The sequence below is a fragment of the Aquitalea sp. USM4 genome, assembly GCF_004328945.1.
Lineage (GTDB): Bacteria > Pseudomonadota > Gammaproteobacteria > Burkholderiales > Chromobacteriaceae > Aquitalea > Aquitalea pelogenes.
Map to the genome: position 1 here is coordinate 1,378,454 of NZ_CP029539.1, position 57,442 is coordinate 1,435,895.

The following is a 57,442-nucleotide window of genomic DNA, read 5'->3' on the forward strand; positions in this document are numbered from 1 at the left end:
AGCTTTTCTGCCTGGCCATCCTTCAGCAAGCCAAAGGTGGCACAGGTCTCCAGCCCCAGCGACTTCACTTCGCTGACCATGCGCAGGGTCTGTTCCAGATCGGCATCCTTCGGGCCACGCCAGGCGGCACCCATGCAGAAGCGACCGGCACCATTGGCCTTGGCGGTACGCGCAGCCTCAATCACCTCGTCCACCGTCATCATCGGCTGGTTTTCCACCGGCGTATCGTGATGTACCGATTGCGGGCAATAGCCGCAATCCTCCGGACAGCCGCCGGTCTTGATGGAAATCAGCGTCGACAGCTGCACCTTGGTCGGGTCAAAAAACTGGCGATGAATCTCCGCCGCACGGAAAACCAGCTCCATGAAGGGCAGCGCCAGCAGTGCTTCGATTTCTGCCACCGACCAGACATTGCTTTCTGGATGTGGTGTTGCCGGACGGGAAAACTGAATGGTTTGCGTGGTCATGATGCGCTTTCATTGCAACAAAAATGCCAATTGTATTTATTGCCAAATTACAACTGAACAAATGGATAATTTAAGAAAAAAACGGCATGGCTGAGAGTGTCTGGCCGCAGTCTTGCAGAGGGCTTCCCATGCTGTCAAATATCAAAAGAAAATTTATTGACAATTGCTCAATATTTAATCAGCACTGTCTGTTGTGTAATCGTCGAAACTGCCCGGACGGGCTGTGTAACGGCTGCAAAGCCAGCTTGCCGGCCCTGCCATCCATGCACTGCCCCATTTGCGCAGAACCAGCATTGACGGGGGATATTTGCGGCTTTTGCCTGCGACGGCCACCGGCATTCGACGCCATACACACTCCATACCTGTTTGGCTACCCCCTGAATGCAATTATTTATGCAGTGAAGTATGGAAAACGGCTGGAAATGACCGGTGCACTGGCCGCGCTGATGGCCGAATTTGCCCGTAAACAGGCTGTTTCAAGCGACCTGGTCATTCCCGTTCCCTTGTCAAAAGAACGACTTGCAGAGCGCGGCTTCAACCAGAGCATTCCACTAGCCCAGGCAATCGCTGCTACAATGCAAAGCCGTTTTTCCACCACACTGTGTTGGCGAAAACGCAACACTGTGCCGCAAGCCTCTCTTGGCCGTGCCGAAAGAAGCCGAAATGTCCGTCATGCATTTGGCGTAAAACAACGCATTGACGGGCTTTCCGTCGCCATTGTCGACGATGTGGCCACTAGTGGAGCGACCCTGTCTGCCCTGGCTGAAATACTCAAAAAACAGGGGGCAAAACGGGTCGATGCGTGGGTGCTCTGCAGGGCATCTTTCCCAAAAACTTGACCAAGATTTTGATTCTTTGGAACAATCCAGCCAGCCAACGATGTTCACCGTTGTTCTTTTTCAGCCGGAAATCCCGCCCAATACGGGCAATGTGATTCGTTTATGTGCCAACACCGGCTGTGAACTGCATCTGGTCAAACCCATGGGTTTTCCCATGGAGGATGCCAAGTTGCGACGAGCGGGCCTCGACTACCACGAATACGCCCGTGTCGTTGTCCATGAAAACTGGGCTGCCTGCCAGCAGGCCCTGCAAGGACGGCGGATTTTCGCTGCAACAACCAAGGGCGCTACGCGCCACGACCAGATTTCTTTCCAACCTGGGGACGTTTTGCTGTTCGGTCCCGAATCCCGCGGCTTGCCGCCAGAAGTGCTGGAGGAATTTCCCTCCACACAGAGGATTCGTTTGCCCATGCGTCCCGAATCGAGAAGCCTGAACCTTTCCAACGCCGTTGCAATCACGGTGTTTGAAGCGTGGCGGCAGCTGGATTTCGCAGGAGGAAGCTGACAGTTCACAGGCCGGCCAACACTAACGGGCCAGCAAGAAATGTTGATGCCTGAAGTGAAACGGATGGCATGCCGGACCTGAGCCAGTCATGGCACAGGACACAGGCAGCCGTCCACTGTCGCGAAGGCAGGGGAGAACACCCGCAAGGGCAGTATCCGCCGACGTTTTTTGATGTGCCCAACAGCATAAGGGAGGTCTATGCAATCAGTACTCCGATGGCTGTGGCTTGTTTTTGTCAGTCTCGTACTTGTGGCTTGCTCCACCGTGAAGACGGCCAGCGCCACCAACCAGTCGGCAAAGCCGACCAATAAGCCCACCGTAGCCAACAACAAGGGCGGCGCCTATTTTCAGAAAGACGGCCCCGCCGACCATATTCCGGTCAACCTGAATCTGGTACCGGATGCAGTACCCCAGACGGAACCGCTGATCAAGTCAGCCAACCAGCCTTACACCGCGATGGGCATGAGCTTCCGTCCGGACACCAGTGAAAAACCGTTCAAGGCCACCGGCGTGGCCTCCTGGTACGGCAAGCAGTTTCAAGGCAGAAAAACCACCTCGGGTGAGCGCTACGACATGTTTGCCATGACTGCGGCGCACCCGACCCTGCCGATTCCCAGCTACGTGCGGGTAACCAATGCGGCCAACGGCAAGTCGGTGATTGTCCGCATCAATGATCGCGGCCCTTTCCACCGCAACCGTGCGATGGATCTGTCCTATGCGGCGGCCTACAAGCTGGGCTTCGTCAAGCAAGGCAGTGCCAAGGTCAGCATCGAGCGGGTATGGCCCGTAGCCGGTGGCGAAGCTGTGGCCAGCAATGGCCCGGATATCCGCAGCGAGGACAACCCGAAGTATTTGCAGCTCGGTTCTTTCAACAAGCTGGCCAATGCCGAAGCACTGTTGAAGAAAATGCTGGATGAAGTGGACGACCGTTACGACGGCAAGCTGGGCATCATCAACCAGCAGGGCAACTACAAGGTACGCCTTGGACCCTTCACTTCCGATGCGGCAGTACGCAGTGCTGCTGAAAGCCTGAAGGTGACCAATGTGGTGATGAACAACTGACAAGGCAAACCATCCGGATGCCATGGCAGTGGACACAAAAAAGCGAGAGCAAATGCTCTCGCTTTTTTCATGTCTGTTGCATCAGACGGCAGGCAATAAAAAACCCGGCGCACATTGCGCCGGGGTAAAGGCCTTAATTGTCAGCGTAAGGCTCCCGCTCAGGGAGGCAAGCGGGAGGTGCCGGAGCACCTGCACGGTTAGTAGCTCTCCCGCCGACAAAGTTCCGTCATTCGCTATCTGGCAGCGAATCCTGTTCTTTCAGTACAGCATCAAACCAGGCTTCCACCACTTCTTCCACCTGCTCCACGCCGGTTTTCTTCAGACTGGAAAACAACTGGATTGACACCGCGGGGTAATCTGCCAGCTCGCGCCTGACCATGGTCAAGGTCTTTTGCTGGTCGCTGCGCGATAATTTGTCGGATTTGGACAGCAGGATATGCACCGGACGGCCGGTATCGCGGAAGAAAGCCAGCATCTTGCGGTCCAGTTCCAGCAGCGGACGGCGCGAATCCATGATCAGGATCAGCCCGACCAGGCTATCACGGGTTTGCAGGTAACGGCCCAGCAGCTGTACCCAGTGGGCACGCACCGCCTCTGGCACTTCGGCATAACCGTAACCGGGCAAGTCCACCATGAAGCGTTCCTGGCCCAGGTCAAAGAAGTTGATATGCTGGGTACGGCCGGGTGTCTTGGAGACATACGCCAGCCGGGTCCGGTTGGCCAGCGTATTGATGGCGCTGGACTTGCCGGCATTGGACCGACCCACGAAGGCGACCTCGGCCCGGGTGGGCGGCAGGTCCTTCAAATGGTTGACGGTGGTATAAAAAGTGGCGCTTTTAAAAATCGACATAGTAGTAAGGTTGATTTCAGTTGGTATAGAATAACAGGTTTGAAATTGCCACTTTTACAGATATTTAAGAATTCCTCACAAGGAGCGATCATGAAACGGATGATGCTGTTGGCTGTAGCTGCGGCAACCCTGGCTGGAAGTGCATGGGCAGAAGGCATTGCCAAGGGAGACCCGGTAAAGGGCAAGCAGATCGTTGACACGGTATGTGCCGCCTGTCACGGTGCTGATGGCAACAGCGTAGCGTCGGCAAACCCGACCTTGGCCGGCCAGCATGAGGTGTATATCTACAACCAGCTGCAAGCCTTCAAGAAGGGTGAGCGCAAGAATCCGATCATGCTGGGCATGGCCTCTGCACTGTCCGATGCTGACATGCGCAATGTCGCTTCCTACTTCAGCCAGCAAAAGCCCAAGGCCCGTGAAGCGGCCAACAAGGAGCTGATGCCGCTGGGTGCCAAGATCTACCGCGTTGGCAACCCGACCAGCCACCTGCCGGCCTGTATGGCCTGCCACGGCCCGGCCGGCAAGGGTATCCCGGACCAGTTCCCGCGTGTTGGCAGCCAGCATGCTGCCTACGTAGCCAAGCAACTGGCTGACTTCAAGGCTGGCACCGATCGCAAGAACGTCACCATGACCGATGTTGCTTCCCGCATGACTGATGCCGAAATGAAGGCTGTGGCCGAATACATTTCGGGTCTGCGCTAATCGCAACTTTTGCGGATAGCCTTGTTCAAAAGGGAAGCCTTAACCGGCTTCCCTTTTTGTGTTCGGCACCAAGATGACAAAAAACTCCCGCCACACCGCTGTTTACAAGCTGTACGAACTGTTCAGTTCCATGCGCTTTGCCATTGGTCTGCTGACCATTCTGGCCATTGCCTCGATCATCGGTACCGTACTGAAGCAGAACGAGCCCTACCCCAACTATGCCTTTGAATTCGGCCAGTACTGGTTTGCCGTGTTCGAACAGCTGGGCCTGTACGATGTTTACCATTCCGGCTGGTTCCTGACCATCCTGGCCTTTCTGGTGCTGTCCACCACCTTGTGCATCGTGCGCAACGGCCCGGGCTTCATCAAGGACATGAAGGCCTATCGCGAGAAAGCCTCGGACAACTCACTGGCAGCCATGAAGCACAGTGTCGTGTTTGACGGCGCGGCAGCAGACCCGGACACCCTGCGTGCCTATCTGCGCGGCCAGGGCTGGCGCTGGCGTGAACACCAGCGTGCAGACGGCAGCCTGGTGCTGGCGGCCAAAAAAGGTGCAGCCAGCAAGCTGGGCTACTTTTTTGCCCATATTGCACTGGTCGTCATCTGCATTGGCGGGCTGATGGATGGCAACCTGCCGCTGAAACTGGCGGAAATGGTGGGCAGCGTGGTGCCGGAAACCCGTGATATTCCGCAAAGCCAGATTCCGCCCCAAAGCCGGCTGTCCACTTCCAACCTGTCCTTCCGCGGCAATGTCACTGTGGCAGAGGGCAAAAGCGCCGATGTGGTGTTCCTGAACTCCGGCAACGGCTATCTGGTGCAGGACCTGCCCTTTACCGTGACGCTGAAAAAGTTCTATGTCGATTACTACAGCAACGGCATGCCCAAGCTGTTTGCCAGCGACATTGCCGTCACCGACAAGGCCACCGGCAAGGTGACCGAAGCCCAGGTGAAGGTGAACCATCCGCTGATCGTGGATGGTGTGGCCATCTACCAGGCCAGCTTTGGCGACGGTGGCTCGCCGCTGACCTTCAAGGCATGGAATCTGGACCAGCCGCAAATGCAGCCGGTGGCCATCAATGGTGTGTCGATGGCCGCCCAGCCGCTGCGCGCCAATGGCAAGGATTACAACCTGGAGTTTGGCGATCTGCGCGTGTTCAACATCGAGAACATGGGCAACAAGAATGCCGATGCCAGTGGCAAGAGCCTGAGCGAGCGCATGCAGGATGCCCGCGAGGTAAAGCACGAGAAGCAACTGAAGAACATCGGCCCGTCCGTCACCTTCAAGCTGCGTGACAAACAGGGCCAGGCGATGGAATTCCATCATTACATGGCCCCCATCCAGCAAGATGGCGTCAGCTATCTGGTGGCCGGTGTGCGCAGCAAGGTGTCGGAACCCTTCCAGTACCTGCGCCTGCCGCTGGATGATCAACTGTCGCTGGACAGCTTCATGCGCCTGCGCACCGCCTTCATGAACCCGGCCCTGTACGACGAAATTGCCAAGCGCACCACGGCCAAGGCCATGCAGGGTTCGGCCATCAGCCCGGCCATGCAGCAACAGTTTGCCAATAGCGTGAAATGGATTCTCGGACGCTTTGCCCAGGGTGGTTTTGTGGCGCTGGAGCAGTTCCTGGACGAAAAAGTACCGCAGGACAAACGCCAGGCCGTGGCACAAACCTATGTGAAGATCCTGCAAGGCGCGGTGGTGGACGTGATGGATGTGGCCGATGCCAAGGCCGGCCTCAAGCCGGTGGCCATGGATGGCAAGCGCTACCGCTTCCTGCTGGACAGCCTGGTGGGCATCAGTGCGCTGCACGATTACAACGCCCCGGTGTTCCTGCAACTGCAAGGCTTTAACCAGGTTCAGGCCTCCGGCCTGCAACTGACCCGTTCGCCCGGCAAGAACCTGGTGTATCTTGGCTCGCTGATGCTGGTGATCGGCATCGTGCTGATGTTCTATATCCGGGAAATCCGGCTGTGGATCTGCTGCATGCCCGGCAGCGTGCGGCTGGCCATGAGCTCCAACCGTCACAACCGTGACCTGGATGCAGATTTCCGCCGTCATGGCGAAGCAATTCAACAGTTAGTACGAGGTAAGTGATGGAACTTGCACAATCCTTTGTCGCACAGCCGCTGTACAAGCGGCTGAAACTGGCTGACTGGCTGTATGCCGTGCTACTTGTGGTCGCCGCAGTGCAGGCCTGGCGTCTGTACAACCCCTATATGGATGGTTACGAGCAAGCCATTCTGGCGGGCTCGGCCGTCGGGCTGGTGGCACTGGGCTGGTTCTGGAAGTCATGGCGCTGGTTTTTCCCCTTGTCGGCCACGGTGGCGCTGCTGGGCATCAGCCTGTATCACGGTGAACTGGCACGCGGTCAGAGCGCGTTCTGGCTGAAATTCGTACTTTCCAGCCAGTCCGCCATCATGTGGATGTGCACCCTGTTCTTCCTGGCCACCCTGGTGTACTGGGCTGGCCTGCTCACCCGCTCGGCCATGCTGTCGCGCATGGGCAGCGGTCTGACCTGGGCTGCGGCCGTCATGGGTGCCGCCGGCCTGTTCGTGCGCTGGTACGAGAGCTACCTGATTGGCAGCGATGTCGGCCATATCCCGGTATCCAACCTGTACGAAGTCTTCATCCTGTTCACCCTGATCACCGCGCTGATGTACCTGTACTACGAAGCCCGCTTCGCCACCCGCCAGGCCGGTGCCTTCGTGTTGCTGGTGATCAGTGCCGCGGTCGGCTTCATCCTGTGGTACAGCTTCGACCGTCAGGCGCATGAAATCCAGCCGCTGATCCCGGCCTTGCAGTCGTGGTGGATGAAGATTCATGTTCCTGCAAACTTTGTCGGCTATGGTGCGTTTGCCATGTCGGCCATGCTGGGTGTGGCCGAGCTGCTGGTGCTCAAGGGCGTGCTGAAGGACCGGCTGCCCAGCGCGGAAGTGCTGGACGAAATGATGTACAAAGCCATTTCCATCGGTTTCCTGTTTTTCACCATCGCCACCATTCTGGGTGCCATGTGGGCGGCCGATGCCTGGGGTGGCTACTGGAGCTGGGACCCGAAGGAAACCTGGGCACTGATCGTGTGGCTGAACTACGCCGCCTGGCTGCATATCCGGCTGGTGAAGGGCTGGCGCGGCAAGCCGCTGGCCTGGTGGGCGGTGATCGGCCTCTTGGTCACCACCTTTGCCTTCCTCGGGGTGAACATGTATCTGACCGGCCTGCACTCTTACGGCGGCCTGTAACCCTCCTCCAGCCCCGGCCTGCAGCACTGCCGGGGCTTTGCTTTGCCTGCACCACGGACAAGAAGGCCGTGGTTTGTTATTGTGTTGACTGTTTCTTTTCAAGGACCCTGTTTTTACATCATGGATTTATCCTGGCTGTCTGACCCTTATGCCCTGCTCGGCCTCCTCACCCTGATCGTGCTGGAGGTGGTGCTCGGCGTCGACAACCTGATTTTCGTGGCCATCCTGGCCGAAAAGCTCCCACCCCATCAGCGCGACCGCGCCCGTGTGCTTGGCCTGTCACTGGCGCTGATCATGCGTCTGTTCATGCTGGCGGGCATCAGCTGGCTGGTAAAACTCACCGCTCCCCTGTTTTCCGTGCTGGGACAGAGCTTTTCCGGCCGCGACCTGATCATGCTGGGCGGCGGCCTGTTCCTGCTGTTCAAGGCCACCATGGAGCTGCACGAGCGGCTGGAAGGGGTGGAGCACAGTGAAGGCAATGGCCAGAAGGCCTATGCCGCCTTTGCCACCGTGGTGGTGCAGATTCTGGTGCTGGATGCCGTGTTCTCCATTGACTCGGTGGTCACCGCCATCGGTATGGCCGAGCACCTGAGCATCATGATGCTGGCCGTGGTGATTGCCATGAGCATGATGATCATGGCCAGCAAGCCGCTCACCCGCTTCGTCAACGCCCACCCCACCGTGGTGATGCTGTGTCTGGGCTTCTTGCTGATGATCGGCTTCAGCCTGATTGCCGACGGCTTCGGTTTCCATATTCCCAAGGGCTACCTGTACGCTGCCATCGGTTTCTCGGTACTGATCGAGGTGTTCAACCAGATTGCCAACGTCAACCGTCAGCGTTTTCTCAATAGCCGTAACAGTTTCCGCTCCCGTACCGCCGACACCGTACTGCGCCTGCTGGGCAATGCGCCGCTGCAACACGGCGGCCATCATGAGCAGGAACACGAGGAAGGCCCGCACGAGGACGCGGAAGAAGCCTTTGCCCACAACGAGCGGGCGATGATCCACAGTGTGCTGACCCTGGCCGAACGACCAATCCGGGTGATTGCCACCCCGCGTTCCGACATTCACCGTCTGGACATCAGCCAGGATGCCGAGCAGCAACGCAAGGTGCTGCGTGACAGCCCCTACTCCCGCCTGCTGGTGGTGGGTGCCGGGCGCATCGACGAGCCGCTGGGCATCGTGGCACGCAAGGACTTGCTGGCCCAGTTGCTGGACGGCCAGACACTGGACGTGATGGCCGCACTGCGCCAGCCGCTGGTATTGCCGGAAGGCATGACGGTACTGAAAGCGATGGAGGCCTTCCGTCAGCAAGCTGCCGACATGGCTTTTGTGGTAAACGAATTTGGCAGTCTGGAAGGCATCGTCACCCAGAAGGACCTGATGGAAGCCATTGCCGGGGACTTCCCGGAAGAACACGAACGCCATGAACAACCGGCGCTGGTACAGGGCGAAGATGGCAGTCTGGATGTGGAAGGCAGCACCGAACTGGTGACGCTGGAACAGTACATCGAGCTGGGCAACTACGAGGAAGAGGACTTCCACACCGTGGCCGGCCTGTTGATGCACCGGCTGGAGCGCATTCCGCGCCAGGGCGACAGCATTCGCGAAGCAGGCTGGGAAATCGTGGTGACCGAGCAAAAGGGCAACCGTACCGAGCGGGTGAGCATCCGTCCGCTGCCCAAGCTGGACGATGAGCAAGGCTGATACCACCAGCCTCTCCGGCCAGTGGCATCTGTATGTGCTGGAGTGCCGTGACGGCGCGCTGTACACCGGCATCAGCAATGACGTGGCGCGGCGCTATGCCGCGCATCTGGCCGGCAAAGGCGCGCGTTACACCCGGCTCAACCCGCCACAGCGCATTGCGCTGGTTTATCCCTTTGCCGACAAATCGCAGGCGCTGAAGGCCGAATACGCCTTCAAGCGCCTGTCAGCCGCCGCCAAGCGCCAGCTGGTGGCAAGCGGCGATCTGCGCGACTGGCTGGCGGCACGTACCGCCCCGCCAGAGCCTGCTCAGTAGACAAAGCGTTCGCGCAAATCTTCCAGGTTCAGCTCGCGCAGAATGGCTTCCTGCCGTTCACGCGCACTCTGCTTGCCCTTGCCGGTTTTCTTGGCAATGATCAGCTCGTTCTTCATCGAATGCTCCCAGCCCACCAGCTCGGTCACCGTCAGCTGGTAACCGCGGGCTTCCAGTTGCAGGCAACGCAGCACATTGGTCAGCTGGCTGCCGAACTCGCGGGTATGGATGGGATGACGCCACAGTTCGGATAGCGGCGTCTTGCCAAAGGTCTCGTTCTTCTTCTGACGCAGCACAGCGGCCACTTCGGCCTGGCAGCACGGCACCAGCACGATGTATTTGGCGTCCTTGGCCAGCGCAAAGCGGATGGCGTCGTCGGTGGCGGTGTTGCAGGCATGCAGCGCAGTGATGATGTCCACCTGGGCCGGCAACTGCTCGGAGGTGATGGACTGCTCCACCGTCAGGTTGAGAAAACCCATGCGGTCAAAGCCCAGCCGCGCGGCAAGCTCTTCCGAGCGGCTGACCAGCTCGGGACGGGTTTCGATGCCGAATACCCGGCCGGCCTCCTTGTCCTTGAGGAACAGGTCGTACAGGATGAAGCCCAGGTAGGACTTGCCCGCGCCGTGGTCGGCCAGGCTGACGTCCCCCTTGCTTTGCAGCACGTCCTGCATCAGGGGCTCGATGAACTGGTAGAGGTGATACACCTGCTTGAGCTTGCGGCGGGTGTCCTGGTTGATCTTGCCGTCGCGGGTAAGGATATGCAGTTCTTTGAGCAACTCCAGCGACTGCTGCGGTTTGATTTCGGGAATCAGGCTCATCATGGCCTCCGGTAAAGCGGGAATGGCGCGATTTTACCAGTTTCAGCCGCCCCGCCCCGACAAGCTTGGCCGCAGCGGCCTGCCATGCCACAATTTGCCATCCCAATTGCACCGAGCACCGCCATGTCCCTGCAGTATCACCTGATTCCGGTTACCCCCTTTGCCCAGAACTGCAGCGTGCTGTGGTGCGATGTCACCCGCGAAGCCGCCATCGTCGATGCTGGTGGCGATATCGACCGCATCCGCGCCTGGGTCGCGCAACAAGGACTCACCGTCACCAAGCTGCTGCTGACTCACGGCCATATCGACCACGCCGGCGGTGCCGGTGAACTGGCCGCCCAGCTGGGCGTGCAGATTGAAGGCCCGGAACAGAGCGAAAGCTTCTGGCTGGACCAGTTGCCCAATCAGGGCCGCATGTTCGGTTTTCCCTCCAGCCCGGCCCTCACCCCGGAACGCTGGCTGAAAGAGGGCGATACGGTCAGCATCGGCCAGGAAACGCTGCAGGTGATCCACTGCCCCGGCCACACGCCCGGCCATGTGGTGTTCTACAGCGCCGCCGCCGGTGTGCTGGTGGCCGGTGACGTGCTGTTCCAGGGCTCCATCGGCCGTACCGACTTCCCCATGGGTAATCACCAGCAGCTGATCGATGCCATCCAGCAAAAGCTGTTCCTGTTGCCGGACGATACCGTGGTGATTCCCGGCCACGGCCCGCTCACCACCATTGGCGATGAAAAGCGCCACAATCCCTTCGTGGCGGACGCCCGCTTCCGCTGATGTCGCCCGCCTTCGAACTGGCGGTGCTGGCGCTGGTGCGGCAGATACCGCCCGGCCGGGTCAGCAGCTACGGCGTGCTGGCGGCGGCGGCTGGCTTTCCACGCCACGCCCGTCATGTCGGCAAGCTGCTGGGCAGCCTGCCGGACGGCCACGGCCTGCCCTGGCACCGGGTGGTGAACAGTGCCGGCCGCCTGTCCCGCCCCGGCAGTGAGCAGGCCGACTGGCAGCGCGTGTTGCTGGAACAAGAGGGCGTCGAATTTTCTGCCAGCAGCAGCATCAGCCTGTTACGCTATGGCTGGCCGGATAGTGCCTACTTGCCAGCCAATGTCCGCTGATGACGACATTTGCTGCATATTGTCCAACAGCAATACAGCCCGTTTTCATAATGTTGCTGAAATGTTACGTCGCTTGAACTGAAACTTTTCAATGTAGAGACTTGTGCGCTACCCTGCGCGCCCCCGTATGGTCTGCCCTGCGGGTTTTACATAAAAAAAGTTCACTTAGGCGGAAAAAATGAAAGCTCGCAAACTGCTGCTGGCCCTGTCTCTGATCAGCGGCTCCACCCTGGCGCATGCCGACAACTGGTCCTTTGCCAATGTCAGTGCCAACTACCTCGACTGGTCTTCCCGTACCACCGAGCAAAGCGGCAAGAAAGACTTCGGCTACCTGGAAGCCGAAGGCGGCATGGGTGGCAACTGGGGTGATGTCTACGGCTTCTTCGACCTGGAAAACCCGGGCAAAAGCGACCACGGCACCAACGGTTATGACCGTCGCTACACCACCAAGGCCATTGGCCGCTTCAACCTGACCCAGGTCGGCAACGTACCGGTACAACTGTACGCACACGTTTACGACACCCGTGGCAACAACTTCTTCAGCCAGAACCGCGTACTGGGCCTGAGCACCGAACTGAAGTACGGCGACCTGACCATCAAGCCGTTCATTGGCGCGCACAACGAGCTGGACTCCTTCGGCATCGGTTCCGGTTACAACGGCTGGATGGCCGGCTATGTGCTGCTCTACCCGTTCAGCGCCTTTGGTCAGTCCTTCCTGGTGACCCAGTGGCATGAAACCGAATTCGCCCGCAAGCACGAATTCGTGGCCAACTACAAGCACAACACCGGCGAAAACGGTGCCATCGCCCTGTGGTGGAATGTGAACAAGCGCTTCACCACCGGCGTGCAATACCGCTATGCCGACCAGAAGCTGGGCTCGTCCGAGTACCAGAACGCGGTGATCTACAGCGCCAAGTACAATTTCTGATCTTCGCTGTCAGTCCCATGCAAAACGCCTCCATCCGGAGGCGTTTTTCTTTGAGGGTGGCCCTTGGCTCAGCCAGTGCGCTTACTTGCTCTTGTTGGCCTGACGGTACAGCTGGATCAGGCGGCGGGTGGAGCTGTCGTGCTCGGCCGTTTTCAGCTTGCCGGTGAGTTCGGCGTGGATGGTCTTGGCCAGTTGCTTGCCCAGTTCCACCCCCCACTGGTCGAAGCTATTGATGCCCCAGATCACGCCTTGCACAAAGATCTTGTGCTCGTACAGCGCAATCAGCGAACCCAGGTTGCGCGGGTCGAGGAAGCTCATCAGCAAGGTATTGGTGGGACGGTTGCCGGCAAACACCTTGTGCGGCACCAGTGCTTCCAGTGCATCGCCCTTCATGCCTTGCGCGGCCAGTTCTTCGCGTACTTCCTCGGCGGTCTTGCCGCGCATGAAGGCCTCGGCCTGGGCAAACACGTTGGCCAGCAGGATTTCATGGTGACCCGGCAGGCTGCCACGGCTTTCCAGCGAGGCAATCAGGTCGATCGGCGAAATATGCGTGCCCTGATGCAGGAGCTGGAAGAAGGCATGCTGGCCGTTGATGCCGGTTTCACCCCAGATGATGGGCGCGGTTTCAAAATTGACCGGGTTGCCATTGAGCTGGGTCTGCTTGCCGTTGGACTCCATGTCCAGCTGCTGGATGAAGGCAGGCAAGCGATGCAGGTACTGGTCGTACGGCGCAATCACATGGCTGCCGCCACCAAAGTAGTTGATGTACCAGATGCCTATCATGGCCAGCAGCACCGGCATGTTCTGCTCGAACGGTGCATTGCGGAAATGCTGGTCCATGATGTGCGCGCCGTTGAGCAGCTCGGTAAAGTTTTCCTCGCCCAGATACAGCATGATGGGCAGGCCGATGGCCGACCACAGGCTGTAGCGGCCACCCACCCAGTCCCAGAATTCGAACATGTTGGACGGGTCGATGCCGAAATCCGCCACGGCTTTCTGGTTGGTGGATACGGCGACAAAGTGCTTGGCCACCGCTTTTTCGTCCCGCGCACGCTGCAGGAACCAGTCACGCGCGGTCAGCGCATTGGTCAGGGTTTCCTGGGTGGTGAAGGTTTTGGATTCCACCACGAACAGGGTGGTTTCCGAATGCACCTTCTTCAGGGTTTCCTTCAGCTGGGCACCGTCCACATTGGAAACAAAGTGCATGTTCATGCGCGGGTGACCAAACGGACGCAGCGCACTGCACACCATCAGCGGGCCCAGGTCCGAGCCGCCAATGCCGATGTTGACGATGTCGGTGATGGGCTGGTTGGTATAACCCAGCCACTCGCCGGAGCGCACGGCGTGGGCAAACTTGCCCATGCGTTCCAGCACGGAGTTCACCTTGGGCATCACGTCTTCGCCATCAACGAAAATGGGCGAATTGGTGCGGTTGCGCAGGGCAACGTGCAGCACGGCGCGGTTTTCCGTGCTGTTGATCTTTTCACCCTTGAACATGGCCTTGATGCGTTCCGGCAGCCCGGCTTCGCGCGCCAGCTGCATCAGGCCCTTCAGGGTTTCGTCGGTGATGCGGTTCTTGGAGTAATCGAGGAACAGGCCCCCCACTTCCAGGCCATAACGTTCGGCCCGCTCCGGGTCGTTTTGGAACAGCTCGCGCATGTGCAGCTGCTTGGCATCGGCAAAGTGGTCCCACAGGGTTTGCCAGGCGGGAAGTTGGGTCAGTTCGCTCATGATGATTAATCCTCTTCTGTCCGTTCGGCCAGTCTCTTTGCTTTGAGACTGTGCTTGGTTTTTTCTAGTTGTCCGATCACGCCGGGGCCGCGGCGCAAGGCCACGCCCACGGCCAGCACGTCGATGAGCACCAGGTGGATGATGCGGGAAATCATCGGGCTGTAGGTTTCATTGTCTTCCTGGGTGTCCGCCATCAGGGCGATGGTGGCGGCACGTGCCAGGGGAGAACCACTGGCGGTGATGGCCACCACGGTGGCACCGGAAGCAGTGGCTTCTTCCACCGCATCCAGCAGCTCGCGCGAGCGGCCGGAGCTGGAAATGGCCACCAGCACGTCGTCCGGCCCCAGTACCGAGGCCGCCATCATCTGGATGTGGGTATCGGCATAGGCCACGGTGGAAATGCCGAAGCGGAAGAACTTGTGCTGGGCATCGGCGGCGGTGATGCCGGAGTTGCCCAGACCGTAGAACTCGACCCGCCGGGCGCGGGAAATGGCCTCGATGGCCGCTTCGATGGCCTGCGGGTTGACGTCGTTACGGCTTTTGAGCAGCGCGGTGACGGTGTTGTCGAACACCTTGGCCACGATTTCCGAGGTGGGGTCTTCCGGCCGGACGCTGGAATGCACATAAGGCACGCCGGTGACCAGGCTGCCGGCCAGTTTCAGCTTGAAATCGGGCAGGCCCGAGCAGCCCATGGAGCGGCAGAAGCGAATCACCGTGGGCTGGCTGACGCCGGCATTGCGGGCGATATCCGCCACTGCGGCCTGCATCATGGTGTAGGGCTGCTCCAGCACCAGTTCGGCCACCTTGCGTTCGGCCGAAGACAGGGCTTCTAGCTGAGACTTGATTCTTTCCAGCATGGGTCAGTGCTCCAGGTGCGCCGCCAGCGCTGCCGACGCGCCGATCAGCGCAGGGTAACGGCTGTTGATGACAAACACCGGAATTCCCGCCAGATAAGCGGAAAAACGGCCCTTGTCCTCGAAGCGTGGGCGGAATGGCGACGTTTTGAAGTAGTCGATCAAACGTGGAACGATACCACCGCCAAGGTATACCCCGCCACGGGCGCCGAGCGTCAGCGCCAGATTGGCCGCCGCCGTACCCAGCATGGCGCAGAAGGCATCCAGCGTTTCGCGGCAGCGCGGACAGTCGCCCGACAGGCCGCGGGCGGTAATGTCGGCAGCGGACAGGTCCTGCTCCGGTTCGCCAGCCAGTGCCGCCAGCGCATGGTAAATCAGCACCAGCCCCGGGCCGGACAGCAGGCGCTCGGCCGATACATGGCCATGGCGATCGCGCGCATAGCGCCAGATGGCAGCCTCGCGCTCGTCAAACGGGGCAAAGCTGACGTGGCCACCTTCACCGGCCAGCGGCATATAGCCGCCCGGTGCCGGAATCAGGGCCGACACGCCAAGACCGGTGCCAGGGCCAATCAGCGCCAGCGGGCTGCCAGCGACCGCTTCTCCGCCCCCCACCTGTACCAGTTCCTGACGTGGCAGGTGCGGCAGCGACAGCGCCAGCGCGGTGAAATCGTTGATGACGATCAGCGAGGTCAGACCCAGTGCCTGACGGGTGGCTTCAATGGAAAACGCCCAGTGGTGATTGGTCATCTGCACCCAGTCACCCGTCACCGGGTTGGCAATGCCGATGGCGGCATGGGCCACCGCACGGGTGCCCACCTCGCCCAGATAGCTGCGCATGGCCGCTTCCAGCGTGGGGTGGCTGGCACAGGGCAGCACCAGGATGTCTTCCAGCACGCCAGGCGCGGTTTCCAGGGCGAAACGGGCATTGGTGCCGCCGATATCGGCCAGCAGCCGCGGCCAGGTATTAGGCAGTCCAGTAGACATCGATGGGGCACTCCGTCTGCAACAGGAAATGGCTGATGGGCAGGCTGTCATTGATACCTTGCGCAGCCTGATCGAACACCTGGCGTTTGCCCGCTCCCTGAATGGACAGGATGAGGCTGTCGCAGGCGAGCAAAGCGGCCTTGCTCATGCTGAAGCGCAGGTGCGGCGCGGTAAGTGGCTGTACGGCAAGCAAGGGCAGGCTGCGGGCCATGTCCAGCCCGTCAGCGAGCGCGTCAGCACCCGGAAACAGCGAAGCGGTATGGCCGTCCTCACCCATGCCCAATACGGCGACAGTCGGTTGTTGGTAGGCGGCATTGGCGGCGGCCAGTTCGGCGACGTCATCACGGGCATCGCCCACCAGCGGCAGAAAACGGGCGGCAGCGGCGGCATCCTGTAACAGATGTTCGCGCACCAGCGCGGCATTGCTGTCCGGGTGATCCGGCGGGACGAAGCGTTCGTCCACCAGCGTGATCAGCACGCGCGACCAGTCCAGCGGCTGGCTGCGCAGCGCGTGAAAGAAGGGAACCGGCGATTTGCCACCGGAAACAGCCAGCACGGCGCGACCATCGCGCGCCAGAGCGGCCGACAAGCGTTGTGCCACGGTAGCGGCCAGGGCGGCGGCGCTGGCCGGTGCATCGGGAAATTCAAACCATTGCATGCATGTCATCCTCACCTTGCACCCGGCCCCTGATATCCATGACACCGGGTGATTGCCGCTCTTGCTGGCCGGCTTGTTATGAATTGTCCTGTCCGGGCAGGCCAGTGCGGCGGCCCGGACGGGTCAGGTCGGTCAGCTTTCTTCGTGCCAGCTGATGCCGTCGCGGCTGAGCAGGGCGCTGGAAGCCGCCGGGCCCCAGGTGCCTGCCGTGTATTGCTTGGGCGGGGTGTTGCTGCTGTTCTGCCAGCATTCCATGATGGGCATCACCCAGCGCCAGGCTTCCACCAGCTCGTCACGACGCATGAACAAGGCCAGCTTGCCGCGGATCACATCCAGCAACAGGCGTTCGTAGGCATCGGCACGACGCACCTTGAAGGCCTTGTAGAAGTCCAGGTCCAGGTAGGCCGGTTGCAGGCGCATGGTGTCGCCCGGTTCCTTGGCAAGGAAGTACAGGCGGATGCTTTCTTCCGGCTGCAACTGGATCACCAGGCGGTTGGCGGTGTGACTGCCGCTCAAGGGGCCGGAGAACAACTGGTGCGGCACGTCGCGGAAGTTGATGACGATTTCCGCCAGCCGCTCCTGCATGCGCTTGCCGGTACGCAGGAAGAAAGGCACACCGGCCCAGCGCCAGTTGTCGATTTCCGCCTTGAGGGCGACAAAGGTTTCGGTCTGGCTATCAGCCGGAATGCCTTGCTCTTGCAAGTAGCCCACCACCGGCTGACCGGCCACCGCACCGGCCTTGTACTGGCCACGCACGGTCTTGTTGGCCACATCCTGCTCGCTGAACGGGCGCAGTGCCTTCAGCACCTTGAGTTTTTCGTCCCGCACCGCGTCGGCTTCCATATTGGCCGGCGGCTCCATGGCGACGATACACAGTAATTGCAGCAGGTGGTTCTGCACCATGTCGCGCAACGCGCCGGTGCCATCGTAGAAGTCACCACGGGTGCCGACACCCAGGTCTTCGGAAATGGTGATCTGTACATCGTGAATCCACTCGCGACGCCACAGCGGCTCGAACAGCGCGTTGGCAAAGCGGATGGCCATCAGGTTCTGTACCGATTCCTTGCCCAGATAGTGGTCGATGCGGTACAGCTGGTCTTCCTTGAAGAAATGAGCCACCGCATCGTTGATTTCGTTGGAGGAATCCAGGTCGATACCCAGCGGCTTTTCCAGCACCACGCGCACATTGGGACGGTTGAGTCCCACGGCAGCCAGGTTTTCGCAAATGCCGGCAAACAGATTGGGCGCAGTGGCCAGATAACAGACCACCACCCGTTCCGGATGCTGGCCCACCGCTTCGGCCAGTGCCGGATAATGCGCAGCTTCACCGGCATCAACCTGCAGATAGTCGATACGAGCACGGAAGGATTCCCAGGCCGCCGCATCGAAGTGTTCCTTGATATGCTGGCGTGCATTCTTTTCCACCAGCGCCAGGTAGTCGTCGCGGCTCATCGCCTTGCGACCCAGCGCCAGCAAACGGCCTTGCTGGTTGAGCAGGCTGGCGGCATGGGCCTGATACAGCGACGGCAACAGCTTGCGCATTACCAGGTCGCCAGTACCACCGAACAGCACCATATCGAAGGCCGGGGTGGGCGTGCTACGGTTATCCATAGTGATCTTCCGTCTTGTGCATTTGCAATGTAGTTATATTACCACCCGATTTTGCCATGTCCATGTGTGTTGCCGGGATAATCCGCAGAAAGCAACACCTGTCCAATCGGGCATAAAACGACACAATCCTTTACTGGAGCGACTTTCGTGCTAATCACCCCCATTTTGCCACGGCAAGGCACTGGCTGAATTCTTGCAATTTAAGTGTAGTAAAACTACCATTTACCCACATTCATCACGGGAATCGCCATGGCCCTGCACCCGGTATTGCACGCCGTTACCCAGCGCATCATAGATCGCAGCCGCGAACGTCGCGCTGCCTATCTGGATCATCTTCAGGCCGCCGCCCAGCAGGGCAAGGTGGAACGCGCCCAGCTGTCCTGCACCAACCAGGCTCACGCCTTTGCGGCAATGCCGGACAATATCAAGATTCACCTGAAAGAGGCCCACCGCCCCAATCTGGCCATCGTGTCTGCCTATAACGACATGCTGTCCGCCCACCAGCCGCTGGAAGCCTACCCGGCCTGGATCAAGGAAGAAGCCTTGAAGGCCGGAGCCACCGCCCAGTTTGCCGGTGGCGTGCCTGCCATGTGCGACGGCGTGACCCAGGGTCAGCCGGGCATGGAGCTGTCCTTGTTCTCGCGTGACGTGATTGCCATGAGCACCGCGGTGGCCCTGTCACACCAGATGTTCGATGCCAGCCTGTATCTGGGCGTGTGCGACAAGATTGTTCCTGGCCTGATGATTGGCGCGCTGACCTTCGGCCATCTGCCGGCGGTGTTTGTTCCGGCCGGGCCGATGACCACCGGCATTGCCAACGACGACAAGGCGAAGGTGCGCCAGTTGTTCGCCGAAGGCAAGGTGGGAAGGGATCAGCTGCTGGAATCGGAGTGCCAGTCCTACCACGGCCCCGGTACCTGTACCTTCTATGGCACAGCCAACTCCAACCAGATGATGATGGAAATCATGGGCCTGCATCTGCCGGGCACCGCCTTCGTCAATCCGGGTACCCCGCTGCGCGAGGCACTGACCCGCGCCGCTGCCCGTCAGGCCGCCCACATTGCCGCCCAGGGTGAGAACTTCACCCCGGTTGGCCGCATGATTGATGAAAAATCCATCGTCAACGCCATTGTCGGCCTGCTGGCCACCGGCGGTTCCACCAACCACACCCTGCACCTGGTGGCCATTGCCCGCGCCGCCGGCATCGACATCAACTGGGACGATTTTGACGAACTGTCGGCCATCATCCCGCTGCTGACCCGCGTCTACCCCAATGGCAAGGCCGATGTGAACCACTTCCACGCCGCAGGCGGCATGGGCTTTGTCATCCGCGAGCTGCTGTCTGCCGGTCTGCTGCATGAAGATGTGGACACCATCGTCGGCCGTGGCCTGTCGGCTTATGCCAACGAACCATGGCTGGACAATGGCACGCTGAAATGGCGTCCGGCCCCGGCCGTGAGCGGCGACGACAGCGTGCTGCGTACCGTGGCCGACCCGTTCAGCGCCGATGGCGGCCTGCGCGTGGTGGCTGGCAACCTGGGCCGCGCCGTGATCAAGGTATCCGCCGTCAAGCCGGAACACCGCATCGTGGAAGCACCGGCCATCGTATTCAACGATCAGAACGACATGCTGGCTGCGTTCAAGCGCGGCGAGCTGGAACGCGACTTTGTCGCCGTCATCCGCTTCCAGGGCCCGCGCGCCAACGGCATGCCGGAACTGCACAAGCTGACCCCGGCGCTGTCCATCCTGCAAGAACGCGGCTTTGCCGTGGCACTGGTCACCGATGGCCGCATGTCCGGCGCGTCGGGCAAAGTACCCGCTGCCATCCATGTCTCGCCGGAAGCAGTCCTGGGCGGTAGTATCGGCAAGGTTCGCGATGGTGACATCGTGAAACTGGATGCCGTGGCCGGCACGCTGGAAGTGAAAGTACCGGCCGAAGAATGGGCTGCACGCGAACTGGCGCGTGCCGACCTTGCACACAATCAATTTGGCGTGGGACGTGAACTGTTCGCGGTATTCCGCGAATCCGCCGACGCCGCGGAAGCTGGTGCCATGAGCTTCCATCACCCGCTGTGGAGAAACTGATATGGACGCTTTGACCCTGTTGCGCCAGGGACCGGTAGTGCCGGTCATCGTGGTAAATGACGCCGCTGTAGCGGTAGACCTGGCGCGTGCGCTGGTAGATGGTGGCATCCGCGTGCTGGAAGTCACCCTGCGCACCAAGGCGGCCCTGGCTGCCATGCGCCGCATGCGCGACGAAGTACCCGGCGCCATCGTGGGTGCCGGTACGCTGCGCAACCGCGCCCAGCTGGAAGCTGCGCTGGACGCTGGCGCCCAGTTTGGCGTCAGCCCCGGCCTGACCCCGGAGCTGGCCTCTGCCGCACGCAATGCCAACCTCACCCTGCTGCCGGGCGTGGCCACCGCGTCCGAAGCCATGCGCGCGCAGGATGAGGGCTTTGACATCCTCAAGCTGTTCCCGGCCGAAGCCGTGGGTGGCATCAAGCTCTTGAAGTCGCTGGCGGGCCCGCTGCCGGACCTGCGTTTCTGCCCGACCGGCGGCATTGACCTGGCCAAGGCCAAGGACTATCTGGCGCTGCCAAACGTACTAGCCGTTGGTGGCAGCTGGCTGACCCCGGAAGACGCCATTGCCAACCGCGACTGGGCCCGCATCACCGAACTGGCCAAGCAGGCCAGCGCACTGGCGCAGTAAACCCGCCCCGTTACGTCAAAGCCCGCCATGTGCGGGCTTTTTGCTGCACCGCACACCGCGCGATGATGGCACAGCCCGGCTAATCTGCACTACCATCAAGCCTTCCTTTCCCGATGCTGCCGTCCCATGAAACTGTTTCTGGCCGAAGATGATGCCGTGCTGGCCGACGCCCTGCTCACCCGTCTGAGCCAGTTGGGTTTTGCCGTGAGTCATAGCGACAATGGGCTGACTGCCCAGCAGGTATTGCTGGCCGAGCACTTTGATGCGGTGATTCTGGATATCGGCCTGCCCGGTCAGGACGGTCTGAAGGTGCTGCGCAATGTACGGGTGCATCAACCGGCGCTGCCCATCCTGCTGCTTACCGCGCTGGACAGCATGGAAGACCGCGTGGCCGGGCTGGATGCCGGTGCGGATGACTATCTGGTCAAGCCGTTCGAATTCCCTGAGCTGGAAGCCCGCATCCGCGCCCTGCTGCGCCGGCAGCGCGCCATCGACCCGCAACGCGACGCGCTGCAACCGGAAGAACTGCACTTCGGCACCCTGCGGCTGGACCCCGGCGCCCAGCGCGCCTGGGCGGGCAGCCAGCCGCTGGAGCTGTCGGCGCGCGAGCTGGAACTGCTGTTCATCCTGATGAGCCAGGCGGAAAAAGTGCTGACCAAGGAGCAGATTTCTGCCGCCCTCACCGGTGCGGGGGAGGAAATCGGCAGCAATGCGGTGGAAGTGTATGTTCACCGCCTGCGCAAGAAGCTGGATGGCAGTGGCGTAGGTATCCGCGCTGTACGTGGCCTTGGCTATCTGCTGATGCAGGCTGCCGATGACTGAAACCGCCCGTCCGCGCCAGTTGTCACTGCGCCGCCAGCTGCTGATCTGGCTGCTGCTGCCGCAACTGGTGCTGTGGCTGGCGGCGGCCATGCTAGCGCATGCCATGGCGGTGCGCTACACCAATGAGGTCATCGACCAGACGCTGGCACAGACATCACGCGCGCTGGCGCGGCAGGTAAAGCCCTTCGGCAATGGTTTTTATGTCGACTTCCCCCGTGCCGCACGGGAAATCCTGGAAGAAGACCCCAGCGACCGGGTGTATTACATGGTCAGCTCGCCGCCTTCCGCCTTCCTGCTGGGCGAGCCCACCATGCCACCGCCACCGCATGAGCTGGTGGCCAAGGCGGGCAGCAGCTATTTCTACAACGCCAGCATGAAGGGCCAGGATGTGCGCGTGGCAGCCCTTTACCTGTTGGCAGGCACGCCGGAACAACCACAGCTGATGCTGGTGCAAGTGGCCAAAAGCCGCGCCCTGAGTGCCGAGCTCACCCGCAAGATCCTGCTGGACATGGGCCTGCCCCTGCTGGGGCTGATGCTGCTGACCAGTCTGTTGGTGTGGGCCGGCATCAGCCGTGGCCTGTCGCCACTGCGCCGCCTGCGCCGGGTGGTGGAAAACCGCTCGCCACGCGATATGGCCCCCATCGAAGTCAACAATGCGCCGGCCGAAGTCCGCACCCTGACCGCCGCCATCAACAGCCTGCTGGAAGAGGTCAACAAGCAGGTGGACCAGCAGCGGCGCTTCATTGGCGATGCCGCGCATCAATTACGCACGCCGCTGGCCGGGCTCAAGTCGCAAACCGAACTGGTAAAGGCCGAACTGCAAGGCCAGACACCGGACATACCGCGCGCCTGCCGCCAGCTGGAGCAAGTGGAAACCAGCGTGGCCCGCTCCATTCATCTGGTGAACCAGCTGCTGGCGCTGGCCCGTGCCGAACCGGAAACCGGCTTGCAGCGCAGTCTGCTGGACCTCAACCAGCTGACGCGCGAAGTCACCGCCGAGGCCGTGCCGCGTGCGCTGGCGCGCGGGCTGGACCTGGGCCTGGACAGCAGCGATGAAAAAATGCTGATGCAGGGCCATGCCGGCCTGCTGCGCGAACTGTTGGCCAACCTGCTGGACAATGCCATCCAGTACACCCCGCCGGGTGGTGAAATCACAGTGGAACTGCACCGCAAGGGGACGCAGCTGTGTCTGGCCGTGCGCGACAACGGCCCTGGCATAGCCGCAGCCGAACGCGAAAAGGTGTTCCAGCGCTTTTACCGGGTCAACAACAGCGTGGGAGGCAAGGGCTGCGGGTTGGGTCTGGCCATCGTGCAGGAGATTGCCCGCCGCCATCACACCCGGGTGGAACTGAGCGACAACCCGCCCCATGGCCTGTGTGCCAGTCTGTTTTTCAAGCAGGAAAACGAAGCTGAATAAACTGTCCAGTAGTGTAGTTGACACACTACAGCGCACCATTTTGCTGCATAGCAGCACCAGTTCAGTGCCTTGAAGTTATTGATTTCATTCCAATAGCATGTCGCACTGCATTGCCTCACCTGCATTTTCTTACAGCATTTCCACGCAATCCTTACACAAAACTTACAATCTGCCGCTATAGTTCTTGCACATCCCGCCCGTTGCCACAGGCAGCGACCAGCGGAATGGAACATAAAAAACCGAAATGCAACGCTACAAGACGGAGACAAGAGAATGAAACGCAAGCAACTGAGCGCCGCCCTGCTGGCTGCCACCCTGCTGCCGGCCAGCGTATTTGCCGGGGAAGTGGAAGTGCTGCACTGGTGGACTTCCGGTGGCGAGGCCAAATCCGTGGCCGAACTCAAGAAAATGATGACCGCCAAGGGCGATAACTGGAAAGACTTCGCAGTGGCCGGTGGTGGTGGCGACAATGCCATGACCGCACTGAAAACCCGCGTGGTATCCGGCAACCCGCCTACCGCCGCCCAGATCAAGGGCCCGGCCATCCAGGAATGGGGTGCCGAAGGCGTGCTGGCCAATATCGATGCCGTGGCCAAGGCCGAAGGCTGGGACAAGCAGCTGCCGCCGGTGGTCAGCCAGGTGATGAAATACAAGGGCCAGTACGTGGCCGCTCCGGTGAACGTGCACCGCGTGAACTGGCTGTGGGTAAACCCGGACGCCTTCAAGAAGGCCGGTGCCAAGGTGCCGACCACCTGGCCGGAATTCTTCGAAGCGGCTGACAAGCTGCAAAAAGCCGGCATCCAGCCGATTGCCCACGGTGGCCAGCCGTGGCAGGACGCCACCCTGTTTGAATCGGTGGCGCTGGGTGTAGGTGGCCCGGCCTACTACAAGAAGGCCTTCGTGCAGCTGGACCAGGCCACCCTGGCCGGCCCCACCACCCTGAAAGTGTTTGAAACCCTGCAAAAGGTGAAAACCTATATCGACAAGGGTGCCGCTGGCCGTGACTGGAACCTGGCTACTGCCATGGTGATCAACGGCAAGGCCGGCATGCAGTTCATGGGTGACTGGGCCAAGGGCGAATTCACCGCCGCCGGCAAGAAGCCGGGCAAGGACTTCCTGTGCGTAGCCGCACCGGGTACGTCTGGCAGCTTCACCTTCAACATCGACAGCCTGGCCATGTTCAAGCAGAAGGACCCGGCAGCGCAGAAGGCACAGGCTGATCTGGCCGAAACCGTGATGAGCAAGAACTTCCAGGAAGTGTTCAACCTGAACAAGGGCTCCATCCCGGCCCGCCTGGACACGCCGATGGACAAGTTTGACGACTGTGCCAAGAAGTCCAAGGCTGACCTGACCGCTGCCTCCAAGAGTGGCGGCCTGGTGCCCAGCTTTGCCCACAAGATGGCCATGCCGTCTGCCACCGAAGGCGCGATTGATGACGTGATTTCGCAGTTCATGAACTCCTCCATGAGCCCGAAAACCGCCACCGAGCGTCTGGCCAAGGCTGGCAAGGTGCATTAAGCAAGCAGCCATATTGCCCTGGGCCTGCGGTCCGGGCGCGCTATGCCGTAGACAGCTGCCGGCCATGCCGGCCCGGTAGCTGTCTGTCCCACACCGAAGCAAAACATGTACGCCGACTGCCCTTCCGCACCGTGACCACGGTCGGGACGCGGCCTGCTGCGCGCCTGCGCCAGCACGCCACGGCTGCATGCAAGGATTGATTCATGTCCTCATCCCAATCACAAGCCAGCCTGTCGGCGCTGGCAGACCGCTGGTTGCCCAAGCTGGTGCTGTCGCCCACCTTGCTGATCAGCCTGGTGTTCGTCTACGGCTTCATCGCCTGGACCGGCTGGCTGTCGCTGACCGAATCGCGACTGCTGCCACAAATGGACCTGGCCGGCCTGATCCAGTACCAGGCGCTGTTCGAGAATGACCGCTGGTGGACTGCAGTCGCCAATCTGGGCATTTTCGGCGGCCTGTTCATCGGCTGCACGCTGGCCGTCGGCCTGTTCCTCGCCGTGCTGCTCGACCAGAAAATCCGCGCCGAAGGCACGCTGCGTACCATTTACCTGTACCCGATGGCGCTGTCCTTCATCGTTACCGGCACCGCCTGGAAATGGATGCTCAACCCTGACATGGGCCTGCAGAAGGTCATCAATGACTGGGGCTTTCCCGACTTCACCTTCGACTGGCTGGTGGACCCGGACAAGGCCATCTACACCGTGGTGATTGCCGGCGTGTGGCAGTCGTCGGGTTTCGTGATGGCGCTGTTCCTGGCCGGTTTGCGCGGCATTGACGACTCCATCATCAAGGCCGCCCAGGTGGATGGTGCCAGCCTGCCGGTCATCTACTGGCGCATCATCATCCCCAGCCTGCGCCCGGTGTTTTTCAGCGTGCTGCTGATCCTGTCGCACATCGCCATCAAGAGCTTCGACCTGGTGATGGCGCTGACCGGCGGCGGCCCCGGCACGGCATCCGACGTACCGGCCATCTTCATGTACCAGTTTGCCTTTACCCGCGGCCAGCTGGGCCTGGGGGCTGCCTCGGCCATGATGATGCTGATGACCATCGTCGCCGTACTGGTGCCGCTGATGTATATGGAAACAAGGAGCGCCAAACGTGGCTAAACACCTGACTCCCGGCCGCATCGTGCTGTATGCCGCACTGGTGCTGATGGCCATCTACTACCTGCTGCCCTTGTACGTGATGCTGTCCACCTCGGTGAAAACCCTGGACGACATCCGTGGCGGCAACCTGATTGCCCTGCCGCAATCCATCACCTTTGATGCCTGGAGCAAGGCCTGGTCCAGCGCCTGCACCGGCGTGGAATGTGGCGGCATGAAGGGCTTTTTCTGGAACTCGGTGAAGATGGCGGTGCCCTCGGTGCTGATTTCCACCCTGATTGGCGCGGTCAACGGCTATGTGGTGTCGATGTGGCGCTTCCGTGGCTCGGACGTGCTGTTCACCCTGCTGCTGGTGGGCTGTTTCATTCCCTTCCAGGTGGTGCTGCTGCCGATGGCGCGCCTGTTGGGCGAGCTGGGCATTGCCAATACCACCAGCGGGCTGGTGATGGTGCACGTGATTTACGGCCTGGCCTTCACCACGCTGTTCTTCCGCAACTTCTTCGTCACCATCCCGGACGAGCTGGTAAAGGCAGCGCGCATTGACGGCGCCGGTTTCTGGACCATCTTTTTCCGCATCCTGCTGCCCATTTCCGGCCCCATCTTCATGGTGTGCGTGATCTGGCAGTTCACCCAGATCTGGAACGACTTCCTGTTCGGCGTGGTGTTTGCCGCCGGCGAAGCCCAGCCCATCACCGTGGCGCTGAACAATCTGGTGAACACCTCTACCGGGGTGAAGGAATACAACGTGGACATGGCAGCGGCCATCATTGCCGCCCTGCCCACCCTGTTCGTTTACATGGTTGCCGGCCGCTACTTCGTGCGTGGCCTGACAGCCGGTGCTGTGAAAGGTTGAACGATGGCTGCTCTCTCCATCAATAATGTGTGCAAGACTTACGCCAACGGCACCGAGGTGCTCAAGGGCATTGACATCGCCATCGAAGACGGCCAGTTCCTGATTCTGGTAGGCCCTTCCGGCTGCGGCAAATCCACGCTGCTGAACATGATTGCCGGGCTGGATGACATTTCCAGCGGCGATATCGAAATCGGCGGCAAACGGGTGAACGACCTGTCGCCCAAGGACCGCGACATTGCCATGGTGTTCCAGAGCTATGCGCTCTACCCGTCGATGAGCGTGCGCAAGAACATCAGCTTCGGCCTGGAAATCCGCAAGATGCCGCAGGGCGAAATCGACGCCACTGTCGAACGCGTGGCACAGATGCTGCAAATGACCCACCTGCTGGACCGCAAGCCCTCGCAACTGTCCGGTGGCCAGCGTCAGCGCGTGGCCATGGGCCGTGCGCTGGCACGCAACCCGTCCATCTTCCTGTTCGACGAGCCGCTGTCCAATCTGGATGCCAAGCTGCGGGTGGAAATGCGTACCGAAATCAAGCTGATGCACCAGCGACTGAAATCCACCATCGTCTATGTCACCCACGACCAGATCGAGGCCATGACGCTGGGCGACCGCATTGCGGTGATGAAGGACGGCATCGTGCAGCAGTTCGGCAGCCCGCAGGACATCTACGACAACCCGGCCAACCTGTTTGTCGCCAGCTTCATCGGCTCACCGTCGATGAACTTCATTCCGGCGCAGGTGGTGGAATCGGCCGGGGTGCTGGGGGTGAAAATCTGTGACGACAAGGGTTGCGTCATCCTGCCGCTGCCGCATGCCCAGGACAAGATGAAGCCGTGGCTGGGCCGCGAAGTCATCTTCGGCATCCGCCCGGAGCAAATCACCGATGCCCGCACCGCCTACCGCGAAGGGCTGCCGGTGATGGCCTGCCATATCGACGTGATCGAACCCACCGGGCCGGACACCCTGGTGTTTGTCTCGCTCAACAACACCAAGGTATGCTGCCGTACCCACCCGACAGAAGCCAAACTGCCGGGCCACAGCATGGAACTAGTGTTCGACGTCTCCAAGGCCGTGCTGTTCGACCCGACTACAGAACAACGGATTGCCTGATGAGTCCTTTGCATGCAACACAACTGGCCCCCAAGGGGCCAGTTTTTTCTCCGGTAGCCGCCGGCCTGTGGCGGCTGCACGACTGGAATTTCTCCCTTGCGGAACTGGCAGCCTGGGTGGAGCATGCCATCCAGCTTGGCATCACCACTTTCGACCATGCCGACCTGTACGGCGGCTTTCGCTGCGAAGCGCTGTTCGGCCAGTGGCTGAAGGCCAACCCTGGCCAGCGCGAGCACATCCAGCTGGTGAGCAAATGCGGCATCAAGCCGGCAGATGCCAGCCGTGGCTGGCAGGTAAAGCACTACGACAGCAGCCGCGCGCATATCCTGGCCTCGGTGGATGCTTCCTTGCAGAACCTGGGCACGGACTATCTGGACCTGCTGCTGATTCACCGCCCGGACCCGCTGCTGGACCCGGACGAAGTGGCCGAGGCCTTTGCCAGCCTCAAGCAAAGTGGCAAGGTGCGGCATTTTGGCGTATCCAACTTCAGTCCCAGCCAGTTTGCCCTGCTCTCGTCGCGTACCGCCTTGCTCACCAATCAGGTGGAAGCCTCGCTGCTGCATGGCGCGCCCCTGTTCGACGGTACGTTTGACCAGTGCCTGCAAGCTGGCATCCGCCCCATGGTGTGGTCGCCGCTGGCAGGAGGCCGTCTGTTACAGCCTGCTGCCCACCCGGCATTGCACGCAGCCCTGCAGCAAATGGCAGCCGAGCTGGCGGTCACTCCCGCCACACTGGCGCTGGCCTGGCTGATGCGCCACCCGGCCCGCCCCATCCCCATTTCCGGCTCGCGCCGCCTGGCTTCGCTGGATGAAGCAGCCGCTGCCTGCCGCCTGCAACTGGACCGCCAGCACTGGTTTGCCCTGCTGGAAGCGGCCCACGGCCAGCCAGTCGCCTGACTGCTTGTGCCAGATCGGCATTTTTGGCCTTTTTTTCTGCAACACTTCACCTAAGCTCAATAAGCGGGACAATGACAAAGGGGATATGGCATGCAAGTGGCTGAACTTTTCGAGCAGGCATCCGGACGGTTGCCGATGGTACCCAAGGTAGTGCAGGAGCTGATTGAAAGCTTTCACAAAACCGATATCAATACTGATGAAATCAGCGACAAGGTCGGGCACGACCAGGTGCTGACCGCCCGTGTGCTGCGTCTGGCCAATACCGCGCGCTTTGGCGGCAGCCGCCGCGTGGGTTCACTGGACGATGCGGTAGTACTGCTGGGCTTTGACAATCTGCGCATTCTGGTGATTGCCTCCGGCATTACCGGTGCCACCGCCGGCATACCGGGTTTTGACATGAAGGGCTTCTGGCAGCGCAGCTTTGCCATGGCCAATACCGCCAAGCGGCTGGCCAAGCTGGCCAGGCTGGATGCCCAGCTGGGCTACACCTGTGGCCTGCTGTCGAATATCGGCGAACTGGTGCTGCATGTGGCCATGCCACAGCAGGCGGTGCAGATCGACAAGATTGTGGCGGGCGGCGCAGACCGGGTGGCCACCGAGCGCATGTTGCTGGGCGTGGACCTGACCGAAGTGGGTGCCGAGCTGGCCCGGCGCTGGAATTTCCCGGACGACATCCAGCAAGCCATTCGCGACCAGCACGACCTGCTGGGCGATGTCTCGCGCTTTGCCATCGTGATTGGCCTGTCGGCTTACATGGTGGCCGGCTTCAATCACGACATGAGCGAAAGCGACATGCTGACCACCCTGCCCTGGAGCGTGGTGGACAAACTGGGCATCGAGCGTGATGCGCTGACCGGTGCCATTGGCGATCTGAAAGAGGCCTGCAACGGCATCGACGACATGTTCTGATCAGTAATGCCTGTATAGAAAAAGGCTGCCCGCAGGCAGCCTTTTGCTTTCACATCCAACAGGGCAGGCCTCAGCCTTCTTCTTCCTCGCTGGCAGCCTCGACATGGCCTACCACGCCGACAAAGCGGAATTCGATCTCGGCCATCAGTTCGTCGATGCGGATCACGCTCAGCTGGATACGGTCGCCACGCGCCAGTTCCGGCAAGCCCGGAATGCGTACCCGCAGCGGCAGACCGTCGATACGCACCAGGTCTTCCTTGATGAAGGTGGCGGTGACATTGCTGACACCTTCCTGGGTAAACCAGCGCAGGCACCAGAAGTGCTCCAGCTTGTCCTGGAAACCCAGATAGGCGGAATAGGTGGTGTCAAAGTCGCGCAGCAGGGCAAACAGCATGGCATTGCCTTGCTCGAACTGCGGCTTCTCGCCACGAATCATGGCAGTGAGCTGGCGCTGGTTGACGAAGTCGGTGGCACGGCGCAGCGGCGAGGTGGCCCAGGCATATTGCGCCACGCCCAAGCCGATATGCGGCTCGGGGCGGGTGGTCATGCGGACCTTGCCCATGCTCTGGGCGCGATACATGGCCGGGATATCCGCTTCGGCCAGCATGCGGCCCCATTCGCTGTTGGCCAGAATCATCAGTTCCGACACCAGCTTGTCCATCGGCGCACCACGCTTGCGCAGGGTGATCAGCACCTTGCCATCGACCACATCAAAGTTGTAGTCCATCTGCACCGGACGGGTGGGGTCGTACTTGCCACGGCGTTTTTCCAGTGCATTGGCAAAGTGCCACAGCCAGGTCAGCTCGCGCTTGAACGGGTAATCCACGCCCGGGTCGTTCAGCAGGGTGTCTTCGTTGAACTGCTGTTCCAGCTCGGCATGACGCAGGTTGGCCGCAATGCGCACCCGCTCGATGCGGCTTTCGTAGGCCACCGGCTCGAAGTCCGGCGTGACGTCCACATACAGGCTGAGCGCCGGGCAGTCCTGCCCTTCCTGCAAGGTAAAGGCCTGCACCACGTCGTCTGGCAACATGGTGATCTTGCCACCGGGGAAATACACGGTGGACAGGCGGCCCCATACCAGTTTTTCGATGTCCGAATCCACCGGCACGCCAAGTGTAGGGGCGGCAATGTGGATGCCCACGCGCTTGTTGCCGTCCGGCAGGTCGACTACCGACAGCGCATCGTCGATTTCGGTGGTGTTGGCGTCATCAATGGAGAAAGCTGCCACCTCGGAGAGCGGCAGTTCTTCCGGCAGCAGCGGCGGGGCATATTTGCCAAAACCGCTGCCCTTGGGGAAGTACTCCATCAGGAAACCGGCCATCAGGTAGTCCGGCACCGAACTGATACCGCCCACGCTTTGTGCCAGTTTCAGCGGCGGCTGGTTCAGCTCGCGCGCGGCCTGGTCGAAAGCCTTGAATTCGAGCGTGTTCTTGTCCGGCTTCCACAGCAAGGTCATCAACTGGCTGCGGATGGCCTCCGGCAGGGTACCGGCCTTCAGCTCGGCCACCCAGCCATCAATCTGCTCTTGCTCGCGCTTCTTGCGCTCGATACCGGCCAGCGCGGCTTTCAGTGCTTCTTCCGGGGCTTTTTTATAGCGGCCCTTGCCCTTTTTGTAGAAATACATCGGGGCACCGAACACGCGCAGGATGATGGCAGCATTCTCCAGTGCCGAGGGGGCATGGCCCCAGTAATCGGCCGCCAGCACATCGTGCTCGAACTCATCTTCCGGGCTGCATTCCCACAGGAAATCCAGATCGATCTCATCAGCCATTTTTTCTGCAGCAGGAAGAAAATCTGCCAGAGTCGAGCTAAACTCGAGAAAAACATTGCTTGATTTGATCTTGGCTCGCTTGCCATGCAGCGTATCTACCTGCAAGCTGGCATCGGCACGGGAAACAATGGTGCCAACCTTGAAGGAACCGCTTTCTTCGTAAAATACGTTCATTTGCGCGCCAACTGATTCATCAAGCCAGAATTATAACATTGAGCATTCAGGCCCTGCGTTCCTTTGCAATGCCTTGAGTCTTGCCCATGTTTGCACAGCACTACTGCACCGCCAGGCTGTCGCACAGACCTCGCCCACGTCTGAATAACGGATAACACTATGAAGCTGGCAAGCAACCTACACCACTCGGCAAGAGAACACGCTGCACGTGAAATCGATCGCATCGGCCACATGCTGGTGATGCGCTGGGACCGTTCGCTGGCTGCTCACCTGCTGGCACTGCTGAACAATCTGGAACGCCATATCGACGAGGAACAGGCACTGTCCTTGCGCACCGAATGCACCGCATTGCGCAATCTGCTACAGCACTGGTTGCTGCAGAACGATGCCAGCCCGAGTGAACCGGAACGCTACAACGAACTGCGCCACCACCTGGGCATTGTCAGCCAGCTGGCGATGATGGCCGACCGGCAGACAACACCCGAACCGTACAACCCCGGCTTGAGCCAGCCCGGTCCGCATCTGCTATACCTGTGGATGCCGGAGAGCGAGGAGTCGGCCAGCCTGAGCGAGCAATTAAGCTGCTATGGTTTTGTCGTGCGGGTGATGTATCAGGCATCACGGCTGGCCCAGGCGTTGAACGAGGCTAAACCGGCAGCGGTGGTGGCCTATACCGACTTTGCCGCCAGCGACCCCATTTTCACCCTGGCTGATACCTTGCGTGGGCTGTGTCCCTTGCTGTTCTGTTCACCACGCATCGATTTTGATGCCCGCTTGCAGGCGGTGCGTGCCGGTGGCTCCGGTTTTCTGGGCTGGCCGGTACTGGCCCACGAGCTGATAGACAGCCTGAATTTTGGTGATCTGGGTGAAAAACGCGACCCGCTGCGGGTGATGATTGTGGAAGACATGGCCTCGCTGGCCGGCCTGTACGCCAGCGTGCTTGGTCAGCATGGTGTTGACACCCTGCAGGTCACCGAGCCTGCCCGGGTGCTGGATGGCATCGTGCAGTTCCGCCCGGACCTGATCCTGATGGATATGTACATGCCGGGCTGCAATGGCATGGAACTGGCACAGATCATCCGCCAGCAACGCTTGCTTGATGGCATTCCCATCCTGTTCCTGTCGGTGGAAAAACGGCAGTCCATCCAGCTGGATACGCTGACACTGGGCATTGACGGTTTTCTCACCAAGCCGGTGGCCCCGGAGGAACTGGTGGTAACGGTGATCAACCGTGCCCGGCGTTACCGCAAGCTGCGCTCCTACATCATCAATGACAGCCTGACCGGCCTGCTCAACCACTCCCATCTGTATGCCCAGCTGGAATACGAAGTACTGCGCGCCAAACGGGACCAGCGTGCCTTGTCGCTGGTGATGCTGGATCTCGACCATTTCAAGGTGGTCAACGATACCTACGGCCATCCGGCGGGCGACGAGGTGCTGGTCAACCTGGCCCGCTTCCTGAAAGAGAGGCTGCGCCGCTCCGACCTGATCAGCCGTTACGGTGGCGAAGAGTTTGCCATCGTGTTGCCAGGCACCCGTCAGGAAGATGCCTTGCAGGTAATGGAAGCCCTGCGGCAGGCATTCGTGCAGATCGACCAGTTCAGCAACCAGCGTACCTTCCGCCAAACCTTCAGCGTGGGCATCAGCTCACTGGCTACGGCTGACGACACCACCACCCTGGTACAACAGGCGGACGACATGCTGTATCAGGCCAAGCATCTGGGCCGCAACCGTGTGCAGGCCTATGCGCTGCCCAGGGTGGATGTGCCAGCCGAGGGCTGACAGCAAAAACGCCCGCAGTGCGGGCGTCAGGCTGCTGACAAGGTTATTTGGTGCGCTTGTACTGGACCCGGCAAAGCCGGGCCTTTCAACTAACTCTTGGATTCCGCAGCCTTCCCATCTATTTCCAATCCCCCCGCCCTTGCCCCACCAATTGAAGATGGGAGCCTCGCTTTCATTTCAGAAAGCGAGAGGAGATTATCAATACAGTCTTGGCTGAATGTCAGACTGCATCGGCCAGAATCAGCCTTACATTGTGTTCTTCCAGCAGCTTGGCCAGCGACTCCGGCGGCTCGGCATCGGTGAACACGGTGTGGAATTCGCTGATATGTCCCATGCGCACCAGCGCATTGCGGCCAAACTTGCTGTGGTCGGCAGCCAGGTAACGGTGACGGGCATTGGACATCATCGCCTGCGCCACCCGCACTTCGCGGTAATCAAAATCCAGCAGCGAGCCATCGGTCTCGATACCGGACACGCCGATGATGGCGTAATCCACCTTGAACTGGTTGATGAAGTCCAGTGTGGCCACCCCGGTAATGCCGCCATCACTGGCGCGTACCACGCCGGAGGTGATCATCACGGTGAAATCCGGATTGGCCGACATGATGGACGCCACATGGATATTGTTGGTGATGACACGCAAACCCTTGTGGGTGATGGTGAGCGCCTGGGCCACCGCTTCGATGGTGGTGCCGATGCTCATGAACAGCGAGGCATGGTCCGGAATGCTGCCGGCAATCATGTCGGCAATATGTGCCTTTTCGCTCTGGAATTTTCCTTTGCGCGCAAAGTAATCCTCGTTCTCCACGCTGCTGCCCAGGGCAGCACCACCGTGATAACGGCGCAGCAAATTTTCTTCACACAGCTGGTTGATGTCGCGGCGGATGGTTTGCGGCGTGACATCGAGCAGTCTGGCCAGTTCTTCGATCGGCATGAAGCCATTTTCGCGGACCAGCTGCAGAATCTTGTCGTGACGGGGTGAGCGGCTCATAGGGATTCGATTCCGAAAATCATGTTTAGTTACTAACATATTTTCTGGTAGTAGGGCAAATGCTAGCACCAATCCGCCCTTGACCCGCCGCAAGCCGACGGCAAAAGCCACCGGGCCTGCAACAGGTGCAGGCCCGGCATGCTTCAGGCCAGAACCTGTTGCATGGCTGCCCGCGCCAGCACTGCGGTGGTATCCACCGCCGCCATGCCGCAATTGGCCTCATCCAGTACCAGTGGCAACTCGGTGCAGGCCAGCGCTACGCCATCACAACCTGCCGCCCGCAAATCCGCCACCACCTGTAATAATTGCTGCAGGCTATCGCTACTTACGCTGCCATTGGGAACCAGTTCTTCAAAAATCACCCGCTGCACAATGGCCTGGCCTGCTTCATCCGGAATGCACTCCTCCACCCCGACCACCGCCAGCGGCGCACGGTACAGATGTGACTGCATGGTCCAGCGGGTACCCAATACGCCGACCCGGCGCAGGCCACGCTGCCGGCACTCTGCCGCAACCACATCCAGCATGCTGATGAGCGGCAAGGGCGCACGGCGGCGAATGCCATCAATACAGCAATGCACGGTATTGGCCGGAATCACCGCCACCTGGGCACCGGCGGCTGCCAGCCGCTGTAAGGAGCCGACAATGGAGTCCTCGACAATATCCCAGCGCTCTTGCAACTGGGCGGCATGCACCGCGCCAAAGTCTGGCTGGTCCAGCACGAAGCGGGGGTGATGATGGTGACCGCCACACATCAGGGCGGAAAGTTGATGCATTTTGGACAGGCAGTCCAGCGCACCGGGAACGGTTACGCCGGCAATGCCGATGACGGCTGGTTTCATCTTGCTGCTTTGCCTCTACTCAGGAGTGTGCGTCGGCCCTGGCCTTGGCCAGGAACGGAGAGGCATCATTATGCCATTCGGGACGATGCAGGAACTCGGCAATCGGCATCGCCCTGGCATAGCGATAGCCTTGCAGCAAATGCGCGCCATGACTGCGCAGATAATCTTCCTGTTGCAGGGTTTCCACGCCTTCGGCCACCACGGCCAGGCCCAGCTTGGCAGCCAGCTGCAAGATGCTGTCCAGAATATCGGCCGACAGGCTGTCACTGCCGATGCCGGCCACAAAACTGCGGTCTATTTTCAGTTCGTCCACATCCAGCTTTTGCAGATAGGACAGGCTGGAATGCCCGGTGCCAAAATCGTCGATGGCAATACGCACGCCCAAATCATGCAGTTTTTGTAGCTGGGCATCGGTTTGCGGGCCGGTCTTGATCAGCTCGCGTTCGGTCAATTCCAGGGTCAGCACAATGCTGCCCGGCGCAAAGGCTGACAAAAAGGCGGCGCAATCGGCAGGCAGGCTGCCCGCTTCGATATGCGTGGCACTGACATTGATGCTGATCTGGAAACCCGGCGGCAAGGGACAGTCTTTTAACTGTTCTGCTGTCTGTTGCATCAGTGCGCGGGTCATGGCCACGATATGACCGGTATTTTCGGCAAACGGAATGAAGAGATCGGGCAGCACGATGCCATCCACCGGATGGTGCCAGCGCATCAGCACCTCCACCCCGCGCCACTGCAAATGCTCGGCATCAATCAGCGGTTGCAGGTAGGGAATGAATTCCCGTTCGCGCACCGCACGTTGCAATTCCCGACTGGGCGCGCCATTACGCAGCAGCAGGCGATGAAACCCCCAGCTGAAACTGGCACTGAACAACAGGAGCAAGGCCAGTTGATCCGGCTCCTGCTTCACCCGTTCCAGCACCAACCACGGCATGGAGTAGTCCATGACGATGGATAGCGGATAACGCCCTGAACTGAGGTAACGTTGCTGCCAGTGAGACCGTTTCGGTGGAGATGTCATGCCACCCTTTTCATCCAGCCAGCGGTCGCCAACCTGCAGGTAAAACCAGGTGTTCTGTTCATGATGTGCCAGCCTGTCCTTGAGATAATCACTGTCTACGGCAAGCTGGATGGCGTGGACATCGTGCCGCTTGGCGTCCAGCCACAGCATCAGCAAGGGGTGCCAGGGCGACAGGCGGTTTCCCGGCAATAGCAGCAGCCGGGTCTGGTTCGGGTATTCCTGCGAATAGGCGGGCGAATGCCAGCCGATGACGGAATCGCAATACACCCGGCCATCCTGATCAATCAGCCGCATCGAGCGGACGTAGGACTGGGTGGTGACCTGTCGGCGGATTTCCGGATAAATGTTGCGACATTCCAGATCGGGCTTCTGCAACATGGCCTCGCCCGTGCTTTGTGCCTGATCGAGAATCTGCTCGATTTTTTCCAGCTTGTAAGACAACTGGCTTTCCAGTGCAGACTGGATACCCGAGTAGAACTGGTAGAGCATCAACAGGCCGCCCAGCATGAACAGCGCCAGTCCGGGCAACATGGTCAGCATGATGCGCTGGCTGCGTCCCAGTGGCTCTAGCGAAGGTAATTGCACGGCAATCTTCCAGAGAAACTGATCACAGCTGACACTGTAGGCCAATAAAAAACCGCCGAGAGCGGCGGTTTGGTCCGGAACGGCGTTAACTGATCAACTTGCCAGTCTTGCCTTGTGGCGGGCAATCTGGGCACGCACCTGGTTCGGCGCGGTGCCGCCCACGTGGTCGCGCTGGGCCAGGCTGCCTTCCGGGGTCAGTACCTGGTAGATGTCCTGCTCGATCAGCTGGCTGAACTGTTTGAGTTCGTCCAGCGACAGATCGGCCAGATCCACGCCACGGCCTTCGGCGTAGCGCACGCTCAGGGCCACCACTTCGTGGCTGTCGCGGAAAGGCAGGCCCTTCTTCACCAGGTAGTCGGCCAGATCGGTGGCAGTGGCAAAGCCCTGCAGCACGGCAGCGCGCATGGCTTCCGGCTTCACGGTGACGCCACGCATCATGTCGGCGTAGATGCGCAGGGTGTCGATCAGGGTGTCCACGGTGTCAAACAAGGGTTCCTTGTCTTCCTGGTTGTCCTTGTTGTAGGCCAGCGGCTGCGCCTTCATCAGGGTGACCAGCGCAATCAGGTGGCCCACCACGCGGCCGGATTTGCCACGTACCAGTTCCGGCACGTCCGGGTTTTTCTTCTGCGGCATGATGGAGCTGCCGGTGCAGAAGCGGTCGGCGATGTCGATGAAGCCGACGCGCGGGCTCATCCACAGGATCAATTCTTCGGACAGGCGGCTCAGGTGCACCATCACCAGGCTGGCGGCGGCAGTGAATTCGATGGCGAAGTCACGGTCGGACACGGCGTCCAGCGAGTTGTGGCAGACATCGTCAAAACCCAGCAGTTGCGCAGTGTAATGACGGTCGATGGGGAAGGTGGTGCCGGCCAGCGCTGCTGCGCCCAGCGGCAGGCGATTGACTCGCTTGCGGCAGTCGGTCATGCGTTCTGCATCGCGCGCCAGCATTTCCACATAGGCCAGCATATGGTGGCCAAAGGTCACCGGCTGGGCCACTTGCAGGTGGGTGAAGCCCGGCATCACGGTGTCGGCGTGTTTTTCGGCCAGTTCCAGCAGGCTGGTTTGCAGTTCGGCAATGAAGCCGACGATGGCGTCGATCTGTGCACGCAGCCACAGGCGGATGTCGGTAGCCACCTGGTCGTTACGCGAACGGCCGGTGTGCAGGCGCTTGCCGGCATCGCCGATCTTGTCGGTCAGGCGACGTTCCACATTCATGTGCACGTCTTCCAGATCGACACTCCACTCCAGTCGGCCAGCGCGGATGTCGTCCAGGATTTCGGCCATGCCACGTCGGATTGCCGCCACATCGTCGTCGGACAGCACGCCTGCCTTGTTCAGCATGGTGGCGTGAGCCAGCGAGCCTTCGATGTCGAATTCGGCCAGTCGCTTGTCGAAGTCGATGGAGGCGGTGTATTTCTTGACGAGTTCGGAAACCGGTTCGCTGAAGCGACCGGACCAGGCATGGCTTTCTTGCATCTCGATGGTTCCCTGCGGTGATTGTCTTGGGCTGCCCGTAGGCAGCAGCGGCAATTATAGGGAAAGCCACCCCCGAGGGCGAGCCGGCTTTGGCCCGGCTGTGGCATTACCGTGTCATGGGTGTGGTTTGATCAGCCAGACAGTCCGCCAGATAGTCGATCAGCACCCGCACCTTGGGTGGCAGATAGCGGTTGGGCGGATAAAGCAGCCAGGCCATGCCACGGTAGGCAGTGGTGAACTCCCAGTCATCCAGCACGGTTTCTATCTGGCCGGCGGCCAATGCCGCCTGCGCGGTAAAGTGCGGCAGCGGCGCAATACCCAGATGGTTCAACACGCCTTGCAAGCGTAACTCGCTGTGATTGGTGGCATAACGGCCTTGCACCGTCACGCTCAGCTGTTCGTTGCCACGCCGTAATTGCCAGCGCTTGTCCCCGGCATGTTCGGCCAGATACAGGCACAAATGATTTGCCAGCTCGCGAGGATGGCCAGGCCGTCCATGCGTCGCCAGATACTGCGGCGATGCGCACAGCAACTGGCGTATTGGCATCAGCGGTCGGCCGGCCATGCCGGGCGGCGGGCTATCAGTAACCCGCACGGTGAAGTCCAGCCCCTCGGCCAGCGGGTCGACATCGCGGTCGCTGATGAACAGCTCCACATTCACCTGTGGATAAGCCGCCAGGAAGGCCGGAATCAGCGGTGCCACCACAAATCGGCCAAAAGCTTTGGGCATGCTGACCCGCACCGTACCTTGTGGCCGGGCATGTTGCTGCTGGGCCAGCTGCACTGCTTCGTCGGCGGCATCCAGCATGCTGCGACATCGCTGCAAGGTGGCGTCTCCGGCCTCGGTCAGCCGTAACTGGCGGGTACTGCGTTCCAGCAGCCGCACGCCCAATGCCGCTTCCAGCCGGGCCACCTGACGGCTGATGGCCGACGGGGTCATGCCCAGCTGCCGCGCTGCGGCGGAGAAGCTGCCACGCTCCACCACCAGGGCAAACGCCGCCATATCCGGCAACAGGCCAATCAGTTTATTTGTTCCCATACAGCACAATTCCTGTTCCGAAACCAGAGATTATCAATACCAGACACAGCAATGATAATTCAGCCATTACCCTTCCGTGAAAGCCTGACATGCCCGCCCAGCACCCCTTGCATCAACGTTATCCCTTCCTGCCGGATCTGCTCCTGCTGCTGGTAGCCATGGTATGGGGCAGCAGCTATGGCCTGGCCAAGCAGGCCTTGCTGTTTTATCCCGTCCTCGGCCTGCTGGCGCTGCGCTTCGGCCTGACCTTCATCCTGCTGCTGCCCGCCCAGCGCGCACTGGCCGATGCGGCCGTCCGGCGCGCAACCTTGCAGGCGGCCTTGCCATTGGGCATCGGTTTGCTGGCGATTTTCCTGTGCGAGACCGTTGGCGTGGCCCATACCAGTGCCGCCAATGCCGCCTTCCTGATCAGCCTGTGCCTGGTACTGACACCGTTTGCAGAATGGTGGCTGCTGAGGCAAAAGCCTGCTGCCGATGCGCTGCTGGCTGCTGCGGTGTCACTGCTGGGTGCCTGGCTGCTGAGTGGTGCCACACAGCTGCAACTGAATGGTGGCGATGTGCTGATGTTGCTGGCGGCCTTGCTGCGCGCGGTGATGAGCTGCCTCACCCGCAAGCTGACTGCCGGCAAGCCGGTGGCCACGCTGGCGCTGACCGGCTTGCAAAGCCTGGTGATCTGCCTCTTTTGCCTGCTGCTGGCCAGCATGCAGGGAGGCTTGCCCGCGCTGCCCACCGCGCTGGCCTTCTGGGGCAATACCCTCTATCTGGTATTGTTCTGCACCCTGTTTGCCTTTTTTGCCATGAATTACGCCTTGCGCCACAGCAGTGCTACCCGGGTGGCCCTGTTAACCGGCAGCGAGCCGGTGTTTGGTGCCGCCTTTGCCGTGTTGTGGCTGGGTGAATCACTCTCCGTGGCCAGCTGGCTGGGGGGTGGCCTGATGGTGGCCGCCAGCCTGTGGGCCGTACGCCCGCGCCGCCGCATGCAGCTGGCCAGCGCCTGAGCCGCCGAGCTGGCTCGCCCGCCGCACCGGCAGCTTGCTATGATGCAATTCCACTCTACCCAATGACTGCACATGGATCAGCACCGTCGGCCACACACGGTTTTTGCCATTCCGGATTTCCGCAATCTGGGGGTGATGCTGCGCATCCTGCTGCTGCTTAACCTGCTGTTGCTGATCTGCACCTTGTACCAGAGCGATGGGGATGGCTGGTGGCTGCGCCTGCTGGCAGGTGCCAGCTGGGCCGAACCGTCCATGCTGCTTGGCCTCGGCCTGCTGGGTGCCCTGTCACCCTGGCTTGGCCGACAGCGCCATGCCAGCCTGCTGGTGATGGTCATCAGCATGTTGTGTGTCGTGCTGCAGGACCGGCTGCTCAATCCGCTGGAGCTGCCCCGACTGGACCGCCCGCTGCTGGCCGGGCTGCTGTCCCTGCTGCTGCTGCATTACTTCAGCCTGCGCCAGCGTGCCCTGTCACCGGCGCTGGGCGAGGCACGGCTGGCGGCACTGCAAGCACGCATACGCCCCCACTTCCTGTTCAACAGCCTGAACGCGGCGATTGCGCTGATCCGCTCGCGGCCGGAGAAAGCGGAAATGGTGCTGGAGAACCTGGCCGACCTGTTTCGCGCGCAGATGGCTGACCCCGGCCGTACTTCGACGCTGGAACGTGAAATCGAGCTGGCGCGCATGTATCTGGCCATCGAGAGCGAGCGGCTGGGAGAGCGGCTGAATGTGCGCTGGCATATCGATGCTGCGCTGGATGCCGGTCTGCCGCCGCTGCTATTGCAACCGCTGGTGGAAAACGCCGTGCATCATGGCGTGGAACGTTGCCGCGCAGGTGGTGAAATCCGGGTGCGGGCAGAAGTCAAAGGCGGGCAATTGTTGCTCAGTGTCAGCAACCCGCTGTCCGCTGAGCAGGACAGCGCCCATCAGGGCAACCGCATGGCACTGGATAATCTGCGTGAGCGGCTGGCGCTGTTTTACGATGCAGAAGCATCGCTGCAAGTGGCCCAGGCCGATGGCCAGTACCACACCATGATCCGCCTACCCTACCAGCCGGCAAGCCCGGCTGGGCAGAACCCTTTTTCCCGCTAGCCACCACGGAGCCAGACATGGGCAAAAACCGGCTGGAAGCCTTCAGCGATGGCGTGATTGCCATCATCATCACCATCATGGTGCTGGAACTCAAGGTTCCGCATGACAGCAGCCTCGCTGCACTTGCAGCACTGTGGCCGGTATTCCTCAGCTATGTGCTCAGCTTTGTCTACGTGGGCATTTACTGGAACAACCACCACCATTTCTACCATGTGGTGCGTCATGTGGACGGCCGGGTGCTGTGGGCCAACCTGCACCTGCTGTTCTGGTTGTCACTGCTACCCTTTGTCACCGGCTGGATGGGGGAAAACCACATGGAATCCCTGCCGGTGGCACTGTATGGCGTGGTGCTGCTGATGTCCGCCCTGGCCTGGTATGTGATGCAGCGTACCTTGCTGTGCGTACCGGGTAACCGCGAGGTGCTGCTGCATGCGCTGGGCCGCGACCGCAAGGGCAGGCTGTCGCCGCTGTTCTACCTGCTGGGCATCGGCCTGTCGTTTTATTCCAGCTGGCTGGGCGCTGCCGTATACGGGCTGCTGGCGCTGTGGTGGCTGGTGCCGGACCGGCGCATGGAGCAGGCTGCCAGCCAGCAACATTGATCTGTCATCATCGGCGCAGTGCGGCATAATCGCCACTATCTCTCCTGACGGGTTTCTGCCATGAAAAACATTCCGCGCCCCGCGCCCTTCATGTTGCTGTCTACCAATCACGGCAGCATGATCGTCAACCGCAACGACTTTGCCCCGTCCGATGGCGAATCCTATGGCGTGGGCTATCAGCTGATGACGCAAAGCGGCTACGAGCAGGAGGAGGTGGACTTTGTGCTGGCCTTGCTGGCCAGTTGCCTGCGCGACCGGGGCGAAGGCGTGCTGGCCATCGACTGCGGCGCCAATATCGGGGTGCACACCATCGAGATGGCCCGTTTCATGTACACCTGGGGCCATGTGGTGGCCTTCGAGGCGCAGGAGAAAATCTACTACGCCTTGTGCGGCAATATCGCCCTCAACAACTGCCTGAACGTGAATGCGCTCAACTCCGCCGTGGGCGAGCACTGCGGGCAGATCGACATTCCGGAACCGGACTACCTGCGCCCCGGCTCTTTTGGCAGCGTGGAATTGCAGCAGTCGGCCAGCAATGAATTCATCGGTCAGGCGCTGGACTACCAGCACCGCACCATCCGCATCGACCTGGTCAGCCTGGATTCGCTGGGCCTGCAACGCATCGACTTCATCAAGATCGACGTGGAAGGCATGGAAGAACAGGTGCTGCGCGGGGCGGAACAGTCCATCCGCCGCTGCCGTCCGCTGATTTTCATGGAAATCATCAAGTCGGACATGACGGTCATCCGCCCCTGGCTGGAGGCGCTGGGTTATCGCCTGTTCTCCGCCGGGGTGAACATGCTGGCAGTGCATCAGGACGATGCGCTGATCCCGCACCTGAAAAACGAAGGCGGCCGCCTGCAACTGGTATAAGCGGCCGCGCCGGTTGCTGCTTACAAGGTCCAGGCCAGCCGGGTGGCTTCGTAAATGGCCTCTTCGGCGGTGCGCGGCGTCTGGCAATCGCCAATGGCGTGCACTTCCAGATCCAGCCCGTCCAGTTGCTGACGCAATGAGTCATCCGGCTGCGGCGGCTGGCACAGCACCAGGCTGTCGATGTCCTCGCACAGCATGGCTTCCTCGCTGGCGGTGTGCTGCAAATAAACAGTGTGGTCATCCACACCATACAAGCGTGCATAAGGCAGGATGGCCACTTGCAGCTGGTGCAGCCGCGCGGCCAGCTGGTCGCGCACATACATCGGCAGGGCTTGTCCCATCAGCGGTGCGTTGACGGCCAGCGTCACCTTATGCCCGGCCTCGGCCAGCCGGATGGCCAGCCCCGGCCCCACCCAGTCGGCACGCCAGTCGCTCACCACTACCCGCGCGCCGACACTGGCTCCCTGCAACACGTCCCAGCTGTCGTGCACCGGCAGGCTGCCGCCCACCTCCAGCCGCGGCGTGGCCTGTGTGGCGCCACAGGCCAGAATCAGCACATCCGGTGCTTGTTGCTGCACCAGGTCCCGCTCCACCCGACGTCGCAACACCACTTCCACTCCAGCCGCGCGCAGTGCGTATTGCAGATTGGTGATCAGGCCGCCAAATTCCGCCCGGTCCGGCAGTTGCTGTGCCAGCAGTACCTGCCCGCCCAGTTGCGCCGCTGCTTCGTACAAGGTCACCTGATGGCCGCGTTGCGCCGCAATCACTGCGGCCTGCATGCCGGCCGGGCCACCACCCACCACCATCACCCGGTGCGGCTTGCTGGCAGGTGTCAGCGGGCCGAACTGCAATTCGCGCCCGGAGAGCGGGTTCTGGATGCAGGAAATGGGCAGGCCGCGGTGAAAACGGCCAATACAGGACTGATTGCAGGCAATGCAGGCGCGGATGGCATCCGACTGCTGCCTGGCCACCTTGTTGGGCAGCTCCGGGTCGCAAATCAGCGCCCGTGTCATGCCGCAGGCATCCACCACGCCGTTGGCCAGCAGTTGTTCCGCCTCTTGCGGCTGGTTGATACGGCCAGCCAGCAGCAGTGGAATGGACAGCGCCTGGCGGAAACGTCCGGCCGGGGTAGCGAGATAAGCCGCCGGAAACGCCATCGGCGGGGCAATATGCACCGCGCCACCCAGGCTGGCCGAGGTGCCGGCCACCAGGCTGACATAATCCAGCTGGTCTTGCAGCGCGACACAGGCTTGCAAGGCTTCGTCTTCCTGCAGGCCCTCGCTGTCGCGCTCGTCCAGCGAAATGCGCAAGCCCACCACGCAGTCTTCATCCACAGCGGCGCGAATGGCCGCCACCACCTCGCGCAAAAAACGCAGCCTGCCGTCAAGGTTTCCCCCATAGCCGTCCGTGCGCAGATTCAGCCGCGGGTTGAGAAACTGCACCGGCAGATAGCCATGGCTGGCAACGATTTCCACCCCGTCTAGCCCCGCCGCGCGGATGCGTCGCGCCGCAGCAGCATAACCGGCAATCAAGGCGGCGATTTCGCTTTCGCTCAGGGCGCGCGGCATCACGTGAAAGCGCTCGCTGGGCACGGCAGAGGCGGAATACGCCACCGCCTGCATGCCATCGGCGGTTTCCATGATTTCACGACCCGGATGAAACAGCTGGGCAAACAGCGTAGCCCCTGCGGCATGCACGGCTTCGGCCAGCGCACGATAGCCGGGAATGCAACTGTCGTCGGTGGCCATCAGCGCGTGCGAGGTATAACGCGCACTTTCGTGCACGCCGGAAACCTGCAACACGATCAGGCCGACTCCGCCACGCGCCCGCGCGGCATGGTAGGCAATCAGCGCCGGGCTGACCTGGCAGTCAACCGGCAATACGGTGTCGTGGCCGGTGGAAACAATGCGGTTGCGCAGGGTCAGCTTGCCGATACGCAAGGGGGACAGCAGATGAGGGAAGGCAGTGGACATGGCGACTCCGGGTTCTGACAGCGGGTTAGCAACAGACAGCTGCCGATATTCCGCATAAGCCGGGAGCTTGCCTGCTGGCCCATGGGCGGGAGGCGGGCCTCTTGCCGATCAACAGCAGTCCTGCTAATGCAGGGTGCTCCGGCCATGCCGGACTACCCGGACGTGCTGAACCGCCAGACGGGAACACAGCCGACACGGGGGCCGGCGCGAAGCAAAGCCACACCGCCCCCCCCGTCCCGTGCACTGGCCGTCTTTATTTCAATGTCGCCAGATAAGCGATGATGGCAGTGCGCTGGCTGGCATCCGGCACCCCGGCAAACGGCATCACATTACCCGGAATGGTTTGCTGCGGATTGGCCAGATAGGCGGAGAGCAAAGACTTATCCCAGCTCTTGCCCAGGGTTTTCATCGCCCGGCTGTAACGAAAGCCCGGATAACTGCCGACCTTGCGCCCGATCACACCTTTCAGGCTGGGGCCAACGCCATTGCTGCCGGTCACGCTGTGACAGGCAGCGCACTGGGCAAAAGCAGCGGGGGGTGTGGCTGGGCCAGCCGCGAATGCCGACAACGGCAGCAAGGCAGCTGCAAACAGGAAAATACGCATGGGAATCTCCTTTGGGGTGAACAAGGCCGCACCGTGCGGGCGGCCAGATGGCGTTACAGACGGCCCGGATGCTGCAAATAGCGCTGCAGGTCATCCCCCAGCCGCAGGGCGAGTGCGCCTAGCGGGCCGGTGGGGTTGTAACCGGAGTTGTGCGGATAGACCGACGCCCCCACCACAAACAGGTTGTGGGCATCCCAATGTTGCAGATGGGGGGAAACCACACTGTCATGCGGTGTCTCGCCCATGATGGTGCCGCCCACAATGTGGGTGGTCTGGTACAGCCGGCTGTCAAACGGGGTGACCAGACCTTGCAGGCTGCCCACCTTGTCCGCACCGCAGTGCCGGGCAATCTCCATCATCTTGTTGCTGAGGAAGGCTGCCATTTTCTGCTCGTTGGCACGGTAGTCGAAGGTCATGCGGATCAATGGCCGGCCATAGGCATCGCGATAGGTCGGATCCAGGCTGAGGTAATTGCCACGGTGCGGATAGCAGCTGCCTTCGATGCCCAGCGTCATGGAGTGGGCATACCAGTCGGCATTGGCCTGCTTCCACGCGGTGCCCCAGCGCGGCGTGCCATCCGGCACCCGTCGTCCCTTGATGGGACGTCCGCTGAACTGGTAGGCCTGAATGGTGGCACCACCCAGAAAGCCCAGGCCGCTGTGGTCGAAATTGTCGTTATTGAAGTCATCAATGACAATTTGCGTACTGCCGCTGGCCAGGAAGGGGTTGAACCATTTGTCCTTGAAGAACAGATCCACCCCGGCATTCACCTGATAGCAGAAGTTCTTCCCCACCACGCCGGTATTGCTGACCGGGTCGTACGGTTTGCCGATCTTGCTGTGCAGCAGCAACTGGGTATTGCTCATGGTAAAGGCTGCCAGCACGATTACTTCGGCGGGCTGCTCGTATTCCTCGCCGGTCAGCAAATCCAGGCAATGCACGGCGGTGGCACGTTTGCCGGCGGCATCGTAGCGCAGCCCCAGTACCTGGGTATTGAGCCGCACGTCAAAGCTCTTGCGCTCGCGCAGCATGGGATACAGCAACACCTGCGGCGACCCCTTGGCATTGGCTTCGCAGATGAATCGCTCGCAATGACCGCAATACTGGCATTGCCCCAGCTTCTGTCCATCCGGGTTGGTATAGGCCCCGGAAGAATTGGCCGCGGCCTGCGGGAAGGCGTGATAGCCCAGTTGCTCGCAAGCCTGCTTGAACACCAGTCCGGACTCCAGCACCTGCAAGGGCGCTTGCGGATAAGGCCCGCTGCGCGGTGCTTCGAAGGGATTACCACCCGGCAGTTTCTTGCCGCCGATATTGCCTGCCTGCCCGGAAACGCCGAACAGTTTCTCGAACAAGTCGTGATACGGCTCCAGCTGGGCATACGTCACCCCCCAGTCCTGCAAGGGCATGTCCGCCGGAATCGCCTGCTTGCCGTAGCGTTGCAGATAATGGCTGCGCAGCTGCGGGTCGTACTCGGCCCAGCGCCACAGGTGGCCATTCCAGTGATTTCCAGCCCCGCCCAGCCCCTGCCCCGGCAGGAAGGATTCCATCCAGCGCACCGGCAAGGCAATCTGGTTGTGCTGATGGCGCAGGGTATAGGTTTCGCGCGACCAGTCCTGCATCAGTCCCTGACGCACCGACCAGCGCAGTTCATCCCGCTGGTTGGGCAGGCTGGATTCCGGCCCCTTGCTGTGATCGCCACCGCGTTCCAGTACCAGGACTTCCACCCCCTTGGCGGTCAGCTGGCGGGCAATCAGGCCGGCAGTCAGGCCGCCCCCCACAATGACCACGGTTTTGCTGCTACGTGTTTTCATGGCATGTCCCTAGCTGAAGTCGGCGATGGATTTGGGAGTGGCAGCACCGGGATAAGGCTTGCCAAGATACTGGACGACATCCAGCGCATGCGTGGCCGGCAGGCCGGGGTAGCCGATCATCTTCCAGAACACCATGCCCACATTGCCGCCATAGAGCGGGTCGGCAAAACAGGCTTCGGCAAATAGCGGGTACACCAGGCTGTTGAACCACTCCGCCAGATCCAGCTGCTCGCCCGCCACTCGCCCTGCCGCCAGCTGCTGCAGAAAGGCATCGCCTTGCTGTGGTGTCAGCGCATCAAACAACTGGCCATGCAGCCGCTGCGCAGCACGGTCGGCTTCTGCTATGCCCGCCTTGAAATACTGCTCCGGCGTCAGCGGCAGTTGCGGCCCGCACTGGGCTGCACCCTGCAGGAATGGCCCTGCGGCGTAGCGCCGCGCCCCCTGGCCAAAACTGCCGGCCAACTGACGGTCGATATAGATGGCGAGACCGCAGTCCACTCCACCGGGGGTGAGGTGATCGGCCGGGCACATGATGTTGAGCATGGCTTCGACAAAGGCCGCTTCATCCGGACCAAAGCTCTGGTAGCCATATACCTGGTTGATGGCCACTGCCGGGCTGGTGGTGGCTGCGGCCTGCCCGGCAGGAAGCAGCAAGGCGGCGGCAGTACCGCCAGCCAGCGCCTGGCTGAGCGGCACACTGCCGGAGGCAGCCGCCAGTTGCTTGAGGAAAAGCCGGCGGGCCGGGGTGGCCGGGCCGGGGGACGGCAAGTTATCGGATTCCATCCATACCTCCTGTCACTGTGTAGTCGCGGACCAGCAGGCAAGGACTGCTACAGAAGATGCAGTCCGGGCTGACTGGCGGATGGAATGATTCTCACCAGCAAATCAAAACAACAAGAGGCTGACAGCGCATCAGTAGAGAAAAGGAAATTTCACGGCCACATGGAAAAAATACGGGGAAATGAAATTAATCTTCGCGACTAACCCCAGAAAACAGGTGGCGACAGCAGCTTTGGCGTGGGGCAAAGATGAATAGCAATTATTTCGGTCTGTCGCAGCTTGGGGACAAGCACGGCGAGACATAGCACAGGCAGCAAGCTTGCAACAGCCTGACCACATCTTTCGACCAGCCCACCCATGGAGACACCCGCAATGCAACACAACACTGTCGGTAAAATCATTGTCGAAACACTGGAACAAGCCGGGGTAAAGAACTGCTACGGTATTGTCGGCGACACGCTCAACCACATCACCGACGCCATCCGCCACAGCCAGATCAAATGGGTACATGTACGCCACGAAGAGGTGGCCGCCATGGCAGCCGGGGCGGAAAGTTACATGACCGGCGGCCTCACTGCCTGCGCCGGCAGCTGCGGCCCGGGCAGCCTGCATACCATCAACGGCCTGCTTGAAGCACACCGCAATCGCTCGCCGGTGGTGATGATTGCCACCCAGGTGGCGCTGACCGAACTGGGGATGGAGTTTCCGCAAGAAGTGGATCTGGCATCCATTTTCAAAACCTGCAGTCATTTTTGCGCCACGATCTACCATCCTTCCCAAGCCAGACGACTCACCGCACAGGCAGCGCAGGCGGCCATCAACCTGCGTGGCGTGGCCGTACTGATTGTGCCGGGCGATCTGGCCGGTAAATGTGTAGCGCCCGGTCTGCCGTTCAGCGTCCATCATCCACAGCCGGTGTGCAGCCCGTCCGAAGCCGAGCTGGATGAAATGGCGCATCTGCTGCTGTCTTCCGAACGACTGGCACTGTATTGCGGCTCCGGTTGCGCCGATGCCCATGCCGAAATCATCGAGCTGGCGCGCCGGCTCAAGGCTCCGGTGGCGCACACCAGCCGCGCCAAGGACTTCATCGAGCCGGACAATCCGTTCAATGTGGGCATGACCGGCATGCTGGGTATTGAATCGGGCTATCACGCCACCCAGGAGTGCGACACGCTGTTGTTGCTGGGGGCGGATTTTGCCTGGACATCGTTCTACTCGCACCGCGCCACCATCCTGCAGGTGGACAACCAGGCCACCCACCTGGGGCGGCGCCATCCGGTGAAACTGGGCGTGGTGGGTGACATCCGCACCACCTTGCAAAAACTGCTGCCACGCCTGCCGGAACGGCAGGACGACAACTTCCTGCAGGAGTGCCTGAAGCTGCACCAGAAATCACTGCACTGGCTGGCAGAACAAGAAAAGCCGGGGCATAACGGCCTGATTCACCCACAATATCTGGTTAAGCTGATTGACCAGATGGCCGCTGACGATGCCTTTCTGGTGGGAGACTCCGGTACCGCCATGGTCTGGCTGCTGCGCCACACCCGCGCCAACGGCAAGCGCCGCACGCTGGCCAGCCTGATCCACGGCACCATGGCCAATGCCATGCCGGAGGCGCTGGGCATCAAGAACGCTTTCCCGCACCGGCAGGTGATTGCCATCTGCGGTGACGGCGGTCTGTCCATGCTGATGGGCGATTTGCTGACCATCGTGCAAGAGGGGCTGGACATCAAGATTGTCATCCTCAACAACAGCGCGCTCGACTTTGTCGAGATCGAACAAAAAACCGAAGGCCTGATGAATGCCTTCACCGATCTGCACAACCCTGACTGGGTGAAAATGGCCGAAGCCATCGGCTTCAAGGGCCTGCGCGTGGAACATGCCGACCAGCTGCCGGAGGCCGTTGCGCAGTGGCTGGCCGAGCCCGGTCCGATGCTGCTGGATGTGAAGGTGAACCAGTACGAACTGGTCATGCCGCCCACCGTCACCACAGGAGAAGTGCTGCATACCGCGCTGTATTCAGCCAAGGCCATCCTGTCCGGCCATGGCGGCGAGGTGGTAGAGCTGATCGAAAGCAATTTCCTGCGTCGTTAGCCTCTGTTTCCCGGTATGCCGGGTAATGCACGGGCGATAAAAAACCGCCACCCGAGGGTGACGGTTTTTTTATCGCTCAGCGGAAAGACAGATCAGCCGCTATTGCGCAAACCAGCCGAGGTGCCATTGATGGTGAGGTGAATGGCGTACAGCGCCTCGGCATCGTCCGGGTTGGCACGCAGGCGTTGCAGCAGGTCGGCCTGCAGCAGGTTGAGTGCATCCAGGTAGGGCAGACGGGTTTCCAGGCTGCGGTGCAGGGTGGGGTTCTGTTCCAGCAGGCTGGTCTGGCCGCTGATGGCAAAGAAGGCATCGTGGGTCTTCTGCCATTCTGCTTCAATCTGACCAAACAGCTTGTCCGCCAGCGCCCGGTCGGACACCAGCGCGGCAAAACGGCGCGCAATGCCCAGGTCGGCCTTGGCCAGCACCTGTTCCATATTGGACAGAATCACCTGGAAGAACGGCGATGTGCGATACAAGCCTTGCAGACGGGCCAGGCCTTCGTCGCCATGGCGGGCAATGAAACCGGCCACGGCCGAGCCGAAACCGAACCAGCCGGGCAGCATCACCCGTGATTGCGACCAGGAGAACACCCAGGGAATGGCACGCAGGTCCTTGATGCTGGCCAGGCTCTTGCGCGACGCCGGACGGCTGCCGATGTTGAGCTTGGCAATGGCATTGATCGGCGTGGCTTCCAGGAAGTACTGCATGAAGCCTTCGGTTTCCACCAGCTGGCGATAGGCCTTGAACGCGGCCTCGGACAGCTCGTCGAATACTTCTCCATCCGCCTCGCAGCTGGGGTGGGTGGTGAGGCTGGCTTCCAGCGTGGCGGCCACCAGCGCTTCCAGGTTGCGGGTGCCGATGTCGGGGTCGGAATACTTGGAGGCAATCACCTCGCCCTGCTCGGTAATGCGGATGCGTCCGGCCACGCTGCCGGCCGGTTGCGCCATGATGGCTTCGAAGGACGGGCCGCCACCACGGCCCACCGAACCGCCTCGGCCGTGGAACAGACGCAGCTTGACGCCGGCCTTGTCAAAACTCTGCACCAGACGCTGTTCCGCCTTGTACAGCTCCCACTGGCTGGTGAGATAGCCGCCGTCCTTGTTGCTGTCGGAGTAGCCCAGCATCACTTCTTGCAGCATGCCGCGGCTCTTGAGCAGCAACTGGTACCACGGCAGCGCAAACAGCGTGTCCATGATGTCGGTGGCCGCCACCAGGTCGGCAATGGTTTCGAACAGCGGCACCACGTTGATGGTGGACACCGGCAGGCCGTTTTCCAGCCGGATCAGGCCGGTTTCCTTCAGGATCAGCGCCAGCGCCAGGATGTCGCTGACCGAAGCGCAGTTGGAAATGATGCTCTGGCTGATGGCCTCGGTACCGAACTGCTGCTGGATCAACGCGGCTTCGCGGAAGATGGCCAGCTCTTTTTCGGTATCGGCGCTGTACTGCTGATACGGCGAGTACAGCAGGCGCGGGGTGGCCAGTTCGCGCAGCAATACGCGAATGCGCGCAGCCTCGTCCAGCGCCGGGTAATGTTCCAATCCGGCACTGGAAAACAGTTCGCTCACCACCGCTTCGTGCATGCCGGCAAACTGGCGCAGGTCCACCGGCATCAGGAAGAAGCCGAACACTTCCACCGCGCGGCGCAGGCGTGCCAGGCGGCCATCGGCCAGCAAGTCGCTGCCATGGGCAATCAGCGAATCCGCCACGATGGCAAGGTCCGCCTGGAAGGCGGCGGTGTCACGATAGGCTTCGGCTACCGGCCAGCGGCCACGCACCGCCAGCCCCAGCTCGGCAGCCTTGCCCAGCAAACGGGCTTCAATGGTGGCCAGTGCGCGGCGATAGGGTTCCTGCTCGCGACTTTCCTTGTTGTCCGGCGTCTGGTCGGACAGGGCCTGCAAGGCCGGGCTCACGCTGACATGGCGCTCGGACAGGGACAGTTCGCGGTATAGCGATGCCAGCTCGGACAGGTAGTGCTCGAAGGCCTGGGTGGCTTGCAGGGTAAAGGCATGGCGCAACACGGTGGCGTTGACGTTGGGATTGCCGTCGCGGTCGCCACCAATCCAGCTGCCCACGCGAATGAAGGGCGGCAACACCGGGCTTTGCCCCCAGGCGGCAGTCACTTCCTTGCCCAGACGGTCGTACAAGCGCGGCAGGGCGGAGAAGAAGGTCATCGGGTGATAGGCCACGCCGTTCTTGATTTCGTCTTCCACCGACAGTTTGAAATGGCGGATTTCCGAAGTCTGCCACATGGACAGGATCACCCGCTTGAGCTTGCCATCCAGTTCGGTTTCCTCTTCCGGGGTCAGGTCCGGCGAGCCGAGCTGGCTGAGGAATTTGCGCACCGCACGGTGGCCGTCCAGCACGCTCTGGCGCTGCACTTCGGTGGGGTGGGCGGTAAGGATGGCACCGACATAGGCATCCTGCAGGGTGTCGGACAGCTGGGCAAAGCTGACGCCTTCTTCCTTCAGGCGTGCCAGTGCCCGGTTCAGGCTGCCTTGCTGCGGGCGCGAACCGGCAATCTGGTGCGCACGACGACGACGGGTGTGGTGCAGGTCTTCCGCAATATTGAACAACTGCGCATACAGGCCACAGGCGCGCACCAGGGCGGTGGTGGCCTTGGGCGACAAGGTATCCGGCAGCGGCAATGCGCGCTGCTCCGGGGTACGTGCCGCAATGGCCTTTACCTCCTGATATACCTGCGGTCCTTCCTGGGCATGCAACACTTCGCCCAAGAGGCGGTCCAGCCGCGCCAGGTCGGCACGTAGGGGAAGATCCTTGTCCAGCTCCGTCATGTCCTGTTTCCTTTGTTGCATTGTCTGGCCAATCGGTACTGACACCATGTCGAGCGTGGCATGGCCGTTGGCCTGTTTATTAAATGGTCGGGCAACCTGTTCAAGTCAGACTGCAATCTGACTTCAAGCGGCTGCGCAACGACCATCATAGGCAGCATTGCAGCTGTAGTGTGTTCATTACCGAATTTTCCTGATTTTTTTCGCACATTTTGTGCACAACAGCAACGCGGGTTCACCCTTGATCGTGACCCTGGGCAGGAAATGGCTTTTCCTTGATGCCACTCCAGGCATCGCCCCGGCTGCATGCTAGAATCGGGCGAAAATTCATCGTCAGGACCGCAATTCATGGACAAGATCGTCATTGCCAGCCGCGAAAGCCGCCTGGCCATGTGGCAGGCCGAACATATCCAGGCCCGCCTGCAAGCACTGTACCCGCACCTTACCGTCGAGATTCTGGGCATGACCACCCAGGGCGACCAGATTCTGGACAAGACCCTGTCCAAGATCGGCGGCAAGGGCCTGTTCGTGAAAGAGCTGGAAGTTGCCCTGGCCGAAGGCCGTGCCGACCTCGCCGTACACTCCATCAAGGACGTGCCCATGGTGCTGCCGGAGGGCTTTGCCCTGGCCGCCATCTGCGAACGCGAAGACCCGCGCGATGCCTTTGTCTCCAACAAGTTTGCCAGTCTGGCCGAGCTGCCGGCAGGCAGCGTGGTGGGCACCTCCAGCCTGCGCCGCGAATCGCAACTGCGCGCCCGCTACCCGCAACTGGTGATCAAACCGTTGCGTGGCAATGTGCAAACCCGCTTGCGCAAGCTGGACGAAGGCGAGTACGACGCCATCATTCTGGCTGCCGCCGGCCTGAAGCGCTTGGAACTACACGACCGGATTCGCGCAGAACTCGCCCCGTCCGAAAGCCTGCCGGCCGCCGGTCAAGGTGCACTGGGTATTGAAATCCGCGCCGACCGCGCCGACATGCTGGCCCTGCTGCAACCCTTGAACCACCCGGACACCCACGCCTGTGTCAGCGCCGAACGTGCACTGGCGCGCGAACTGGGTGGCAGCTGCCAGGTGCCGCTGGGCGCCTTTGCCACCCTGACCGATGACGTGCTCACCCTGGGCGGCTTTGTGGCGCATCCGGATGGCTCGGTCATGCTGACCGCCACCGCCAGTGCGCCGCGTCAGTATGCCGACTCGCTGGGCCGCGCCGTGGCCAAGCGTCTGCTAGACGATGGTGCCAAGCCGCTGATCGACGCCGTACTGAAAGACCAGGCATGACAACAGCCGGCCGCCGCATCCTGGTGGCCAGACCGGCCGCACAAAGCGGCCGTTTGCTGACCCTGCTGGCCGATGCCGGCTGGCAGGGGCAACCCTTCCCGGTGATGGACATCCAGCCTCGTCCTGATGCGCTGGCACACTTGCCACAACAAGCCGCACTGGCGGACTGGCTGTTTTTTGTCAGCCCCAGCGCCATCGACATCGCCTGGCCGGTACTGCAACAACAAGCTCTCAACGCCCGACTGGCTTGCGTGGGTCAGGCCAGCGCACGCCGCCTGGCCGGGCTCAGCGGGCAGGACATCCTGTTTCCCACCGCCGGCAGCGACAGCGAAGCCCTGCTGGCCCTGCCCCAACTGGCGGATGTCGCCGGCCAGCGCTGGCTGATCGTGCGGGGCCTTGGTGGCCGCGCCCTGCTGGCCGACACCCTGCGCCAGCGCGGAGCCGATGTGACACTGGCCGAGGTCTACCAGCGCGTGGACGGCACGCCGGACTGGGGCTTGCTGGATGATGACCCGCCAGACGCCATGGTGATCACTTCCAGCGAAATGGTGGAGCAATTGTTCAGACTGGCTGGCCCGGCAAGGGCCGTGACGTTACAATGCCTTTTGTATTGCGTGCCGCACCCGCGCATTGCCGAACGATTGCAGGCACTGGGCGCGACACGCATCGTGACAACCCGGGCCGATGACGAAGCGCTCGTCAGCGGCCTCAGAGAATGGTTCTGCCGTCACCCATGAGCGAAACCCAGACTGTCGACACTCCCCGTCCCGCCCGCAAAAAACAGCTGAACCTGGCCCTGCTGGTGGCACTGGCCGCCCTTGGCCTGTCGGGCTACCAGCTGTACAGCACCCAGCAGGAACTGGCTGCCGCACGCCAGGAACTGGCGGGCCGCATGGCCGAAGGCAATGGTGCCTCCAAGGAATTGCGCGGCCTGACCGAACAGGCGCTCAGCGCCGCCCGCGCCACCGATGCCAAACTGGCGGTGCTGGAAACCCGCGTGAATGAATCCGCCGGTCAGTACAACACCCTGAACGGCATGTACCAGGAGCTGACCAAAAACCGCTCCGACTGGCTGCTGTCCGAGGTGGAACACACGCTGGCCATTGCCAGCCAGCAGCTGCAGCTGGCCGGTAATGTCACCGCGGCCATCTCCGCCTTGCAAATGGTGGACGCACGCCTGTCCAAGTTTGACCAGCCGCAGCTGATTGCCGTGAAAAAGGCAGTGGCTACCGACCTGGAAAAACTCAAGGCGCTGCCCGTGCTGGACAACGTCGGCCTGACCGTGAAGCTGGACCGCCTGATGCTGTCCAGCAGCAGCATGCCGCTGGTGGTGGATGCCCATCATCTGCAGGACAAACAAACCACCAAGCGCGTGGCGGACACCGCCCCCTTCTGGGAACGTCTGGTGGCCGACATCAGCCAAAGCCTGGGCGAGCTGGTGCACATCCGCCGCATGGACAAGCCGGAAGCCCTGCTGCTGTCGCCGGAGCAGTCCTTCTTCCTGCGCGAGAACCTGAAAATGCGTCTGCTGGACGCACGCCTGGCGCTGCTGCAACGTGACGGCACCACCTACAGCGCCGACATCAATGCCGCCCAGGACTATGTGCAGCGCTATTTCGATGGCAACGCCCCGGCCACGCGCCAGTGGCTGGCCACCTTGCAAGAGCTCAAGTCCGCTCCGCTGTCCGTCACCCTGCCCGACCTCAACGCCAGCCTGAAGGCGGTTCGTGACGCGCAGGGCAACAAGGGAGACTAAGCGGTGAAATTCGTCATCTGGATTACCGGCCTGTTTGCGCTGGCCGTGCTGGTGGGGCTGGCCTCCACCCTGAATACCGGCTACGCCATCCTGTTCCTGCCGCCATGGCGCATGGAAGTGTCGTTCAACCTGCTGCTGCTGGGCATTGTGGTGCTCATCGTGCTGGCTTATGCCGTGATGCGCGTCATCAGCATCACTGCCGGGCTGCCGGCCGAGGTCAAGCGTTTCCAGCGCCAGAAAAAGCTGAAAGCCGCCCGCCACGCCTTGCGCGAAGCGGGGATCGCCTTTTTTGAAGGCCGCTTCCAGAAAGCCGAACGCGAAGCCCTCAAGGCCATGGGAGACGAGTACGCGGCAGAAAACCGTGCGCTGGCCCTGCTGCTGGCCGCCCGCTCTGCCGGTGCCACCGGCGATCTGGACAAGCGCGACCAGTACCTGCAACAGCTGGACACCCTGCCCGAGCGCCTGCAACTGGCGCGCCACATGCTGGATGCCGAGCTGAAGCTGGAAGCCAAGGACGCGCTGGGCGCACTGGCAGCCATCGAGCGCGCCCGTGCCCTGTCGCCCAACCTCACCAATGCCCTGCGCCTGGAACTGAAAGTGCGTTTGCTGCAACGTCAGCCAGAAGCGGTATTGGCACTGACCGAAAAACTGCTCAAGGCCGAGGCGTTGGAACCGTCACAAGCCCGCCGTTATCGCCTGGCCGCTTACAGCCAGCAGCTGACCGGCTTTGTCGGCAGCCGTGAGGTGCGCGACTGGCTGCGCCGCATTCCGGAAGCCGAGCGTCGCAACCCTGTTCTGGTCAGCGAGATCGTCAGCCGGTTGATTGCGCTGGAAGACTTCGACTATGCAGCTACCCTGCTGGCCGAAGCGCTGGCGGATGAGGATCAGGCCACGCCGGAACTGGCCCGCGAACTGGGCCAGCTGGCCGAGCGCCTGTCGCCGGAAAAACGTCTGGAACTGATGCGCAGTGCAGAGGACTGGCTGAAAACCCGTCCGCGCGACTACATGCTGCTGCTGGCGCTGGGCCGTCTGGCCATGAACCAGCAACTGTGGGGCAAGGCGCAAAGCTATCTGGAAGCCAGCAACTCCATCGAGCCCACCCTATGCGCCAATGCCGAACTGGCCCGGCTGTTTGAAGCCACCGGCAAGGAAGAACGGGCCGCGCAGCATTACCACCGCAGCCTGGAACTGGCACTGGCCAAGGGCGACTGAGCCCCCTTGCCACCCACAAAGAAAGCCCGCACAAGCGGGCTTTTTTCTTGCCATCACACCAACTGCTTACATCTTGGTGCGCGTGACTGTTTCACTGAACACCACGCGCTCCAGAATGGTCCGTACCGCCGAGGCATCCGCCGGAGGGTTGGCCACGGTTTCATAACGCAGCTTCAGGTAGTAGGCGGT

Annotated in this window: 51 protein-coding genes (2 of these 51 cut by a window edge); 31 read left to right on the forward strand and 20 right to left on the reverse strand. The window is 61.2% G+C overall.

The annotated features are described in order from the left end of the window. Positions 1-467, reverse strand: partial view of a biotin synthase BioB gene (gene bioB, locus DKK66_RS06630; protein ID WP_045846519.1) — the beginning only. 517 nt of this gene lie to the left of the window's left edge; 467 of the gene's 984 nt are visible here — the first part of the coding sequence; the start codon lies at positions 465-467; the stop codon falls past the left edge of the window. A gap of 128 nt (positions 468-595) precedes the next feature. Between bioB and DKK66_RS06635 the strand changes: the two genes are divergently transcribed. The 3 genes from DKK66_RS06635 to DKK66_RS06645 all read left to right on the forward strand — a co-directional run bounded on the left by DKK66_RS06635 (position 596) and on the right by DKK66_RS06645 (position 2,873). Beyond that, positions 596-1,306, forward strand: a complete 711-nt coding sequence (locus tag DKK66_RS06635; protein WP_052693975.1) for a ComF family protein — start codon at positions 596-598, stop codon at positions 1,304-1,306. A gap of 40 nt (positions 1,307-1,346) precedes the next feature. After that, a complete protein-coding gene (locus DKK66_RS06640; protein WP_045846520.1) occupies positions 1,347-1,811 on the forward strand; it encodes a tRNA (cytidine(34)-2'-O)-methyltransferase in 465 nt (154 codons plus the stop codon). Between the two features lie 264 nt (positions 1,812-2,075). Continuing rightward, positions 2,076-2,873 carry a septal ring lytic transglycosylase RlpA family protein gene (locus DKK66_RS06645; RefSeq protein ID WP_231588850.1) on the forward strand — a complete coding sequence of 266 codons (798 nt, stop codon included), beginning with the start codon at positions 2,076-2,078 and terminating at the stop codon, positions 2,871-2,873. Positions 2,874-3,099: 226 nt separating this feature from the next. Here the strand turns inward: DKK66_RS06645 and yihA are convergent, their stop codons facing one another. Continuing rightward, the gene (yihA, locus tag DKK66_RS06650) at positions 3,100-3,723 is read right to left on the reverse strand and encodes a ribosome biogenesis GTP-binding protein YihA/YsxC (RefSeq protein ID WP_062788782.1); all 624 of its coding nucleotides are present in this window, start codon (positions 3,721-3,723) and stop codon (positions 3,100-3,102) included. A gap of 90 nt (positions 3,724-3,813) precedes the next feature. On the opposite strand from yihA, the gene DKK66_RS06655 reads away from it, so the two are divergent. From DKK66_RS06655 to DKK66_RS06675, 5 genes are all read left to right on the forward strand, one after another. Next, the gene (locus DKK66_RS06655; protein WP_045846523.1) at positions 3,814-4,425 is read left to right on the forward strand and encodes a cytochrome c; all 612 of its coding nucleotides are present in this window, start codon (positions 3,814-3,816) and stop codon (positions 4,423-4,425) included. Between the two features lie 73 nt (positions 4,426-4,498). Beyond that, the gene (locus tag DKK66_RS06660) at positions 4,499-6,523 is read left to right on the forward strand and encodes a cytochrome c biogenesis protein ResB (protein WP_131356460.1); all 2,025 of its coding nucleotides are present in this window, start codon (positions 4,499-4,501) and stop codon (positions 6,521-6,523) included. Beyond that, on the forward strand, positions 6,523-7,665 hold the full coding sequence (gene ccsB, locus DKK66_RS06665) for a c-type cytochrome biogenesis protein CcsB (protein WP_131356463.1): 1,143 nt from the start codon (positions 6,523-6,525) through the stop codon (positions 7,663-7,665). Before DKK66_RS06660 ends, ccsB begins: the two co-directional genes overlap by 1 nt. 120 nt (positions 7,666-7,785) lie before the next feature. Beyond that, positions 7,786-9,372, forward strand: a complete 1,587-nt coding sequence (locus DKK66_RS06670) for a TerC family protein (RefSeq protein WP_062788785.1) — start codon at positions 7,786-7,788, stop codon at positions 9,370-9,372. Then, the gene (locus DKK66_RS06675) at positions 9,359-9,685 is read left to right on the forward strand and encodes a GIY-YIG nuclease family protein (protein ID WP_131356467.1); all 327 of its coding nucleotides are present in this window, start codon (positions 9,359-9,361) and stop codon (positions 9,683-9,685) included. The genes DKK66_RS06670 and DKK66_RS06675 overlap by 14 nt, the downstream gene beginning before the upstream one ends. Here the strand turns inward: DKK66_RS06675 and DKK66_RS06680 are convergent. Further along, a complete protein-coding gene (locus DKK66_RS06680; protein WP_131360880.1) occupies positions 9,679-10,500 on the reverse strand; it encodes an SAM-dependent methyltransferase in 822 nt (273 codons plus the stop codon). The genes DKK66_RS06675 and DKK66_RS06680 overlap by 7 nt on opposite strands. A 123-nt stretch (positions 10,501-10,623) precedes the next feature. Between DKK66_RS06680 and DKK66_RS06685 the strand changes: the two genes are divergently transcribed. The 3 genes from DKK66_RS06685 (at position 10,624) to DKK66_RS06695 (ending at position 12,537) form a co-directional block, all read left to right on the forward strand. Further along, the gene (locus DKK66_RS06685; protein ID WP_131356470.1) at positions 10,624-11,274 is read left to right on the forward strand and encodes an MBL fold metallo-hydrolase; all 651 of its coding nucleotides are present in this window, start codon (positions 10,624-10,626) and stop codon (positions 11,272-11,274) included. Beyond that, entirely contained in the window at positions 11,274-11,609 is a 336-nt protein-coding gene (locus DKK66_RS06690) for an MGMT family protein (protein ID WP_131356473.1), read from the forward strand. The genes DKK66_RS06685 and DKK66_RS06690 overlap by 1 nt, the downstream gene beginning before the upstream one ends. Positions 11,610-11,787: 178 nt before the next feature. Continuing rightward, positions 11,788-12,537, forward strand: a complete 750-nt coding sequence (locus tag DKK66_RS06695; protein ID WP_045846529.1) for an outer membrane protein OmpK — start codon at positions 11,788-11,790, stop codon at positions 12,535-12,537. A gap of 81 nt (positions 12,538-12,618) precedes the next feature. Here DKK66_RS06695 and pgi read toward each other — a convergent pair whose 3' ends face one another. From pgi to zwf, 5 genes are all read right to left on the reverse strand, one after another. Continuing rightward, positions 12,619-14,268: a glucose-6-phosphate isomerase gene (pgi, locus tag DKK66_RS06700; RefSeq protein WP_131356476.1), complete on the reverse strand. Its 1,650-nt coding sequence runs from the start codon at positions 14,266-14,268 to the stop codon at positions 12,619-12,621. 5 nt (positions 14,269-14,273) lie between these two features. Then, a complete protein-coding gene (gene hexR / locus DKK66_RS06705; protein ID WP_045846531.1) occupies positions 14,274-15,125 on the reverse strand; it encodes a transcriptional regulator HexR in 852 nt (283 codons plus the stop codon). 3 nt (positions 15,126-15,128) lie between these two features. After that, entirely contained in the window at positions 15,129-16,106 is a 978-nt protein-coding gene (locus DKK66_RS06710; RefSeq protein WP_131356479.1) for a glucokinase, read from the reverse strand. After that, positions 16,087-16,764: a 6-phosphogluconolactonase gene (gene pgl / locus DKK66_RS06715; protein WP_131356482.1), complete on the reverse strand. Its 678-nt coding sequence runs from the start codon at positions 16,762-16,764 to the stop codon at positions 16,087-16,089. The genes DKK66_RS06710 and pgl overlap by 20 nt, the downstream gene beginning before the upstream one ends. A 132-nt stretch (positions 16,765-16,896) precedes the next feature. Further along, positions 16,897-18,375: a glucose-6-phosphate dehydrogenase gene (zwf, locus tag DKK66_RS06720; RefSeq protein WP_045846534.1), complete on the reverse strand. Its 1,479-nt coding sequence runs from the start codon at positions 18,373-18,375 to the stop codon at positions 16,897-16,899. Between the two features lie 249 nt (positions 18,376-18,624). On the opposite strand from zwf, the gene edd reads away from it, so the two are divergent. From edd to DKK66_RS06770, 10 genes are all read left to right on the forward strand, one after another. Beyond that, on the forward strand, positions 18,625-20,460 hold the full coding sequence (gene edd, locus DKK66_RS06725; protein ID WP_045846535.1) for a phosphogluconate dehydratase: 1,836 nt from the start codon (positions 18,625-18,627) through the stop codon (positions 20,458-20,460). Between the two features lies 1 nt (position 20,461). Next, positions 20,462-21,085, forward strand: coding sequence for a bifunctional 4-hydroxy-2-oxoglutarate aldolase/2-dehydro-3-deoxy-phosphogluconate aldolase (locus DKK66_RS06730; RefSeq protein WP_045846536.1), 624 nt, complete (start codon positions 20,462-20,464; stop codon positions 21,083-21,085). A gap of 126 nt (positions 21,086-21,211) precedes the next feature. After that, positions 21,212-21,907: a response regulator transcription factor gene (locus DKK66_RS06735; RefSeq protein WP_131356485.1), complete on the forward strand. Its 696-nt coding sequence runs from the start codon at positions 21,212-21,214 to the stop codon at positions 21,905-21,907. Next, positions 21,900-23,324 carry a sensor histidine kinase gene (locus DKK66_RS06740; RefSeq protein WP_131356488.1) on the forward strand — a complete coding sequence of 475 codons (1,425 nt, stop codon included), beginning with the start codon at positions 21,900-21,902 and terminating at the stop codon, positions 23,322-23,324. Before DKK66_RS06735 ends, DKK66_RS06740 begins: the two co-directional genes overlap by 8 nt. A gap of 273 nt (positions 23,325-23,597) precedes the next feature. Beyond that, a complete protein-coding gene (locus DKK66_RS06745) occupies positions 23,598-24,842 on the forward strand; it encodes an ABC transporter substrate-binding protein (protein WP_045846539.1) in 1,245 nt (414 codons plus the stop codon). A 203-nt stretch (positions 24,843-25,045) separates the two neighbouring features. After that, complete coding sequence (locus DKK66_RS06750) at positions 25,046-25,948, forward strand: carbohydrate ABC transporter permease (protein WP_045846540.1); 903 nt, start codon at positions 25,046-25,048, stop codon at positions 25,946-25,948. Positions 25,949-25,994: 46 nt separating this feature from the next. After that, positions 25,995-26,798 carry a carbohydrate ABC transporter permease gene (locus tag DKK66_RS06755; protein ID WP_370302990.1) on the forward strand — a complete coding sequence of 268 codons (804 nt, stop codon included), beginning with the start codon at positions 25,995-25,997 and terminating at the stop codon, positions 26,796-26,798. Positions 26,799-26,801: 3 nt separating this feature from the next. Then, a complete protein-coding gene (locus DKK66_RS06760) occupies positions 26,802-27,911 on the forward strand; it encodes an ABC transporter ATP-binding protein (protein ID WP_045846542.1) in 1,110 nt (369 codons plus the stop codon). Beyond that, on the forward strand, positions 27,911-28,807 hold the full coding sequence (locus DKK66_RS06765; protein WP_131356494.1) for an aldo/keto reductase family oxidoreductase: 897 nt from the start codon (positions 27,911-27,913) through the stop codon (positions 28,805-28,807). The genes DKK66_RS06760 and DKK66_RS06765 overlap by 1 nt, the downstream gene beginning before the upstream one ends. Before the next feature lie 90 nt (positions 28,808-28,897). Further along, complete coding sequence (locus tag DKK66_RS06770; protein WP_131356497.1) at positions 28,898-29,716, forward strand: HDOD domain-containing protein; 819 nt, start codon at positions 28,898-28,900, stop codon at positions 29,714-29,716. 70 nt (positions 29,717-29,786) lie between these two features. Here the strand turns inward: DKK66_RS06770 and DKK66_RS06775 are convergent, their stop codons facing one another. Continuing rightward, positions 29,787-31,661, reverse strand: a complete 1,875-nt coding sequence (locus tag DKK66_RS06775) for a ribonuclease catalytic domain-containing protein (protein WP_131356499.1) — start codon at positions 31,659-31,661, stop codon at positions 29,787-29,789. Positions 31,662-31,820: 159 nt separating this feature from the next. Here DKK66_RS06775 and DKK66_RS06780 point away from each other — a divergent pair, with 159 nt between their 5' ends. Then, a complete protein-coding gene (locus DKK66_RS06780) occupies positions 31,821-33,443 on the forward strand; it encodes a diguanylate cyclase (RefSeq protein WP_242673581.1) in 1,623 nt (540 codons plus the stop codon). 220 nt (positions 33,444-33,663) lie between these two features. Here the strand turns inward: DKK66_RS06780 and DKK66_RS06785 are convergent, their stop codons facing one another. From DKK66_RS06785 to DKK66_RS06805, 5 genes are all read right to left on the reverse strand, one after another. Continuing rightward, a complete protein-coding gene (locus tag DKK66_RS06785) occupies positions 33,664-34,434 on the reverse strand; it encodes a DeoR/GlpR family DNA-binding transcription regulator (RefSeq protein WP_045846546.1) in 771 nt (256 codons plus the stop codon). 143 nt (positions 34,435-34,577) lie between these two features. Continuing rightward, complete coding sequence (locus DKK66_RS06790) at positions 34,578-35,276, reverse strand: aspartate/glutamate racemase family protein (protein WP_131356502.1); 699 nt, start codon at positions 35,274-35,276, stop codon at positions 34,578-34,580. A 19-nt stretch (positions 35,277-35,295) separates the two neighbouring features. Further along, entirely contained in the window at positions 35,296-36,882 is a 1,587-nt protein-coding gene (locus DKK66_RS06795; RefSeq protein WP_131356505.1) for an EAL domain-containing protein, read from the reverse strand. A 93-nt stretch (positions 36,883-36,975) separates the two neighbouring features. Next, complete coding sequence (gene argH / locus DKK66_RS06800) at positions 36,976-38,358, reverse strand: argininosuccinate lyase (RefSeq protein WP_062789424.1); 1,383 nt, start codon at positions 38,356-38,358, stop codon at positions 36,976-36,978. A gap of 106 nt (positions 38,359-38,464) precedes the next feature. Next, a complete protein-coding gene (locus tag DKK66_RS06805; protein ID WP_131356508.1) occupies positions 38,465-39,397 on the reverse strand; it encodes a LysR family transcriptional regulator in 933 nt (310 codons plus the stop codon). A gap of 89 nt (positions 39,398-39,486) precedes the next feature. Here DKK66_RS06805 and DKK66_RS06810 point away from each other — a divergent pair, with 89 nt between their 5' ends. The 4 genes from DKK66_RS06810 to DKK66_RS06825 all read left to right on the forward strand — a co-directional run bounded on the left by DKK66_RS06810 (position 39,487) and on the right by DKK66_RS06825 (position 42,956). Beyond that, the gene (locus DKK66_RS06810) at positions 39,487-40,395 is read left to right on the forward strand and encodes a DMT family transporter (RefSeq protein WP_131356511.1); all 909 of its coding nucleotides are present in this window, start codon (positions 39,487-39,489) and stop codon (positions 40,393-40,395) included. 72 nt (positions 40,396-40,467) lie between these two features. Next, entirely contained in the window at positions 40,468-41,484 is a 1,017-nt protein-coding gene (locus DKK66_RS06815; protein ID WP_131356514.1) for a sensor histidine kinase, read from the forward strand. Between the two features lie 17 nt (positions 41,485-41,501). Next, the gene (locus DKK66_RS06820) at positions 41,502-42,083 is read left to right on the forward strand and encodes a TMEM175 family protein (protein WP_045848119.1); all 582 of its coding nucleotides are present in this window, start codon (positions 41,502-41,504) and stop codon (positions 42,081-42,083) included. Between the two features lie 60 nt (positions 42,084-42,143). After that, complete coding sequence (locus tag DKK66_RS06825) at positions 42,144-42,956, forward strand: FkbM family methyltransferase (RefSeq protein ID WP_045848120.1); 813 nt, start codon at positions 42,144-42,146, stop codon at positions 42,954-42,956. Between the two features lie 20 nt (positions 42,957-42,976). On the opposite strand, the gene DKK66_RS06830 is transcribed toward DKK66_RS06825, so the two are convergent. From DKK66_RS06830 to DKK66_RS06845, 4 genes are all read right to left on the reverse strand, one after another. Continuing rightward, on the reverse strand, positions 42,977-44,929 hold the full coding sequence (locus DKK66_RS06830) for an FAD-dependent oxidoreductase (protein WP_131356517.1): 1,953 nt from the start codon (positions 44,927-44,929) through the stop codon (positions 42,977-42,979). Between the two features lie 253 nt (positions 44,930-45,182). Next, positions 45,183-45,533 (reverse strand): cytochrome c family protein, encoded by a 351-nt coding sequence (locus DKK66_RS06835; protein ID WP_131356520.1) that lies wholly within the window; start codon positions 45,531-45,533, stop codon positions 45,183-45,185. A gap of 53 nt (positions 45,534-45,586) precedes the next feature. Then, positions 45,587-47,344, reverse strand: coding sequence for a GMC family oxidoreductase (locus DKK66_RS06840; protein WP_131356523.1), 1,758 nt, complete (start codon positions 47,342-47,344; stop codon positions 45,587-45,589). A 9-nt stretch (positions 47,345-47,353) separates the two neighbouring features. Continuing rightward, positions 47,354-48,127, reverse strand: a complete 774-nt coding sequence (locus DKK66_RS06845; protein WP_131356526.1) for a gluconate 2-dehydrogenase subunit 3 family protein — start codon at positions 48,125-48,127, stop codon at positions 47,354-47,356. A 369-nt stretch (positions 48,128-48,496) separates the two neighbouring features. Here DKK66_RS06845 and DKK66_RS06850 point away from each other — a divergent pair, with 369 nt between their 5' ends. Beyond that, on the forward strand, positions 48,497-50,218 hold the full coding sequence (locus tag DKK66_RS06850) for a thiamine pyrophosphate-dependent enzyme (RefSeq protein ID WP_131356529.1): 1,722 nt from the start codon (positions 48,497-48,499) through the stop codon (positions 50,216-50,218). A 92-nt stretch (positions 50,219-50,310) separates the two neighbouring features. Here the strand turns inward: DKK66_RS06850 and ppc are convergent, their stop codons facing one another. Further along, positions 50,311-53,010: a phosphoenolpyruvate carboxylase gene (gene ppc, locus DKK66_RS06855; protein ID WP_131356532.1), complete on the reverse strand. Its 2,700-nt coding sequence runs from the start codon at positions 53,008-53,010 to the stop codon at positions 50,311-50,313. 345 nt (positions 53,011-53,355) lie between these two features. Here ppc and hemC point away from each other — a divergent pair, with 345 nt between their 5' ends. From hemC to DKK66_RS06875, 4 genes are read left to right on the forward strand one after another with little or no spacing between them, the layout of a single operon-like run. Then, positions 53,356-54,285: a hydroxymethylbilane synthase gene (gene hemC, locus DKK66_RS06860; protein WP_045848129.1), complete on the forward strand. Its 930-nt coding sequence runs from the start codon at positions 53,356-53,358 to the stop codon at positions 54,283-54,285. After that, the gene (locus tag DKK66_RS06865) at positions 54,282-55,022 is read left to right on the forward strand and encodes a uroporphyrinogen-III synthase (RefSeq protein ID WP_052694260.1); all 741 of its coding nucleotides are present in this window, start codon (positions 54,282-54,284) and stop codon (positions 55,020-55,022) included. The genes hemC and DKK66_RS06865 overlap by 4 nt, the downstream gene beginning before the upstream one ends. After that, positions 55,019-56,041, forward strand: coding sequence for a uroporphyrinogen-III C-methyltransferase (locus DKK66_RS06870; protein ID WP_045848130.1), 1,023 nt, complete (start codon positions 55,019-55,021; stop codon positions 56,039-56,041). The genes DKK66_RS06865 and DKK66_RS06870 overlap by 4 nt, the downstream gene beginning before the upstream one ends. A 3-nt stretch (positions 56,042-56,044) precedes the next feature. Next, positions 56,045-57,253: a heme biosynthesis HemY N-terminal domain-containing protein gene (locus tag DKK66_RS06875; RefSeq protein ID WP_131356535.1), complete on the forward strand. Its 1,209-nt coding sequence runs from the start codon at positions 56,045-56,047 to the stop codon at positions 57,251-57,253. Positions 57,254-57,319: 66 nt separating this feature from the next. Here DKK66_RS06875 and DKK66_RS06880 read toward each other — a convergent pair whose 3' ends face one another. Next, positions 57,320-57,442 carry the 3' portion of an META and DUF4377 domain-containing protein gene (locus tag DKK66_RS06880; RefSeq protein WP_131356538.1) on the reverse strand. It continues 561 nt past the right edge of the window, so only the last 123 of its 684 coding nucleotides appear in the window; its start codon lies beyond the right edge, outside the window; the stop codon is at positions 57,320-57,322.

Excerpts from the sequence above, each read along its gene's own strand:
- DKK66_RS06635 (WP_052693975.1), top strand. The coding sequence starts at position 596 with ATGCTGTCAAATATCAAAAGAAAATTTATTGACAATTGCTCAATATTT.
- DKK66_RS06640 (WP_045846520.1), top strand. The coding sequence starts at position 1,347 with ATGTTCACCGTTGTTCTTTTTCAGCCGGAAATCCCGCCCAATACGGGC.
- yihA (WP_062788782.1), bottom strand. The coding sequence starts at position 3,723 with ATGTCGATTTTTAAAAGCGCCACTTTTTATACCACCGTCAACCATTTG.
- DKK66_RS06655 (WP_045846523.1), top strand. The coding sequence starts at position 3,814 with ATGAAACGGATGATGCTGTTGGCTGTAGCTGCGGCAACCCTGGCTGGA.
- DKK66_RS06660 (WP_131356460.1), top strand. The coding sequence starts at position 4,499 with ATGACAAAAAACTCCCGCCACACCGCTGTTTACAAGCTGTACGAACTG.
- ccsB (WP_131356463.1), top strand. The coding sequence starts at position 6,523 with ATGGAACTTGCACAATCCTTTGTCGCACAGCCGCTGTACAAGCGGCTG.
- DKK66_RS06670 (WP_062788785.1), top strand. The coding sequence starts at position 7,786 with ATGGATTTATCCTGGCTGTCTGACCCTTATGCCCTGCTCGGCCTCCTC.
- DKK66_RS06675 (WP_131356467.1), top strand. The coding sequence starts at position 9,359 with ATGAGCAAGGCTGATACCACCAGCCTCTCCGGCCAGTGGCATCTGTAT.
- DKK66_RS06680 (WP_131360880.1), bottom strand. The coding sequence starts at position 10,500 with ATGAGCCTGATTCCCGAAATCAAACCGCAGCAGTCGCTGGAGTTGCTC.
- DKK66_RS06685 (WP_131356470.1), top strand. The coding sequence starts at position 10,624 with ATGTCCCTGCAGTATCACCTGATTCCGGTTACCCCCTTTGCCCAGAAC.
- DKK66_RS06690 (WP_131356473.1), top strand. The coding sequence starts at position 11,274 with ATGTCGCCCGCCTTCGAACTGGCGGTGCTGGCGCTGGTGCGGCAGATA.
- DKK66_RS06695 (WP_045846529.1), top strand. The coding sequence starts at position 11,788 with ATGAAAGCTCGCAAACTGCTGCTGGCCCTGTCTCTGATCAGCGGCTCC.
- pgi (WP_131356476.1), bottom strand. The coding sequence starts at position 14,268 with ATGAGCGAACTGACCCAACTTCCCGCCTGGCAAACCCTGTGGGACCAC.
- hexR (WP_045846531.1), bottom strand. The coding sequence starts at position 15,125 with ATGCTGGAAAGAATCAAGTCTCAGCTAGAAGCCCTGTCTTCGGCCGAA.
- DKK66_RS06710 (WP_131356479.1), bottom strand. The coding sequence starts at position 16,106 with ATGTCTACTGGACTGCCTAATACCTGGCCGCGGCTGCTGGCCGATATC.
- pgl (WP_131356482.1), bottom strand. The coding sequence starts at position 16,764 with ATGCAATGGTTTGAATTTCCCGATGCACCGGCCAGCGCCGCCGCCCTG.
- zwf (WP_045846534.1), bottom strand. The coding sequence starts at position 18,375 with ATGGATAACCGTAGCACGCCCACCCCGGCCTTCGATATGGTGCTGTTC.
- edd (WP_045846535.1), top strand. The coding sequence starts at position 18,625 with ATGGCCCTGCACCCGGTATTGCACGCCGTTACCCAGCGCATCATAGAT.
- DKK66_RS06730 (WP_045846536.1), top strand. The coding sequence starts at position 20,462 with ATGGACGCTTTGACCCTGTTGCGCCAGGGACCGGTAGTGCCGGTCATC.
- DKK66_RS06735 (WP_131356485.1), top strand. The coding sequence starts at position 21,212 with ATGAAACTGTTTCTGGCCGAAGATGATGCCGTGCTGGCCGACGCCCTG.
- DKK66_RS06740 (WP_131356488.1), top strand. The coding sequence starts at position 21,900 with ATGACTGAAACCGCCCGTCCGCGCCAGTTGTCACTGCGCCGCCAGCTG.
- DKK66_RS06745 (WP_045846539.1), top strand. The coding sequence starts at position 23,598 with ATGAAACGCAAGCAACTGAGCGCCGCCCTGCTGGCTGCCACCCTGCTG.
- DKK66_RS06750 (WP_045846540.1), top strand. The coding sequence starts at position 25,046 with ATGTCCTCATCCCAATCACAAGCCAGCCTGTCGGCGCTGGCAGACCGC.
- DKK66_RS06755 (WP_370302990.1), top strand. The coding sequence starts at position 25,995 with ATGGCCATCTACTACCTGCTGCCCTTGTACGTGATGCTGTCCACCTCG.
- DKK66_RS06760 (WP_045846542.1), top strand. The coding sequence starts at position 26,802 with ATGGCTGCTCTCTCCATCAATAATGTGTGCAAGACTTACGCCAACGGC.
- DKK66_RS06765 (WP_131356494.1), top strand. The coding sequence starts at position 27,911 with ATGAGTCCTTTGCATGCAACACAACTGGCCCCCAAGGGGCCAGTTTTT.
- DKK66_RS06770 (WP_131356497.1), top strand. The coding sequence starts at position 28,898 with ATGCAAGTGGCTGAACTTTTCGAGCAGGCATCCGGACGGTTGCCGATG.
- DKK66_RS06775 (WP_131356499.1), bottom strand. The coding sequence starts at position 31,661 with ATGAACGTATTTTACGAAGAAAGCGGTTCCTTCAAGGTTGGCACCATT.
- DKK66_RS06780 (WP_242673581.1), top strand. The coding sequence starts at position 31,821 with ATGAAGCTGGCAAGCAACCTACACCACTCGGCAAGAGAACACGCTGCA.
- DKK66_RS06785 (WP_045846546.1), bottom strand. The coding sequence starts at position 34,434 with ATGAGCCGCTCACCCCGTCACGACAAGATTCTGCAGCTGGTCCGCGAA.
- DKK66_RS06790 (WP_131356502.1), bottom strand. The coding sequence starts at position 35,276 with ATGAAACCAGCCGTCATCGGCATTGCCGGCGTAACCGTTCCCGGTGCG.
- argH (WP_062789424.1), bottom strand. The coding sequence starts at position 38,358 with ATGCAAGAAAGCCATGCCTGGTCCGGTCGCTTCAGCGAACCGGTTTCC.
- DKK66_RS06805 (WP_131356508.1), bottom strand. The coding sequence starts at position 39,397 with ATGGGAACAAATAAACTGATTGGCCTGTTGCCGGATATGGCGGCGTTT.
- DKK66_RS06810 (WP_131356511.1), top strand. The coding sequence starts at position 39,487 with ATGCCCGCCCAGCACCCCTTGCATCAACGTTATCCCTTCCTGCCGGAT.
- DKK66_RS06815 (WP_131356514.1), top strand. The coding sequence starts at position 40,468 with ATGGATCAGCACCGTCGGCCACACACGGTTTTTGCCATTCCGGATTTC.
- DKK66_RS06820 (WP_045848119.1), top strand. The coding sequence starts at position 41,502 with ATGGGCAAAAACCGGCTGGAAGCCTTCAGCGATGGCGTGATTGCCATC.
- DKK66_RS06825 (WP_045848120.1), top strand. The coding sequence starts at position 42,144 with ATGAAAAACATTCCGCGCCCCGCGCCCTTCATGTTGCTGTCTACCAAT.
- DKK66_RS06830 (WP_131356517.1), bottom strand. The coding sequence starts at position 44,929 with ATGTCCACTGCCTTCCCTCATCTGCTGTCCCCCTTGCGTATCGGCAAG.
- DKK66_RS06835 (WP_131356520.1), bottom strand. The coding sequence starts at position 45,533 with ATGCGTATTTTCCTGTTTGCAGCTGCCTTGCTGCCGTTGTCGGCATTC.
- DKK66_RS06840 (WP_131356523.1), bottom strand. The coding sequence starts at position 47,344 with ATGAAAACACGTAGCAGCAAAACCGTGGTCATTGTGGGGGGCGGCCTG.
- DKK66_RS06845 (WP_131356526.1), bottom strand. The coding sequence starts at position 48,127 with ATGGAATCCGATAACTTGCCGTCCCCCGGCCCGGCCACCCCGGCCCGC.
- DKK66_RS06850 (WP_131356529.1), top strand. The coding sequence starts at position 48,497 with ATGCAACACAACACTGTCGGTAAAATCATTGTCGAAACACTGGAACAA.
- ppc (WP_131356532.1), bottom strand. The coding sequence starts at position 53,010 with ATGACGGAGCTGGACAAGGATCTTCCCCTACGTGCCGACCTGGCGCGG.
- hemC (WP_045848129.1), top strand. The coding sequence starts at position 53,356 with ATGGACAAGATCGTCATTGCCAGCCGCGAAAGCCGCCTGGCCATGTGG.
- DKK66_RS06865 (WP_052694260.1), top strand. The coding sequence starts at position 54,282 with ATGACAACAGCCGGCCGCCGCATCCTGGTGGCCAGACCGGCCGCACAA.
- DKK66_RS06870 (WP_045848130.1), top strand. The coding sequence starts at position 55,019 with ATGAGCGAAACCCAGACTGTCGACACTCCCCGTCCCGCCCGCAAAAAA.